Source organism: Schaalia radingae, from assembly GCF_900106055.1.
In the GTDB taxonomy this organism is placed as follows: domain Bacteria; phylum Actinomycetota; class Actinomycetes; order Actinomycetales; family Actinomycetaceae; genus Pauljensenia; species Pauljensenia radingae_A.
Map to the genome: position 1 here is coordinate 1,038,090 of NZ_LT629792.1, position 57,671 is coordinate 1,095,760.

The following is a 57,671-nucleotide window of genomic DNA, read 5'->3' on the forward strand; positions in this document are numbered from 1 at the left end:
ACTCAGTGATATGACTACCACTACTCATGATGACCTCACGCCCTCAGTCCAGGAGCTGCGTGAACGTGTCGATCAGCATTTCGACGAGCTGCTCGACGAACTCAAGACACTCGTATCCATTCCGTCAGTCTCCTCCCTTCCGGAGCATCAGGACGACGTGCAGAAATCAGCTGAACACGTCAGCAAGCTCTTCAACGATCTTGGCCTGGAGACTGAGATTCTACGTGCCGACTCGCCTTTCGGCGGACAAGGTGAGCCAGCCATTGTTGGACACACCCCCGTCATCGAGGGAGCGCCCACCGTCCTGCTGTATGCACACCACGATGTTCAGCCCACTGGTGAACTCGACCGCTGGGACGGTGACCCGTTCGACGCCACCGTTAAGGGGGACAGGCTCTATGGCCGCGGCGCATCCGATGATGGCGCCGGCGTGATCGTCCACCTGGGCGCCCTGCGCACCCTTGCCGATGATCTGGGCCTGAACGTGCGTGTCTTCATCGAAGGTGAAGAGGAGCTTGGTTCCCCCTCGTTCGAAAACTTTCTGACGACCCACGCTGACAAGCTGGACGCTGACGTCATTGTGGTTGCTGACGGTGACAACTGGAAACCGGGGATTCCCGCGATGACTGCGTCACTGCGTGGCAACGCCGTGGTGACCGTGGACGTGCGCGTACTCGAGCACGCTGTCCACTCCGGCGCATTCGGCGGTCCGATCATGGATGCTGTCACAATTGCTGCGCGCATGATTGCGACCTTGCACGACGAGGACGGCAACGTGATTGTCGAGGGCCTCAAAGCCACCGACACGTCCGATATAGACTGGCCTGAAGACGAGTATCGTGAGGCTGCTGGCGTCCTTGATGGAGTGACGCTTGCCGGATCGGGTGACCTGGCGGCGCGCGTGTGGACAAAGCCATCTATCAACGTTATTGGCATGGACGTTCGCTCTGTTGCGGAATCATCCAATACGATCGCCCCGCACGCACGTTTCCGCCTGTCGATGCGCGTGGCCCCCAACCAGGCCCCGGCCGAGGCTCGAGACAAGCTGATCGAGCATCTCAAGGCACATGTTCCGTTCGGCGCTGCCATCGACATTTCAGTGGAAAAGTGCTCACCGGGATTCCTGGCCGACCTTGATTCCGAACCTGCCCGCGATCTGCACTGGGCGCTGGACACCGCGTGGGACACTGACGCGGTGAATAAGGGTGTGGGCGGATCAATCCCGTTCATCTCCCACTTCAAGAAGCACTTCCCGCAAGCAGAGGTCCTTGTGACGGGCGTGGAAGACCCCTTCACGAATGCGCACTCCGAAAACGAGTCGCAGAGCATCCCGGACCTGAAGGCCGCGATCCTGGCAGAAGCGCTCCTGCTGGCCCGCACTGCCAAGCGCGCACGCAGGTAGTGCGCGTCCTTATCGTCGGACACTGGTTCGCCCCGCGCGCCCTCCCAGCACTGGAAGCGGTCGCGCGGGGTATTCAGCGTGTGCGCGACGCGGCATGTGAGCCGATCGTGTTCGGACCCGGCCCGTTCGTCACATCCGATCGCCTCATCGTTCGTGTCCCCGACTCCGCGACGAGTACACGCGACGCAGGCCGGGAACTTCGCCGCCTCCTCGACCAGGGCGATACTCCCGTGCTCGAAGGTGGTCATACCTCCTGCACAGACGGGGGAAGCGAATTTCTCAGTGCCATCACCTCGCTGCCTGTCGACACGTACGAGCAGATGGAACAGGCACTGCACCGCGCGCAATCGGACCGCAGGCTACGCGAGGTGGTCGCGCTCGCCTCGACCAGGCGCAGCTTGCTCGGCTTTACCTCGGTACTGTCGACACACGCAGACGGGACGGCTCGTCATGACCAGAACCTGGGTTTATCGAGCCGCCTGACGCGCCTGTTTGCCACACATCGGGATACAACGGACGTGTCACGTCTGGAAGGCAGTGGCGCGGCAGGAGGAGCGGCCGGTATGCTCGCCCTGTGCGGTGGGAGCATCGTGCCCACAGGCGAGGCCCTGGCCAGAACCCTCAATCTTGACCAGCGCATGGAGCAGGCGGATCTGGTCGTCATCCTTGAGCCCTGCGCGCACGACCCACTGCTGCATGATACCCTCATCGACACGCTGACCGACCATGCTGGTCGCCATGCGTTGCCAGTCGTCCTCGTGTGCGAATCGACGACACTGTCGGCACTAGAAAAAGCGCAGTGGGGGATCCACGGGATAATTGACACGCATCCTGGAGCACTCATGCCGACCTGTATCGCTGAGAACGAACAGGATGACTACGAGGTGCTTGAAGCTGCTGGAATGCGCCTGGCTCGCACGTGGATACCCGGCGTGGAAAACGCCACGATATGAACACGGTCGTGGCGCGTTGCTTATGAGCGTCGTAGGCTGGATCTACGAGTACTGAAATGATGAGGAGCAACATGTCTGACGTTGAGACACAAACCCCGGCCCACGAAGTGACCTTGACTGACGCGGCTGCCGCGAAAGTTAAGAGCCTGCTGGACCAGGAAGGCCGCGACGACCTGCGTCTGCGCATCGCCGTTCAGCCAGGGGGCTGCTCGGGTCTGATCTACCAGCTTTACTTTGACGATCGCCTGCTTGACGGCGATGCCATCCGTGACTTCGAAGGAGTCGAAGTTGTCGTCGATCGTATGAGCGTTCCCTACCTTGCCGGAGCCTCCATCGACTTTTCAGACACGATCGAACGCCAGGGATTCACGATCGACAACCCCAATGCGCGTAACACCTGCGCATGCGGAGAATCCTTCCACTAAACCATTTTCCCCCCCTCAAACAAAGGTCCTGTACGTGAAATTTCAGCGAATCACGGCGGTTGTCGCTGCCCTCTTTCTGGCCGCAACGATGAGCGCATGCTCGTCCGGCGACTCCTCACAGTCCGGTCAATCAGGTCAGGCAGCAAGCCAATCTGGTGATGAGAACCGTCCTGCTCCCTCCGATGAGCCAAAAGTTGACCGCTCAGGCACGCAGACGATTCCCGAGGTGAAAGGTGATTTTGGGGAAGAACCTGTTATTACCCCGAGCACCGGATCCGAACCCGTCGACACCATCATTGCGACAACACTTGTGCAAGGTGACGGCCGCGAAGTTCAACCCACCGATGCCGTGCAGGTGGCATACAAGGGTGTTCTGTGGGACGGAACGGAATTTGACTCCACCTTCAAAGAAGGCGGGAAGCCCATTGCGTTCTCACTGGATCGCGTGATTGTCGGATGGAAAGCCGGACTGACAGGTCAACACGTGGGGGACCGGGTCGAATTGGTCATCCCATGGCAGTGGGCATACGGGGAGCAAGGACAGGCTTCGATTCCACCCAAGTCAACTCTGACCTTTGTTGTTGATATTCACAAGGCGGTCGATACCGCTGATGTGGATCAGCTCAAGAGCGCCACGCTTACAGATGCAGCGTTGCCCGACGGTGTCACCGTGGAAGGTGACTTGGGAACTGCTCCGAAACTGACGCTGGCCGAAGGCGCGAACCCCGAACCAGGAACGTACCTCATTTCCGAGGGAACAGGTCCTGAACTGACCAAGGACAATTACGCTGTCCTGCGTGCCGTTGAAGCAGTGGTGGGCGTGCAGAATGAAGGACAGACACAGATGTGGGACGTCCCGAACCTTGCACCAGTCGCCAACCTGGCGCAGCTGGAAGGTCACAAAGTCGGATCACGACTCATGGTCGTCATCGATATGGCCGATCCGCGTCCAACCTCGGATCAATCACAGTCAGGCGAGGTTCAGATGCTGCGCGACGTGGCCATTTTTGATCTGGCTGGATCGCTCTGACCTGTAAACAGATAGAATGACTCGAAGTCGACTTTCGTGACTAAGGAGCTATCGTGACCGAACAGAATGTGAACGTCCTTGTCTTCAGTGATGATGTGGATACCCGAAAAGCAGTCATAACGGGGGCGGGCGTGCGTCCCGGTCGAGACACTCCCACCGTCACATACGTTGAAGCTGCCACCGCTTTCGGAGCCGTTGAAGCAGTCAAAGATTCTGAGTTTGCGGCGTTGATCCTTGACGGTGAGACCGAAAAAGAAGGCGGTATGGCTGTCGCCAAACGCCTGCTGACCACCATGGATAATGTTCCACCCATCATTATGATCACGGCACGCCAGCAAGATGACTGGCTGGCGCAATGGTCCGGTGCAGCGGCCACCGTACCTGAGCCAATTGATCCCATCGTGCTGCAGGAAACTCTGGCACGCCTCCTTCAGGAGTGATTTGCATGGAGTGGACTGACATTATTGAACGCCTCCTTGCCGGTGAGGACCTGAGCTACGAACAGACATATGCGGTCATGGACCGTGTGATGACGGGCGAACTGGGCGACGTGAAACTCGCTGCTTTCCTGACGGCACTATCGGCTAAAGGCCCCTACGTCAGTGAGATCCGCGGTCTGGCTGACGGCATGCAGGATCACGCCGAACCTGTCGATGTTCCCACCGATGTGCTCGACATTGTCGGCACGGGCGGTGATGGGGCACATACGGTCAACATCTCCACCATGTCAGCGATTGTCCTCGCCGCTGCTGGAGTGCCCCTGGTCAAACACGGTAACCGCGCGTCAACCTCGTCGTGCGGATCAGCTGACGTGATCGAAGAACTGGGAATCAAGATCGACCTGTCGCCCAGCGGTGTGGCTCAGGTGTTCGACGAACTGGGAATTACCTTCCTGTTCGCCAACAAGTTCCACCCGTCAATGCGTTTTGCCGCAACTGTGCGCCGCGCTCTCGGCTTCCCAACAGCGTTCAATATCCTCGGTCCGCTGACCAACCCTGCCAAGCCTGAAACATCTGCGATTGGTGTTGCCAACGAAAGTCACGCACCGCTCATGGCAGGAGTGTTCGCTCAGCGCGGCCAGTCGGCTCTTGTGTTCCGCGGAAAGAATCATGGCCTGGATGAGCTCAGTTCAATTGAGCCTGCTCAGATCTGGGCAGTGCACGACGGCGAAATCACCTTCAGCGAAATCGATCCCGTCGCAGAGTTCGGCATGAAGCGTGGAACGCTTGAAGACCTGCGCGGTGGCAAAGCCCATGAGAACGCGAAAGTGGTCTACCGCATCATGGACGGAGAAGAAAGCCCGATCCGTGACGCCGTGCTGCTCAACGTCGCAGCCGGACTGGCAGCATTCGGACGTCACGATGGCGTCGGCCCGACCCACGGCTCACTGACCGACCGTATGCGCATCGGCATCGACATGGCGCGCGAGACGATCGACAGTGGCAAGGCAGCTGATCTGCTCAAGCGGTGGATTGAGGTCTCCAAGACGGCCTCACTCAAGGCCTAGGTGGAACGCCTCTTCAAGGTCCTGGGATGCGAATGAGCGGAACGCGATATGCGTACGCATCTGAGTGACACCCGGGACCTTTCCCAGCTGATCTGACACGACCTCGGCAAGGTCTTCGTACTCGCGGACCTTGACGAGGGCGACCAAGTCGATATCACCGGTCACTGAATACACATCACTGACGCCATCCAGGTCAGCAAGCGCCTGTGCAACCTCGGGAATTTTGTCGATCTCAGCGTTGACAAGAACAATTGCGGTCAGCATGGTCATCCTCTCCTGTAGGTTCCTAGTTCATTGTGGTCTCTGGACGTCTGGCCTGTCCAACGGCGCGGATGAGCGTGTCGCGTCGAAGCGGTGACGTCCACGTTGAACCGAGCGGCACGACCCCATCCCATTCAATCAGGCGTGCTCCCGGCCTAGTCAGATCGCGGTACAGCACTCGCGTCTCCTCCCACGTCGTTCCCGCAAGAAACACGTCTGGGCGAGCGGGGACATCCTCGTCATGGAGCATCTCCACCCACGGCAACGGTGACGTACCCGGCGGCGAGACCGCGACGCGTACCAGGCGCCCGAACGAAGTCAGCGCGATCTCCCACCCGCCTTCACTGCGATGGTGCGCCCATACGGCCCGCCGAGCCAGCCCGAGCGCCCGGACAATTCTCTGCTGCTCAATGCCGCGAATATACGTTCCGAGCAGGGTGCGCAGACGTGCAGCACGCTCAAAATGCTCATCGCCTGCAGCCTGATTCATCTGCTCATTCAACGCATCGATGACGCTGCACTCGTCACAATCCATCGTGTCGGCACCTGCCTGTTGGAGTGCGTCGATCGCCTCACGTGCAGATGCGTGCGTCGAATACGGTCCGAGGGCGTCGAGGGCTTCGTGCGATTCAATCACCGGCACGCATTCAAAACGATCGTGGCGCCGTACCACCCAGTGCGTGGCTTTTTGACGGCGCGAAGCGGAGTTGAACAGGGGAGACAGGGTGCGGATCAGACGCAGTTCCTCCACGCGTGCCTCAAGTTCAGTAGACGTGGACTGAGCCTCCACGCCGGTGGCGACCGCCAGCATTCGTCGGACCTTCCGGCGCGTCTCAGTTGCCGTGAAGTAGGTGCGTACGCGTGAGCGGATATTGCGGGCAGAGCCGACGTACAGCGTTCCGCCGGCATCATCGACGAAACGGTAGGTGCCCGGTGTTTGCGGCAGAGAATCAGCGAGTGTGGATTTTTGACGTGTGCGTGGGGGAACGGGGCGCCCGAGTGTGACCAGATCCTCCACTGTTGATGCGCCGGACTTGCTGACCAGGTCGCACAAACCGTGGAATACCTGCACGGTCGCCAGTACGTCGCCGAGTGCGCGATGCGCGTCGTAGTCGCTGACACCAAAATGCGCAGCAAGGGTTCCCAGCTTGTGGTTGCTGATCATGGGGCGGGGGAGTGCGAGGCGTGCCAGAGCCAGGGTGTCAACGATGCGGATGCGCGGCCACGTCATGTCACACGCATTGGCGGCGCGGCGCAGGAAGCCGACGTCGAAACGTGCGTTGTGGGCGACAATGATGGGCTGCTCGTCAAAATCTGCCCACTGGTGAAACTGTGGATAGACGTCTGTTATCAGTGGGCACTGCGCCACCGACTCATCGCTGATGCCGGTCAGAGCAGTGATGGATGCTGGGATGGGCTGGTCTGGATTGACCAGGGTGTGAAACTGGTCGGTGATGCGCCGACCGTGCACTTTGACAGCGCCGATTTCTGTGATGGCGCTGCGCGTCCCGATGCCGGTAGTCTCTAAGTCAACGACGATCCACGTTGCCTCATCCAGCGGCGTGCCCAGCTGGTCGAGGCCAACCTGGACTCCAACGGGAACAGCTTCAGCCAAACGGCGTGCAACCGGGGAGTGAGGATGAAGGTCGACCTCGCCATGGCCATCTTGAGCCGGATGAGTCGAAATCGTCATACAGTGGATCCTAGTCGGTTGATTGCCCATCGCAGATGCCAGGAGGATTCGTGGCTTTCTATCAGACATTGAAATTTGCCGGTGGTCCGATTCTTCGCACCGCATACAAACCGTGGATTCGCGGAGAGGAGAATATCCCCAGCGAGGGGCCCGCGATTTTGGCGTCTAACCACAACGCTGTGTGGGATTCAGTGTTTCTGCCGCTCATGATTGACCGCGAAGTGGTGTTCATGGGGAAGGCTGACTACTTTACCGGCACCGGTTTCAAAGGATGGGCTACCAAGGAGTTCATGCGCGCAGTCGGCACGATCCCAGTTGACCGCTCTGGTGGGCGAGCGTCGGAAGCCGCGCTGCAGGCCGGTGTGGACCGCCTGAAGGAAGGGGAACTGTTCGGTATATATCCCGAGGGGACCCGCAGCCCTGACGGGCGTCTTTACCGCGGTAAGACAGGTGTGGCCCGTTTAACACTGATTTCCGGGGCGCCGGTCATCCCAGTGGCCATGATCGGCACGCACGATGCGCAACCCATTGGGCAGCGGATCCCCTCGCGTGAAGACATCGGAATGGTCATTGGTGAGCCGCTCGACTTTTCGCGTTACCGCGGACTTGACCGAGACCGCTACGTTCTGCGCGCTATCACCGATGAAATCATGTACAACATCATGCTGCTGTCGGGCCAGGAATACGTCGACATGTACGCAGCCGACCGGAAAGCGCAGCTCGCGCAGGAGGGGAATTCTAATGGGCCTGTGCCCTCGAACGGTCGGACAGGTCCGGGCGGGCGCAAGGCTCCCGACGTGTCTGTGCCGAAACGCCCAGAGGATTCATCTGACGATCCCGTAGACTAGAGACGTTCAGTTTTCATCGTCTGAAAGGTGTTTGTGCCATGTCGGTTCGTCGAGTAGCTTTGCTCACTGCTGGTGGTTTTGCCCCGTGCCTGTCGTCGGCTGTTGGTGGGCTCATCCAGCGTTATACCGATATTGATCCGTCCATTGAAATCATCGCGTACCAGCACGGCTACCACGGGCTGCTGACTGGCAACTACGTTGTCGTCGACGAGGAGGCCCGCAGGAAGGCCGGCATCCTTCACCGTTTCGGCGGTTCACCGATCGGCAACTCGCGCGTCAAGTTGACCAATGCGAAGAACCTGGTCGAGCGTGGCCTGGTCAAGGAAGGCGACGACCCGCTTCAGGTTGCGGCCGAGCAGCTGCGCAAGGACCATGTTGACGTTCTGCACACCATTGGCGGTGACGACACGAACACGACCGCCGCCGATCTGGCACAGTATCTGCACGATCACGACTACGACTTGACGGTTGTCGGCCTGCCGAAGACCATCGACAACGACGTGGTTCCGATCCGTCAGTCACTGGGCGCCTGGACCGCCGCTGAGCAGGCCTCGGTCTTCGCACAGAACATCATCGGTGAGAACCGAGTGGGACCACGCATGCTGATCATCCACGAGGTCATGGGCCGTAACTGCGGATGGCTGACAGCAGCCGCTTCACGCAAGTACACCGAGTGGCTCGACCAGCAGGAATGGGTGCCGTCGCTGGGACTGAGCAAGGAACACTGGTCAATCCACGCGATCTTCGTTCCTGAAATGGCAATCGACCTTGACGAGGAGGCCGACCGCCTGCGCGCCATCATGGACAAGCAGGGCAATGTCAATATCTTCCTGTCTGAAGGTGCCGGCGTGCGTGAAATCGTCGCTGAAATGGAAGAACGTGGCGAAGAAGTGGCGCGCGACCCGTTCGGTCATGTGCGCCTTGACGAAATCAACCCCGGACAGTGGTTCGCCAAGCAGTTTGCTGACCGACTGGGAGCTGAGAAGGTCATGGTACAAAAGTCCGGATACTTCTCACGTTCAGCTCGCGCAAACCAGGACGACCTGCGTCTGATCCAGTCGATGACAGACCTTGCCGTCGAGTGCGCACTGCGCGGCGAATCCGGCGTGATCGGTCACGATGAGGAAAACGACGATCGTCTGTGCGCCATCGCCTTCCCGCGCATCAAGGGTGGCAAGCCCTTCGATATCTCCCAGCAGTGGTTCGTTGATCTGATGGATCGTATCGGACAGCCACTGGCGCCGACGCAGAAGTAAGTATGCGACAGCCTGAAGAGCTCGAACCGGTTGCTGGAGGGTGGAATACGTGGAGACAGTATCCCTCCCTCCAGCAACCGCACTATCCAGATGAACACGCGCTGCGCGCGGTGACCGCTGAACTGCGCAGTCGCCCGCCCCTCGTCTTTGCTGGCGAGGTGGATGACCTGCGTGACGAACTGGCCGCTGCCGGACGCGGCGAAGCTTTTGTGCTCACTGGTGGTGACTGCGCGGAAACCTTCGCAGAATCCACTGCTGATCACCTTCGCCTCAAGATCCAGACGATCCTGCAGATGGCCGTTGTCCTGACGTATGGAGCCTCGCTGCCGGTCATTAAAATTGGCCGTATCGCAGGGCAGTACGCCAAGCCTCGTTCATCGGATATCGAAAAACGCGGTGACGTGACCCTGCCGTCGTATCGCGGCGATGCGGTGAACTCGTTTGAATTCACCGAGGAGGCGCGCACACCCGACCCCGGTCGACTGCTGGGCACCTACCAGCATGCTGCCGCCACGTTCAACCTGATTCGCGCCTTCACGAAAGGTGGCTACGCTGATCTGCGCTTGGTCCACCACTGGAACCGCGGCTTCACGTCCAACCCGGCGTATGCGCGCTACGAATCTCTGGCCTCGGAGATCCATCGCGCCGTGAAGTTCATGGAGGCAGCCGGAGCTGACTTCGAGTCGCTGCGACAGGTCGACCTGTTCTCCTCCCACGAAGCGTTGCTGCTCGAATATGAAGCAGCGATGACGCGCGTAGATTCACGAACCGGCGACCTGTACGACACGTCCGGCCACTTCCTGTGGGTGGGGGAGCGCACGCGAGACCCGCAAGGCGCGCACGTGGAGCTGCTCTCACATGTGCGCAATCCTCTGGGGGTGAAGCTGGGGCCGACTACAACCCCTGAAGAGGCCATTGCACTGATCGACCGCCTCAATCCTGACGGCGAACCTGGACGATTGACGTTCATCGCCCGCATGGGGTCGAAACATATTCGCGATGCGCTTCCACCTCTTGTGGAAGCGGTGAAAGCTGATGGCCGTCCGGTGATCTGGACAACCGACCCGATGCACGGTAACACGATCACGTCCTCAACAGGCCTGAAGACCCGCCAGTTCGAAACGATCATGGACGAGGTACGCGGGTTCTTCGAGGTTCACGACGCCGCCGGAACAGTTCCCGGCGGCATCCATGTGGAGCTCACCGGTGATGACGTCACTGAAATTATCGGCGGCTCCGAGCATCTGGATGAACAGTCCCTCAAGGACCGCTACGAAACCCTGGTTGATCCGCGCCTCAACCACCAGCAATCGCTGGAAATGGCGTTCCAGGTGGCTGAACTGCTGCGCTAGACAACGGTGATCGTGACAGTCGATCCCTTCGGGATCATCTGTCCGCTCCCGGGGTCGGTGGAGCGCACGGTGCCGAAAATGCCGCCGAGGATCTTGTTGACCTCCACTTTGAACCCGGCATCGCGCAGCGTCTTTTCAGCCTGATCGAGCTGCTTGCCCACCAGGTCGGGAACCTCGACCAGTTCGGGACCTTCCGAGACAACAAATGACAGCGTGTCACCGCGCAGCAATGTCGATCCGGCCTCAGCTGACTGAGAAATGATCTGGCCTTCGGGCACGGCGTCCGAATGTTGCGATGTGGATTCAGCAGCCAGGCCCGCTTCTTCAACGGCAGCGCGCGCCTCCTCGCCAGTCATTCCCGCTAGGTCTGGAACCGTGATCGGCTCACGACCTTTCGACACGACGAAATCAACCGCCGTGTCGTGGCGCACCTGTGCGGCAGCCTCCTCTGATTGTGAGATCACCTGTCCCTTGGCAACGGAATCTGAGTATTCCTCGCTCACTGTCCCTGCGGCCAATCCGGCGTTGGTCAGTGCCCCACGAGCCTGGTCCGCACTCAGGCCTACCAGTTGCGGCACAGCGCGTATATCCACACCTTTGGAAACGACGAGGGAGACCTCGCCGTCCTTATGGATCTGCGACCCGCTGGCCGGATCGGATCGAATGATCAACCCGTTCTTGACGTCATCTGAAAATTCTTCATTGAGCGTGGACGATAATCCCAGAGCTTCGAGTTCTGACTGAACGGCTTTGACGGCGCGGCCGTCAGTTTGCGGCATCGTCAGATAGGATCCTGGCCCGTACTGGCTCCACCACCACCAGCCGCCGCCCGATCCGACGATCAGCAGCACGGCCAGCAGAGCGATGACGGTTTTCAAACGCGAACGCGACTTCTTGTGTGGCCGGTCGGTACGCGGCAGCGATCCCGATGCTTTGACGACGGTTTGTGACGAGGGCGTGAGGACGCCGCCAGGTAGCGCTGTCGTGACCGCGTGGAACTCGATGGGTGCCGTGGGCTGGCCGGACTGCACCGGCTGGACATCGGCGCGACGCTCGGCAAGATCGGACGGCAGGGAGGCGCGCACCCGTGCCACCAGTTCCAGTGCGTCGCGCGCATCCCGGGGACGTTCTGCCGGGTCGCGGGCAGCGAGCGTGGCGACCAGTTCATCGATCTCGGTAGGAAGCCACGAACACTCTTCAGATGGGGAGGGAACATCCTCGTTGACATGGGAGTACGCCATTTTCATGGCGGGCGCGCCATCCCAGGGCACGTGGCCCACGACCATCTCGTAGAGCATCATGCCAACGGAGTAGATGTCGGTGCGCGCATCGGTGTGACCGGTGGTTGCAATTTCAGGAGCCATGTAGGCGACGGTGCCGAGCATGGAACCAGTGGTGGACATCGATACTTCGGATGCCGCACGTGCCAGGCCGAAGTCTGTGACGCGCACGTGCGAGTCCTCAGAGATGAGGACGTTTTCCGGTTTCATGTCGCGGTGGACAACGCCGACACGATGCGCGGCGTGCAGAGCATCAAGGATTTCCTGCGTGTAGCGCAGTGCCTGCGAGAGAGTGAAGGCGCCCTGCGAGTTGAGCAGCGTGCGTAGATTCGGACCGCTCACGAGTTCCATGACGAGGAATCCCTGCCCGTGCACGATGCCCTGGTCAAAAACGGAGACAACGCCGGGATGAATGATGCGTGCAGCGGCGCGGGCTTCGCGTCTGAAGCGGGCGACGAAGTCGGCGGACTCTGCCAGGTGCGGATGCATGACTTTCAGGGCGATGGGCCGGTCCAGTCGCTCATCGTGCGCGATGTAAACAGTTGCCATCCCGCCGCGCGCAAGTTTGCGGTCGATGCGGTAGCGCTGGTCGACGAGCATCCCGATGAGCGGGTCAGTCACTGTTTCGTGGGTATCAGAAGATGGCGCGTCAGGTTCTGACGACGCTTTCTCATCTGTGTTTCTGGTACTCACGTCTTGGATTGTACGGGATGCCGGCTACATACGACTGCGGCGCGCCCGATGAGACGCCGCCCAAAGGCCGCACGATCATCTAGGCTAGCGACCATGAACGAGCCTACTGACCTCATCAGCGTGGACGATGCTGCACAACTGCTGGGTATTGAACCGCGCCGAATCAAGCAACTGGTGCGTGACCGCATCCTGTTCACGGTGCCCGGAGAAGACGGCAAACCTGCCATTCCGCGCGAGATCATCGTCAAGTCCGAAGGCAAGTGGGAGCCGCTGGACACGCTGCCCGGTACGCTGACCGTGCTGGCTGATGGCGGCTTCAGCCCCCGGGAAGCTGTGGCCTGGCTGTATACGCCCGAAGCTGAGCTGGGTCAGACCCCGATGCAGGCCCTCCTCGAGGGGCGTCAGCACAGGGTGAACGCCATCGCCTCTATGCTCGCCTGGTAGTCAGCATCGGCTCCATTTCGCTCAGCAGCGTGCGTGAATGCTCGTCAAGTGTGGCCAGTGCATCGCGCCCCTGCTGCGTCACTGTGCCAATGAGCTGTTCGTGGGGATGACGCCCGACCTGCTCGATAATGCCTTGCAGCTCGACTACGCCGTCGGGGCTGCCAATCAGTGTGGCGATCGCATGGCGCTGCTCGGCTGATGCGTGCTCCCATGTCAAAGCCAGCAGTGCCGTTCGTTTACCTTCGATCAGGTCTCCGCCTGCCGGTTTTCCGGTGGTCTGGGGGTCACCGAACACTCCGAGCTCATCGTCGCGCAGTTGGAACGCAATGCCCCACGGTTCGATGACGCGCTGCACTGTCTCGACCATGTCTGCCCGGCCGCCGACAAGCAATCCGAGGACCGTGGGGTGCACAACCGAGTAGCGCGCTGACTTGCGGCGGATAACTTCCATGATGACGTCCAGGTCGAAATGGTCCAGTGCCGGCTGCTCGTTGACAATATCGAGGTACTGGCCGAGGGCGACTTCAGCATGCATGAGAGTGAGCTGGCGTAACACGGCTGGATTCGCAACTCGTGTCGCCGTAAAGTCAGCGGCCGAGAGCAGGAAATCGCCCACCAGAAGTGCGCCGGCTGTTCCAAATTCGCCGGCATCCCCGGTCCACCCCTGGTCTCGATGCATCTGCGCGAAAACAACGTGAGCGGTGGGGCGCCCTCGTCGAGTCTGCGCATGGTCGATCAGATCGTCGTGAGCCAGTGCGGACGCTTGGTAGAGCTCGGCGGCACCTGCCAGGCGCGCAATCGAATCATCACAGTCACCCCACGCGCGACCAGTGGCGAGCGCATACCCCAACATGACCCACAGGCCACGCAAACGCTTCCCACCTGCGATGGCGTCACGTGCGGCAGTAACGAGGGCGTCAGCCGGCTCCTGGGTGGGGCCGAGGGTGTTGATCAGGTCGGTGAGCGCGGCTTGGGTGTGGTCTCCAATGCGCTCCACCATGTCGCCTACTGTGAGATTCTCCATGCGCCAAGCGTATCGAATGAAGTGCTTCTAAGATACAAACATCCGCTGGAACAAAGGATTGACCGATATGGCAATTGTGTTGAGCTATCACGGTAACCGTGAATCGGAAGCAGCTTTGCAGGAAGCGTTGAGGCTCGCTGATGTCAGGCGTACATCTGTGGTCGTGGTGTTGGCACGTCGAGAAAGTGAAGATGACGCCCGCACCGCTGAAGATGCCGAGGAGCTGTTGTGGTCGCATCTGCGCCATGCCGACATTCCCTTTGAAATCCGCCACACGCAGCATGAGCAGGAAGTAGCCGACGCGGTCTTGGATGCGGCAGAGGAAATTTCGGCCGACTTGATTGTGCTGGGGCTTCGGCCGGGCGGGTCCGGGCGCACCACGGTCGGCCCGAATGCCTCGCGCATCTTGCTGGATGCCCCGTGCCCAGTGGTAACGACCACTACACACCGGTGATTATTGTTTCCAACGGGCGTTTTGTCGGGGACGGATTATAATGGTTCAGGTTCTTTCACACCAGTGTATGAAGCAGATCTGAGGAAGGGAATCAGCGTGAGCGCAACCCGCCCCAAGAAGGTAACGGCCGAAACGGCCGCGTCAAGCGACTCGAAGAAGGCCGCGCCTCAGTCGAAGTCGACCGCAAAGAAAAAAAAGAGCACAACTGCCAAAAAGACGACAACTGCTAAGAAGTCAGCGACCGCTAAAAAGCCCGCGACTGCGAAGAAGACGACTAAGAAGCCCGCGACTGCGAAGAAGACGACGACCCGTAAGAGTGTTGCCAGGAAGTCCACAACGTCGAAGCGCACCGCCATTAAGAAGACCAATGAGAAGCCCAGGAAATCGGTTCAGGCGCACGACGAAGAAGAAGAGATGCCTGAAGATGACGACATTGATGACTCGAACATTGATCTGAGCAACGAGGAAGAAATCGACGTCGATGAGGCGGATGATGATTCGGACGATTCATCCGAATCGGACAATGAGCCTGAAGACGAGGACGAGGACGACGCGAAAGGGGCTGCCGCGGATCTGCGGGAGCGCACCTCTCAGGGCATCCATACGCGCGGCGGGTTTGTCGTATCCGACTCTGATGAGACCGATGAGCCTGTCCAGAAAGTTACCGTGGCAGGCGCTACTGCCGATCCGGTCAAGGACTACCTCAAGCAGATCGGTAAAGTCTCCCTGCTGAACGCGGAGCAGGAGGTGGACCTGGCACGGCGCATTGAAGCCGGCCTGTACGCCGAATACAAGCTCAAGAACGAGTCGGACACGATGACGTCGAAGGCGCGTCGTGAGCTCCACTTCATTGCACAGGACGGCCAGAACGCCAAGAACCACCTGCTGGAAGCTAATTTGCGTCTGGTGGTCTCACTGGCCAAACGATACACGGGCCGTGGGATGCAGTTCCTAGATCTGATCCAGGAAGGAAACCTCGGTCTGATCCGTGCGGTCGAGAAGTTCGATTACACGAAGGGCTATAAGTTCTCCACGTATGCCACGTGGTGGATCCGTCAGGCTATCACCCGAGCGATGGCTGACCAGGCGCGCACGATCCGCATCCCGGTTCACATGGTGGAAGTCATCAACAAGCTGGCCCGCGTCCAGCGTCAGATGCTGCAGGATCTGGGCCGCGAACCTACCCCGGAAGAATTGGCCAAAGAGCTGGATATGACGCCGGAGAAGGTTGTCGAGGTTCAGAAGTACGGTCGTGAGCCGATTTCACTGCACACACCTCTGGGTGAAGATGGCGACTCAGAATTCGGAGACCTCATTGAAGACTCCGAAGCGGTCGTTCCAGCCGATGCCGTTTCCTTCACGCTGCTGCAGGAACAGCTCCACCGCGTCCTCGATACGTTGTCGGAGCGTGAAGCTGGCGTCGTGTCGATGCGCTTCGGACTGGGTGACGGCCAGCCGAAGACTCTGGACGAAATCGGTAAGGTGTACGGCGTGACGCGTGAACGTATCCGTCAGATCGAATCCAAGACGATGTCCAAGCTGCGTCACCCGTCACGGTCGCAGGTTCTGCGCGATTATTTGGACTGATCCATCAGGTGGCGCTCGTCGTCGATGCGCAGTGCGGAATCCCGCAGGGCGTCCATGTGAAGGCGAGCGTGGTGTGCGCAGAACAGGAGTGGCCCTGAGGCCATAGTGACGCGCACCCATGCACGGGCGCCGCATGCGTCGCATCGGTCTACTGCGCGCAATGTCGGTTCCGTCGTGTCTGGTCGTGTCAGTGTCGCTGCGTTCATGGTTCCATCACAGCACACCGGTCGCTCGCCGTGCATCTTCTTTCGCCAGTGGCACAATCTCGGCGGTGCAATCCAGGAGCTTGCGGTGCTGCACCCTAAAATAGGGTGGTGAGTTCAGACGCTTCAACCTATTCCGCACGGCACCTGTCAGTCCTGGAGGGACTGGAAGCTGTGCGCAAACGCCCCGGCATGTATATCGGATCCACCGATCACAGGGGGTTGATGCACTGTCTGTGGGAAATCATCGATAACGCAGTCGATGAAGCGCTTGAAGGGTACTGTGACCGCATCGAAGTGCGCTTGCACCCGGATCATTCCGCATCCGTCCACGACAATGGTCGAGGCGTCCCTGTCGACACGGTTCCGTCAGTTGGCTTGTCCGGCGTGGAAGTGGTGTACACGAAGCTGCACGCAGGCGGTAAGTTCGGCGGCGGCTCCTACGCCTCGTCCGGCGGTTTGCACGGCGTGGGCGCATCTGTCGTCAACGCCTTATCCGCACGTATGGATGTGCAGGTCGACCGCTCCTCGAAGACCTATCAGATGTGCTTCAGACGCGGCGAGCCAGGGGAGTTTGATGATTCGCGCCAGCGCACCCCGAACTCACCGTTCAGCCCCTATACGCAATCCTCGCGCCTGCAAACTGTCGGTAAAGTCAAGCGCGGTGTGACAGGCACGCGCGTGCGTTTCTGGGCAGATTTTCAGATCTTTCCTTCCTCTGAAGGCTTTTCGTGGGACAACCTGATTGCCCGCGCACGCCAGACCGCGTTCCTCGTTCCCGGCCTGACGATCGCCTGCTGGGATGAGCGCACCACTAACGAGGACGGCGAACCGCTGCACGAAGAATTCCGTTTTGACGGCGGCGTCGTTGACTTCGTTGACTGGCTTTCCACCGATGGGCCTGTCACTGCAACGTGGCATGTCACCGGCGAGGGAACCTATAACGAAACCGTCCAGCAACTCGATCCTGACACCGGACACCTCGCACCTGTCGAAGTGGAGCGCACCTGCCAGGTGGATTGCGCATTGAGGTGGGGAATTGGCTACGACACTCAGGTGCAGTCTTTCGTCAACATTATTGCCACACCGAAAGGCGGCACTCATCTGGCCGGTTTCGACCAGGCACTGTTGAAAGTGATGCGCGCCCACGTTGAGAAGAACGCGCGCCGCCTGAAAGTGACGGCCAAGGACGGTCGCCTGGAGAAGGACGATGTCATGGCGGGGCTGTCCGCTGTGGTGACTGTGCGATTCCCCGAGCCGCAATTTGAAGGCCAGACCAAGGAAGTTTTGGGTACTCCGCAGATCCGCACCGTCGTCAACCGCGTGGTGACCGACGCTCTGGAATCCACGTTGAAATCCAGTAAGCGCGACGTGAAGCAACAGGTGCAGGCTCTGGCTGAGAAAGTCGTGGGTGAGATGAAGGCGCGCGTGTCGGCGCGTGTTCACAAGGAAATTTCGCGGCGCAAGAACGCTCTTGAAACATCGTCCCTGCCTGCCAAGCTGGCAGACTGCCGCTCCGAAGATGTCGAGCACTGCGAACTGTTCATCGTCGAGGGCGACTCGGCACTGGGCACCGCGAAAGCGGCGCGAGATTCACGCTTCCAGGCACTGTTCCCCATTCGTGGCAAGATCCTCAACACGCAGAAAGCATCGACTGCTGAGATGCTCTCCAATGCTGAATGCGCGAACATTATCCAGGTCATCGGTGCTGGCTCCGGCCGCACATTCGACATTGACCAGGCACGGTACGGCAAAGTCATCCTCATGACGGATGCGGACGTCGATGGCGCGCACATCCGCACGCTGCTCCTGACGCTCTTTTTCCGCTACATGCGTCCGATGGTGGAAAGCGGGCGAGTGTACGCGGCCGTGCCGCCGCTGCATCGCATCGAGCTGCCCGCACACGGCAAGAAGCCACGAGATTACGTGTACACCTATTCCGAAGAGGAACTGCACAGCACACTGCGTGAGCTCAGGAAAGTACGGCGCACATGGAAGGAACCTATTCAGCGTTACAAGGGCCTGGGCGAGATGGATGCTGACCAGTTGGCTGAAACCACGATGGATCCGCGTCACCGTTCCCTTCGACGTGTCACGCTGGCCGACGAAGAGGCATTGCGTGAAGCTGAGGACGTGTTCGAATTGCTCATGGGGTCGGTGGTTGCCCCGCGGCGTGACTTCATCGTCGAGGGTGCACATCAGGTTGATCGTGAGCGAATTGACGCGTGAGCCAGCTCATCCGATTCTGAATAGGACTGAAGTCTCGGTAAAGTAGAGATATGACTGGTTTGGCTGATCGAGTCTGTCCACCTGCACAGGCTTCTTACCCGGGTCCTCACTTGGGACTTCGATGGCGTTCGATTCTTCCTCAGGACGGTCCCGCCGTGTACCGACTGATCCTCGAAATCGAAGACCATGACCATGCCATCCACCGCACGTCGCTTCGCGACGTTGCGGATATGATCGCCGGCTGCACGGAAACCGACTGGCTGGACGTCATCGTCGGATTGGATGCGCAGCGCACGATTGTTGCCATTGCATCTGTTCGCGTCATGGGTAACCTCGACGGCGTGGCCACAGCCATCGTCAACGCGTTCGTTCATCCGCATTGGCGAGGGCGAGGCATCGGCCGCTCACTGTTGTACTGGCAGGACGCACGTGCCCGCCAGATGCTGGTCGAACACTTCGGGGCCGATTCGGATGCGCCCGCCTACATCGCCAACGGTGTCGATTCGCATATGACGGATCGCCGTAGGCTCTACATCGCCGCAGGCTATTACGCCTGCCGCACATTCCAGCTTATGTACCGCGAGCTTGAAGGCTCCGAGCAGCTGCCCAGCCCGCGCGACGGCTACACGATTGTTCCGTGGGGCTCGGTGCCGACCGAACAGGTCAAGGCGCTCCACATGGATGTCTTTACCGCTCACTTCTGGCCGCATTTTCGCGAGCAGTGGTGGAACGAGGCAATGGATGAACTGGTTCCGTCATGGTCATGCCTGGCGCTTTCCCCTTCCGGTGAACTTGCAGGCTATCTGACTGTTGGCAGGCCTGATCTGAGATGGGTCCTGGAGGGACGCAAGGAAGCGTATGCGACACTGTTAGGGGTCAACCCGGACCACCGCGGGCACGGTTTGGCGGGCTTGCTGCTGCGCACCGCGATCGTGGCGGCGTCCCGCGCGGGGATGACGCGTTTCGGTCTGGATGTGGACACACACAACGCGTCACATGCTCACGAGATCTACGAGCATTACGGGTTCGTGGACGAGCGAGCGGAAGTTGTGTATGCGATTGAGCACTAGATCAGAAGGAGGCAGCAGTGGTTGAGCGCGACTCGGACATCGTGACATGGAGAGCTCTCACGCCTGATCATGCTGTCGCACTGGCCGATCTGATTGCATGCATTGAGCGTGTGGACGATCCTCCATACCGCACAAGCCTCGACGAAATTGTCGAGTTGCTGTCCAACATGTCCAAGTGGCGTGGCGTCATTGGCGAGCTTAATGAGACAGGCACGTATGTCGCATTCTCGATTATCACCACGCGTTTCGTGGGTGTGCCTGAGTGCGTGTGCCAGGGCGGCGTTCACCCGGATTTTCGCCGCCGAGGCATTGGCCGCTCGCTCATCGAATGGCAAACCCGCACCTCGACCGAGATACTCCGTGTCCTCGCGGAGCGCAAGGAATTACCGGACGATGAGCCCGTGGGAGTTCGTGCTCCGCACATCGAAACCGGCATGGTCACGCCTGACAGTGATGCCATCGGCCGTATCGTGACGCACGTGGATATGGGGCACGAGGAACTCGAGGAACACCTGCGTGAACTCGACTACCACTGGTCGAACACGTATTTTGAACTGCGCGCAGATTTGGAATCAGTGCCGCAGATGCCGGAGTTGAACGCCTACCTGCAGGTCGCCCCGTGGGATGACATGTGGGAGGACCCGGTTCGCCGTGCCGCTAACCGTCTGGCTGACCAGGAATGGGGGAGGCCCCCTCAGTCAATGGAGCAGTGGCTGATGGGGCGCACCGCGTTCGCGCCGCAGTGGTCGTTTGTTGCCCTTGACCGTTCAGGTGACCGCCCGCAGGTGGCGGGTTTCCTGTTGGCCTCGCGCTACGAACAGGACTGGGCGGCACTGGGATGGTCAGAAGGGTACATCGACCAGATGGGCGTGCTCGAAAAGTGGCGTAATGCCGGCGTTGTCGAGGCGTTGATCATTGCCTCCATGCGTGCGCAAAAAGACGACGACATGGATAAGACGGGAGCCGGACTGGGATCGGCTAATCACTCAGGAGCACTGGCCGTCTACGACGGGCTTGGTTTTCACGTGGTGGGCGAATCTCGGCTGTACGCCCTGGACGTCTAACCGATTGTTGCGATCGCGTGCTTGATGGGCTGGCCGGAGCCGTCGCGACGCTCATCAAGTTCGGGCAGGTCCGTGGGCTGACCGTTCGCTGAAGCTGCCCGAGGTGGGCGAGGCCCGACCCATGCAGTGTCCAGGCGTGCTTCTCCACGTAGGAAACGGTGCGCGCGAACGCCTTGCGTGCCGCGGCCCTTCATCGGGAAGACCTCAAAGGGGCTGACCTTGACGGTTGTCTGACCGGTGCCGGGCAGTGCGCCTTCAGCTCCCGCAACCGTGACCACGCACGCTTCGCTCGGATCAGCAACGACCCATAAGCCGATCACCTCGGCATCTGCTGCCAGCTTGATGCCAGCAACACCACCGCCGGTTCGTCCCTGCGGACGTACCTTCGACGCATCGATGCGCAGCAAGTGAGCATCTGAGGTGACGAATGCGATTTCGTCTGAGTCGTCGCACATATCGAAGCCCACCAGGTGGTCGCCCTCGTCCAGCGAAATAACCTCCCACGAATCGCGTTGCAGCACGTCAGGGCGCAGACGCTTGACCACGCCGTGCGCCGTGCCCATCGCCATGATTGTGTCACCGTTAGGATCGATCAACCCAACGGGCGTTTCCTCAGAGTGCACAAGCAGTCCGGCAGGTGTTGCCGCAGCGAAGGACAAGCCGGTGTCAAAGCGCGGCAGTCCGGGCAAGTCCACGACATCGATGCGGTGCGCAACACCATCGCTCATCACCACGGCCACCTGTGAGCGGGTGGTCGTCGGGATCTGCATTTTCCAGCCATCGAAACTGGCACGTGCCCCACGTTCGAGCACGTCACCGCCCTCCACGCGGGCCAGTCCGCCAGTTGCCGTCAGAACCACCACGCACGGCTCGTCCGGTATCTCAAGAGCAGGGGCAGATGATGATCCACTCTGCGGAGCAGATGCGGCCAAAACGGTGTCGCCCTCGCCGGCCGATGCGAGCAGTAATGTGCGCCGAGGAGTGCTCAGGCGTGCGGATACTTCCTGCAGATCTGATTTGACCATGTCGCGCAGCAGCTCATCGGAGCCGAGGACTTCTTCGAGTTCAGCGATTTTCGCGCGCAAGTCATCCCGCTCAGCTTCCAGTTCGATGCGCGAGAATTTCGTCAGGCGTCGCAGGCGCAATTCCAGAATGTAATTGGCCTGCGCTTCACTCAGATCAAAGGCCATCATGAGGCGCTGGCGCGCTGAGTCGACGTCGTCGGATGAACGGATAATGGCGATAACGTCATCAATATCGGCGATCGCGATCAGCAGGCCTTCAACTAGGTGCAGGCGCTCTTGCCATTTGCCCACGCGGAAGCGGCTGCGACGCGTGGTGACCTCGATGCGATGGTCGATAAAGACCTGCAGCATTGCCTTGAGCGACATTGTCTGCGGCTGCCCGTGAACCAGTGCGACGGCGTTGACAGCGAACGATTCTTCCAGGGGCGTGCGCTTGTACAGTTGCATGAGGACGGCCTCGGGGTTGAAACCATTTTTGATTTCAACGACCAGACGCAAGCCGTGGTGACGATCCGTGAGGTTTTGAACTGCGGAAATTCCCTTGAGTTTGCCAGAGGAAACGCTGTCCTTGATTTTCTCCATGACGCGTTCAGGGCCGACCATGTAGGGCAGCTCCGTGATCACCAGTCCGCGCTTGCGGGCAGTGACACGTTCAATCGACACTTTCGCGCGGGTCTTAAAAGATCCGCGACCGGTCTCGTAGGCTTCGCGGATTCCGTCCAACCCTACGATGACGCCGCCTTCAGGCAAGTCCGGTCCGGGCACGTAGCGCATCAGGTCATCGACGGTGGCATCCGGATTGTCGAGCAGGTAGATGCACGCGGCAATAGCTTCACCCAGATTGTGCGGTGCAATGTTGGTCGCCATGCCGACGGCAATGCCGGATGAGCCGTTGACAAGCAGCTGTGGGAAACCGGCGGGCAATACGTCCGGCTGCATGAACTGGTTGTCATAGTTGGGAACGAAGTCAACGGTGTCCTCGTCCAGGCCTGCCGTCAGATCCAGCGCGGCGGGAGCCAGGCGTGCTTCGGTGTATCGAGGGGCTGCCGGCCCGTCATCGAGTGAACCGAAGTTACCGTGACCATCGACGAGGGGAACCCGCAGGTTGAACGACTGCGCCAGACGCACCAGCGCGTCGTAGATAGCGGAATCTCCGTGCGGGTGGAGCTTACCCATCACTTCACCCACGACGCGCTGAGACTTGACATGGCCCTTGTCGGGCCGCAGTCCCATCTGTTCCATCTGGTACAGAATGCGTCGCTGGACGGGCTTGAGTCCGTCACGGGCATCAGGCAGTGCGCGCGCATAGATCACCGAGTACGCGTATTCGAGGAACGACCCCCGCATTTCTTCGGAGACATCAATCTCAGAGATGGATTCTTCAAAGTCCTCCAAACGAGGCGTGGTCGTGCGTCGCATGTTCGCATTGTGCCGCGAACCACCTGTGGAAAGACGCTTCCCACGCCGCAACAAGGCACAATTGGAGAATGGACACACACGCTTCAATCCGGCAGCACGGCTTCTATCCGTCCCTCGTGATACGCGCCTTGGATCGCGTTCTCGGCGACGAAAAACCGCTGGCTATGGTGTCTCAGCTGGAGGCGGCGTTTGACCGTTCCAGCATGTTCCGCCACCTCACGGTTGCCGTTCTGACACCGACCACGTTGATCCAGATCCACGTTGACGAACTGGACCGGGGTGGCGCCATGACGAACACGATCATCACCCCGACCACTCGCATCCACGGAGCTTCACTCACTGAGGTTGTAACCGACGCGATCCATGATGGCGGCAGTCAGCTGAGCGAGCTGACCATGGCGATCAACTGCGGCAGCCAGCGTCGCGGTGAAGTGGAGCTCAACCAGTGCGATGACCCGCAGTGCACCGCTGACCACGGCTTCACCGTCCACACCTTCCCGGAGGATTTCTCGATGCGTTTTTCGGCCGCCGCTGATGGCGAGGCCGCCCTCGCCAATGCTGAACGATTCGTCGACGCGACACTCCAGGTCATCAAGGGGAATCATGCGCATTAACGAGGGCGACCCGCACCTGCCTGGTCCGAGCGATCTGCGCATCACTGACGTCTTGGGCCGGTGGATCGACGGTGTGGGACGGTCGTATGAGCAGATGGTGGTGATCCTGGCTGATGGTCTGGGGGCGGTGCCGCTGGCGGATCACTTCGGCCATGCGAGCGTGCTGCGCGGATACCGCGATGAGATCGAGCAGGCTTTCACCACTGTTCCCTCGACAACAGCCGCAGCGATCACCTCATTCGCGACGGGAGCGCTCCCTGGCGCCACGCGTATGGTGGGATACTCGGTGGCGTATCGGGGCAGGGCAATGAATCTGCTGGCCTTCGAGAACGGACCGGATCCGACAGTCTGGCAGGAAGTACCCACCCATTTCGAGCGCCTGGCAGATCGCTCAGTGTCCTCAGCTGTGATTTCACCTCCGAGCTTTGCCGGCTCAGGTTTGACTCTGGCCGCGTTGCGCGGGGCGCGTCATGTGGGCGCGGTATCGATGCAGGAGCGCATTGACGCTGCAATGTGCGAACTGCAGGCAGGCACCCACATCGTCTATTTCTACTGGTCAGATATCGACCACGAGGGCCACAGGCATGGCGTCAATTCCGAGCAGTGGCGCCGCGCGCTTGAAGAGTTCGATGCGGGTATCGGGCATCTGCTGACGCGCATTTCTCATATGCGTTCGGCCGATCGAATCGCCGTGATGCTCACCGCTGATCACGGAATGGTGGATGTGCACCCCGATGATCTGATCGACGTGGCGCACACGCCTGAATTGCGCGAGGGGGTCGAGCTGATCGCGGGTGAAACACGCTCGGTTCACCTGCACGCGCAGCCGGGTCGAGCCGCGGAAGTCCTCGCCCGGTGGGAGGAGTATCTGGGTGAGCGTGCCTGGATCGTGCCGGCGGACGCGTTACCAGGCGTGATAGGTGAGGGGCCAGGCGTGCAGGTTGTCGGTGATGCGATGGTGATGTCGCGCGGCGGGTACGGCATCGTGGATTCTCGTGTGCAAAGTGAGGGCGCAATGGCGCTGATCGGGGTGCATGGGTCAATGACCGAGGCTGAAATGATGGTGCCGGTCGTGCGGCTCGCTTAGGATTTCGAGCCGAAAACGATCTCATCCCAACTGGGTACCGAGCGGCGACGCGTGTTTTTCTTTGGTGCTTCAGCCTTTGGCTCAAGGTCTTCCATGCCGGGAAGCGCCGAGGTTTCCGGCTCGTCGGGCTGTTCGGCGGTGGGCGTTGCCATCACGGAACTCCACAGATCCCGGGAGGTCCCCGGCGCCGTCGAGGGTGCCTCTTCTTCGGGTGTTTCGGTCACGATGTCATCATCGTGGGGGTCGATCACTCCGGTCTCCATCGGTTCGGGTTCTGTCGTGTGCGTGCGTGAGTGAGCCAGGGAGTAAATGCGCGCTGACAGTGAATCGCGCTGGACGCGCTCATCTGGATCCTCAGTGTCGTCACCTTCACCGTCGATCACAATTTCCTGACGCTTGCCGCGCTGAGCGTTGAGCTGGTCGAGCAGCTCGTCATTGACCGGCGTGGGAGCCGGCTCGCTGTCATCTTCGGGATGCAGGGGAGTGAAGACAGCAGAGACAGGGGAAGATGGAGTGGCGTTCTCGGTGAGCCACCGGGCTTCCTGATCGATTGCTTCCGCGCTGGATTCGGAATGATCCATGCGCCAATGTGCGGCGTGTTCGGCTGCGCCCTGAATGAACGTCACGAAGACTTCCCACGGGCCGTCCTGCTCACGCCTGGCTGACCAGATGATTGATTCGGGATCCACTCCGCGAGCCGCCAAGCGGTCGACAACGAGGTCACCCATCAGAGGTGAATCCTTTTCGCCACCCACATGCGATTCGCGTGCACGCTGAATGGCCCACGCTTTTTCTGCGTCGATCGGTGCTTCGAAACGCTCAATCAGCGCGATATCCGTATCGTATTCAGTGGCGATTTCTGATGCTGACATGCCTGAGCGCAGGAGTGCCTGAATGTCACGCGGACGCAGAGCCCTGGATTGGATGGGTTCAACTCGGGGACGTCCACGGCGAACTGACGCGCGCAATTCGTCAGTGACTGCCACGCGGTAACGTTCACCGTCTGCGTCGGTGAAAATCAGCGATTCATTGTCACTGCCGACACCGAGCAGCTCAAGATCGATCATGAAAACCTCCCGAATACATCTGATTGAAATCGTCTCAAAGAAGAGTGAAGATCGGTGGCGCTTGGCGCGCGTGTCTAGTAAACGATCGGAATAAAACAGTGTCAGTATGGACGCCATAATGCGCAGAAGCGCAATGAGTGTTACTATCCCTGCGCTGAGCAAGATTTGACCCGCAGGCTGTGCGAGGAGGAGGAACCGTGGCAACTGACTACGATGCCCCACGTAAAAACGACGACGATGTGGCGGAAGATTCCATCGAAGAATTGAAGGCTCGCCGCAAGGACGCCGGTTCGAATGAGGTAGACGAGGACGAAAACGAGGCGGCGGAGAATTTTGAGCTGCCGGGCGCCGACCTGTCGAAAGAAGAACTGACTGTGCATGTGGTTCCTCGCCAGGATGATGAGTTCACGTGTACGAGCTGCTTCCTGGTCCATCACGCATCGCAGCTGGCTTATGTTGATGACAACGGTCAGCCTGTGTGCACGGAGTGTGCTGGGTAGCTATGGGCTGGTTGAAACGTCGACGTCGCGATGATGAAGAGCAGGTCGAACAGCACGCACACGACGAGTCACAGGACAAGCGGCAGGCCGGTGATGACGCGGAGATCTGGGATGAGCCAGGTCCGCGCACTGCCGAGGACGTGGACGTCTCCCAAGGGTATGTCGACCTGGGTGCGCTGAAGATTCCGGCGATCAAGGGCATGCAGCTGCGCACGCAGCTGGCTGACGACAAGCGCACCGTGTTGCGCGTGTTGATCGTGCTGGGCAATTCGGGCCTGCAGATTTCAATCGCCGCCGCTCCGCGTTCCGGTGGAGTGTGGGACGAGGTGCGCGAAGAGATTCGTGAATCGCTGACATCCAACGGCGCCAGCGTGGAGGACGCTGAGACGCGCTATGGCGCCGAGCTGCTGGCTGACATGCCGGTGACCTTGCCGGATGGTTCAAAAGCGACGTCACGGATGCGCATCATTGGCCGTGAGGGTCCGCGCTGGTTTGCGCGCATTGATGTGTTGGGGCCTGCAGCTCAGTCAAGCGAAGCGGGCGAAGGAATTGAGAAGGTGATTGATCGCCTCGTGGTTGAGCGTGATGACCGTCCCCGCGCGCGCCTTGACCTGCTGCCGATGCATGTTCCTGACAATGCCGTTCAAGCGCCGATTGTGCCGCAATGAGTGACCCGAGCGAGGTTTTCCCGAAGCGCTCGTGGTGGCATAGATTGAGCGACGCGTGGCATTTTTCGACCCCTGAAGCGACTGAGGCCGATGATGAGCAGCGCTCTCAGCGTTCGCGAGGCACTGTGCCGATCAAGGACGTGCGTCCGCGTGAAAAGGTGGTTATTTCGGGTGTTCTGAGATCGGTGACGCTGTATCCGCAGGAGGGTCCTGATCAGCTCGATGCGACGTTGTTCGACGGGACCGGTTCAATCGTGATCAGGTGGCTGGGTCGGTGTGAGATCCCTGGCCTGCGCGTGGGGCACCACGTGGAAATCGAAGGAACTGTAGGTGTTGATCACGGAATCTACGTGATTTCTGACCCGCTGTACCGCCTGCTGGCTGGAGAACATTCGTGAGAGTTGTTGATTCGCTTCAGGACGAGGAATTCTCTGTCTGGTCGGCGTTGGGCGGCTGGCGGGGTATCGTTGAATCGGTCGCTCCGATCATCGTTTTTGTCACGACGTATATTGCGACCCACGAACTGACGTGGCCGCTGATCGCCTCCGGTATTCTCGCGGGCCTCTTCGTCGTTGCACGCCTGGTGTCCGGCCAGCAGATCACCCAGGCACTGTCGGGTGCCATCGGCGTTGCACTGTCGTGCGTGTGGGTGGTGTTCTCCGGTCGAGGGCAGGATTTCTTCATCGTGGGTATCGTCACGGCAGCGGTTCTGAGTGTGGCGTTGCTCGTGTCGATCGTGCTCCGGCTTCCTGCGGTCGAACTTGTGTTGAACATGTTCTGGGAAAAAGGCGCAGTGCCGCGCCGTGTATGCACCACGCTCACGTGGGTGTGGTTCGCACTGTTCTTCATTCGTTTCGCAGTGCAGGTGCCACTGTGGTGGGTAGGCCAGATTGCTGCACTGGGGGTCGCGAAACTCGTACTTGGATTGCCGCTGTTCGCCGTGGCATGTTGGATTACGTGGATGACGCTGAGGCCCTTCGTCTCACTCGCGTCGGTGGAAGAACGTTCGACCGTTGACAACGGTGTAGATGAACCCCAGAGGTGAGTGCCACTTATAAACCCCCGTAGCGACCTGCTCAAGCCTCCAGTGGGCGTGTGTTTTTGCGCGGTGAACGCTTCGCGAGAGTGGACCGAGGTTGTCAAGGCGCGTCTGCCCGGATAGCCCATCTGGATCGAACGCCTGGGTATGGTCGATATCGCAGCTTCGCGAGCGAACATTCGAATACGGGAAGACTTCATAGGGTTCGCGCGTCTGGAGCGCCAGTCGCATATCGCCAGACGGATCATGGCGATCAATCGGCGTGAGAGCCCGCGGATCAAGAACGGGCCGGATCGTGACGCGAGTGTGAGCAAACATCTGCCGCAGCTGTTTCAGCCCGCCACTGCCGTGCCCGTCAATCTGCGCGACGGGGGAGTCATCAACGTGGACGATCACAGTGGCAGCAGGCTGGAGTGAGCGCGAAGCGGATCCTTCGTCCAGAAGCCTGGCCGCGTAGTGCGGCGTTGCGAGGATACCCAACGCCTGTGAGCGTCGTTCATCGATGCTGAGTTCGTCAGCATCTGCGAGCAATCCAGCTAAACGCGTGATCGTATTGTCCAGTGCAATCGCGTCAGTCGCACTGAGTGTGGCATCGACAGAGGCGATGGAACTGGATTCTTCATGCGTGATCTGAACGCGGCGCGTGGACTGCGCTCGCGCGCATTGCGTGTCGAATTCATCGGGATTAATACGGGCGATGAGGTTGTCAACATGTCGACAGATGCGCGCCTGAGACCAGGCAGCAATAGCCCCGAGGAAGCAGTCAATCTGACGGCAGACAGCCTGACTGAGCAGCGTCGTGCGTTCAGCGACCGTCATCGCTTTCCACACGGGAACTTCTGCAGCGACAACTTGCTGCCACAGGCACGGCAGTCTAAAACTCAGGTCAAGTAAGGCTCCCATTTCATCGAGCATTTTGGCAGGGGACAGCCCTAACGCAGCAGATAGCTCAAGGTGTGCGAATTCGGCAATTCGAGGCACGCCCTCATCGGCTCGCTGCACCAGGTCCTGTTCGCCTTCAACAGCTTCACTCACGGCAAGAACAGCGCGGACAACCATCTGGGCACGCCGAGCCTGCGCCACACGCACCGCACGATCCGCGTCGCGGCAGCGTTGACCAGCTCACGAGCCGTGGCCTCAGGAGTGTCACAATCTCCTGCACTTACCGCAATGTCGAACATGTGTTCTATTGTGGCAGTGGGCACGGGCATCTGCGTTCCATCCACAGGCTCACAAGCAGCCCATGAAAGTGATGTACCTCACATTAAGCTGTGGTGTTTGGAGCATCAGCCTGTCCGGTCTCCGGCACAACGCCATTGACCAGCGTCCCCAAATGCTCCAAGTGTTTCCCGCGCTTTTCGGGCACCAGCATCAACAGTTCATCGCCTGATTCGAACACGTCGTCAGGTTGTGGATTCACAGGAATCTGGTCGCGCAGTAACGCCGCCAGGACCGTTCCTGCAGGGAAGTCAACCTGACCGATTCGCTCGCCCACCAGGGGCGAATCCTCCGGAAGGACAATCGCATACATTGCAACATTGGCCTTGTTGAACGTAAACAGCGGGATGGGAGCGCCCTCGGAAACAGCTTCCTCAACCAGGGCGGTCATGATGCGCGGCGTGGACACCGGCACGTCAACACCCCACGCCTCGTTGAAGAGCCATTCATTGCGCGGGTGATTAATACGGGCCACCACGCGCGGCACGCCGAACTCGGTCTTCGCGAGCAGGGAGATCACCAGGTTCGCCTTGTCGTCGCCCGTTGCGGCAACCAGGACATCGGTTTCTCGCACTCCCGCGTCGGCGAGGACGTCCGGTGAGCACGCATCGGCCAGCACCCAGTCCGCATCAGCCACAGTTGCCACACGCATCTGGTCAGGATTGTTGTCGATCAGGGTGACCTCGTGGCCATGATCCAGAAGTTCGAGGGCGACGAAGCGTCCCACTGAGCCAGCACCGGCAATCACGATTTTCATCTAGTTCTCCAATCTCGGTGCAGAGGTGAGCACATTGCGCAGCGCAAGCGAATCTGTGCCTGACACGGCGAAAATCAGCTCATCATGTTCCTGAACGACGAGGTCGTTGCGCGCAGGCTGGATCACGCCCAACCGAGACACAAAGGCGAGTCGCTCGCCGGTCAGTTCCTCAACGACTGGCAGCGGAACGGAGGTCCACGACGGGTCTGGGATAACGTTCACGAGCGACACCAAGCCGGTCGAGTGCGTCCAGGTCACGTGCGCATTTGGCGGCATCATCCAGCGCAGAACAGCCTCGGACGTGCGGCGAACCGCTGCTACCGTGGGGATGCCTAAGCGCTCATACACCGCGGCTCGCGAGGGGTCGTAGATGCGTGCGACCACGCGCTCAACATGGAAAGTCGTGCGAGCTACTCGGGCCGCAATGATGTTTGAATTGTCGCCATTGGAGACCGCGGCGAAAGCGTACGCATCCTTGATGCCCGCCTGACGCAGAGCATCGCGATCCATGCCGACGCCTGTCACACGCCGACCGGAAAAGTCGGATGACAGGCGTCTGAAAGCCTGAGCGTTCATATCAATGACGGCAACTGAATGGCCCTGTTCATCAAGTGTCGAGGCGATCGACGCGCCGACCCGGCCACATCCCATAATTACGAAATGCACAGGTTCAAAGGTACTCGGTTTTCCTGTCGAAAGGGTAGTAGGCTAGACCATCGTGTTGGAGGCTTTTTCTCGCGCCAAGCGCGTACTGATTGGGCGACCCATGCGTTCAGACGCCATGGGGCACCAGTTATTGCCCAAACGGATCGCATTGCCGATCTTCGCATCTGATGCGCTTTCATCCGTCGCTTACGCGCCAGATGAAGTTCTGCTTACCCTGGCAATCGCCGGAGGAGTTGCAGTAACCCAATCCGTGTGGGTGGGGCTGGCAGTGGCGGTAGTGCTGCTGGTCGTCGTGCTGTCCTACCGCCAGACCGTACACGCCTACCCGTCAGGCGGCGGAGACTATGAAGTCGTGACCAAGAACCTCGGACCGTCGTGGGGACTGGTCGTCGCATCTGCGTTGCTGGTGGACTACGTGCTGACGGTGGCGGTGTCGATCTCCTCAGGGGCGCGCTACGTGACCGCCGCAATCCCACAGCTGGCAGGCCAGGAAGTGCCGATCGCAGTGGCCGTTGTCATCGTGCTGTGCCTGTTGAATCTGCGCGGTATGCGCGAGGCAGGTTCAGCTTTCGCTATTCCGACATACATTTACATGGCTTCAATTGGTATTCTCATCGCGGTCGGCATGGTCAAACTGGTCACAGGCCACCTCGGTCAGGCACCCTCGGCAATGTATGACCTTGTCCCGCAGGCCTCTCACGTATCGGGCCTGGTCGGACTGGGCGGAGCGCTGCTGGTGATGCGCGCATTTTCCTCGGGCTGCGCAGCGCTGACCGGAGTCGAAGCGATCTCCAACGGCGTGCCCTCATTCCAGCGCCCCAAGTCCCGTAACGCGGCGACAACTCTCGCGATGCTCGGCGGGATCGCTGCCACCATGCTGATTTCAATTCTCGTATTGGCGAGGGCGACCGGCGTGAGAATCGTGGAGGATCCGGCCACACAACTGAGTCTGAACGGGGCGCCAGCAGGCGATGTCAGGCTCGACCCGGTGATCGGCCAGTTGTCTTCAGCAGTATTCGGACACGGATCGATCCTGTTTTACCTGATCACGATTGTGACCGGATTGATTTTGGTGCTGGCAGCCAACACGGCGTTTAACGGTTTTCCAACCTTGGCCTCGGTACTGTCACGCGACTCGTTCCTGCCGCGTCAGCTGTACCGCCGTGGAGACCGGCTGACATTCTCAAACGGCATCGTTGCCTTGTCGGCCGCAGCAATCGTCCTGATCATCGCGTTTGATGCGCAGGTTACCCACCTGATCCAGCTCTACATCGTCGGCGTGTTCATCTCTTTCACGCTCAGCCAGGTGGGCATGATCCGCCACTGGAATGCGAAACTGCGCAATCCTCAGCGCGCCGACTCGCGGGCCTCCCTGCTGCGCTCGCGGCTAGTCAACATGATCGGATTCGTGCTGACGGGAACGGTGCTGATCGTCGTACTCGTGACGAAATTTACCCGCGGTGCGTGGATCACATTGCTGCTAATGGGGCTGGTGTTCCTGACTCAACGTGCCATTCGCCATCACTACGACACCGTTGCGACGCAGCTGCGCGTGGAGGACTACTCGACTCGGCGCGCACTTCCGTCGCGCGTGCACGCATTAGTGCTGGTCTCGTCAATGAGCAGAGTGACGATGCGGGCAATTGCCACTGCCCGCGCGACGGCGCCCTCGTCACTGCAACTGGTGAGTGTGGTTGCCGACCAAGCTGAAGAAGAACGGATCATCCGGCAGTGGCGGGCCTCCGGCCTGCCGATCCCGCTGACGATTCTGTCAGCACCTTACCGGGATATCACGCAGGTCATCGTCCAGCACGTGCGTTCCCAGCGACGCCGGTCACCTCGCGAAATGGTGGTTGTGTACGTGCCGCAGTTCCTCGTGTCGCACTGGTGGGAAAATGTGCTGCACAATCAGACGGCACTGAGGTTGCGTCAGGCACTGCTGCGGATTCCGGGCGTAGTCCTCACTCTTGTACCATGGAAACTTGGGGAAGACAGCCAGGTGGAGGGTGAGCAGCCCATCAAACGCCAGCTGATTAACGACCCGTTCCGTTCACGTCAGAAAGGTCCTCATGACTCCGCCTCGTAATCGCGAAGAATTGACGCTCACGCTGGGAGAACCTGCACACGGTGGAGCATGCGTCGCCCGAGACGACGACGGTCGCGTCGTTTTCGTGCGACATGGGCTGCCCGGTGAGAAAGTCGTGGCACGTGTGAGTGCCACCCGCAAGCGCCTTGCATGGGCCAATGTAATCGAGGTGCTCGAGGCAAGCCCTGACCGTGTCGAGCCGGCATGGCCGCAGGCTGCTCGCGAAAAGATCGGTGGAGCCGAACTGTGCCATGTGCGTCCCGCAGCCCAGCGCACCTGGAAGGAAGACGTGCTGCGTGGACAGATCCGGCGCGTCGGGGGAGAGGGCCTGGCACAAGCCGTCGACTCGATCGGAGGCGTCCACGTGCAGGCGTGCCCGGGCGATGAGGATCCGGACGACTTACTGCTGCACAGGCGAACACGCATCGAGCTGGTGGCTGACAAGGACGGTAGGCTGGGCATGTCGCGCTACCGGTCGAACCAGGTCGTTGCATTAGAGTCAATGCCGCTGGCCGTAGACGCACTATGCGAGATCGGCCTGTTTGACGGGAACGATTCACGGTGGCTGACCGCGTGGGGGCCGCGTGATCGTGTGCGAGCGGTCGCCTCAACGGGCGGTGACATCGCCGTGGTGACGCCGTCGGGAACGTACGACGGGCAGGGCAAGCCACTGGACCGCGAAAAGTTGCGGTGGGTCGTGGAGCCCGATCCCGAACCGTTCAACGTCCGTCCCTCGGGCTTCTGGCAGACGCATGTACGCGGTGCGCAGGTCCTGTCCGATGCTGTACGCCGTCTGGCTGGCCAGGGCAGTGCGGCAATGGAACTGTATTCGGGGGCCGGATTATTCACACGCTCGCTTGCGGGCGCGTTCGGACGCGTCGTGTCGCTCGAGGGTGACGACGGTGCCGTGGAAGATGCCGCGCTGAACCTCGGGGGAGCGGCACATGTTGAAACGTTCATCGGGGATGTTGATCATCAGGGGATCCTCGATCTGTCCAACGAGCTGCAGTCACATGCCGATGTCGTGGTGATGGATCCGCCACGCTCGGGTGCGGGCGACGAGGTATGCCAGACGGTAGCCGCGCTTGGTTCGGAGCGAATTGTGCTCGTTTCATGCGATCCGGCGGCAGGTGCCCGTGACCTGCGGACTTTGACGGAGGGCGGATACCGCCTGACCTCCCTCGAAGCGTGGGACTTATTTCCGCACACTCACCATGTCGAATTTATCGCCGCGCTGGAGAAGGACTGAGTTTCTCGGCCCGGTGGCCGCAGACGGGTTTTTCGCGCGACACTGCGATTTCCTGCGTGCTCTGCGCGTGATTTTCGTGTTCTCCTTGCAGCGTCCCCGCCCTCTGATATCTTGATATCGAGACATTAGGGGGATCACATGGCTTTGCAAGGCAGTTTCGATGCACGCTCCACGCTCACAGTGGATGATTCGACGTACACCATCTACCGCCTCGATGCGGTGGACGGATTTGACCGGCTTCCATACTCACTGAAGATCCTGGCTGAAAACCTTCTGCGCAACGAAGACGGTGTCAACATCACCGCCGACCAGATCAACGCGCTGGCTAGCTGGGACCCGAAAGCACAACCCAGCACCGAAATCCAATTCACCCCTGCGCGCGTTGTCATGCAGGACTTCACCGGCGTTCCCTGCGTCGTCGACCTGGCCACCATGCGTGAAGCAGTGGAGGACCTGGGCGGCGACCCCTCGAAAATCAATCCGCTGGCGCCAGCGGAAATGGTTATTGACCACTCCGTGCAGATCGACGTGTACGGCACGCCGGAGGCGTTCGAAGCCAACCAGGACAAGGAATACGAACGTAACCGTGAGCGCTACCAGTTCCTGCGCTGGGGACAGGGAGCCTTTGAAAACTTCCGCGTCGTCCCACCGGGCACCGGTATCGTCCACCAGGTCAACATCGAATACCTCGCGCGCACCGTGTTCACACGCCAGGACGGCGAAGACACGCTCGCCTACCCGGATACCTGCGTCGGCACCGATTCCCACACCACGATGGTCAACGGTCTGGGCGTGCTCGGCTGGGGTGTCGGTGGTATTGAAGCCGAGGCAGCCATGCTCGGCCAGCCAGTTTCCATGCTGATCCCGCGCGTCGTCGGTTTCAAACTCTCCGGCGAGATCCCCTCCGGCGCGACCGCGACGGACGTCGTCCTCACCATCACGCAGATGCTGCGTGAACACGGCGTGGTCGGCAAGTTCGTTGAATTCTACGGCCAGGGTGTCTCCGCTGTGCCGTTGGCAAACCGAGCCACCATCGGCAACATGTCGCCCGAATTCGGCTCAACCGCCGCGATCTTCCCGATCGATGACGTCACCGTTGACTACTTGCGGCTGACTGGACGCAGCGAAGAAACGCTCAAACTGGTCGAAGCGTACGCCAAGGAACAGGGGCTGTGGCACGATCCCTCGCGCGAGGCAGAATACTCCGAGTATTTGGAACTCGACCTGTCCACAGTGGTGCCTTCCATTGCCGGCCCGAAGCGTCCGCAGGACCGCATCGAACTGAGCGCCGCCAAGGAATCATTCCGCGCCACGCTGCCGAACTATGTCAGCGAACACGAACAGCACTCCGCTTCAGAACTCGATGAGGCACTGGCTTCCACCTTCCCTGCGTCAGATCCGGTCGATCCGAACGCCCTCGACCATGAGGACGATGACGAACCGCGTATCGCTTCGGCAATCGACGACCGACCGCACCACATCGTGGATGTCACGTTGGCGGACGGGACGGAAACGAAACTGGATCACGGTGACGTGGCGATCGCCTCAATCACTTCATGTACCAACACGTCCAACCCGGCGGTCATGATCGCGGCCGGTCTGCTGGCACGCAACGCAGTCAAGCGTGGACTGCAGTCCAAGCCGTGGGTGAAAACCTCACTGGCCCCTGGTTCACAGGTCGTCACAGGGTACTTCGAAAAGGCCGGACTGTGGGAGGACCTCAACGCACTCGGGTTCAACCTGGTGGGCTATGGGTGCACCACGTGTATCGGCAACTCCGGCCCGCTGCCGGACGAAATCAGCAAGGCCGTCAATGACAATGACCTGGCTGTTGTGTCCGTGCTGTCGGGTAACCGCAACTTCGAAGGTCGCATCAATCCCGACGTTAAGATGAACTACCTGGCATCCCCGCCGCTGGTCATCGCCTACGCGCTGGCCGGTACGATGGATTTCGATTTTGAGACTGAAGCGCTGGGGCAGGACCAGGACGGCAAGGACGTGTTCCTGCGTGACATCTGGCCTGATGCGGCAGAGGTGGATGACACAATCAACTCGTGTATCGACCGCTCCCTGTTCGAGCAGGACTATGCGGACGTGTTTGCTGGTGACCACCGCTGGCAGGGTCTCGATACTCCCGAGGGTGACACGTTTGAATGGGACGAAGATTCCACCTACGTGCGCAAACCACCGTACTTTGACGGAATGACTATGGAGACCGCTCCGGTTGAGGATATTCACGGTGCGCGAGTGCTGCTCAAGCTAGGCGATTCGGTGACAACGGATCACATTTCGCCGGCAGGCTCCTTCAAGCCGGATACGCCGGCAGGCAAGTACCTGATTGAGCGAGGAGTGGAACGCTCGCAGTTCAACTCCTACGGGTCGCGTCGCGGTAATCACGAAGTCATGATCCGAGGCACATTCGCAAATATTCGTATCCGAAACGAAATGGTGCCCGGCGTGGAGGGCGGATTCACCCGCGACTTCACGAAGGACGATGCGCCGACCGTGCCGGTATTTGATGCGGCGATGAGCTACAGCGAAGCAGGTGTGCCACTGGTGGTTCTGGGCGGAAAGGAATACGGATCAGGCTCCTCACGTGACTGGGCAGCCAAGGGAACAGTGCTGCTGGGCGTACGCGCGGTGATCACCGAATCATTCGAACGCATCCACCGTTCGAACCTGATCGGCATGGGCGTGCTGCCGTTGCAGTTCCCTGAGGGCGAAGATCGTAATTCCCTGGGTCTGGACGGCACGGAAGTAGTCGATATCACCGGCATTGACGCGCTCAATGATGGGTCGATCCCGAAGACAGTGCATGTCAGTGCCACCCGCGAGGGTGCGGACCCCATCGAGTTCGATGCGGTCGTGCGGATTGACACGCCTGGAGAGGCTGCCTACTACCGTAATGGCGGCATTCTGCAGTATGTGTTGCGTCAGCTTGCCCAGCAGTAGAGGCTTCTACTGTCCGGGCGGATACCGGTGAGACAGTGCGACGATCGTGGCGCCAAGCTCCGAATCGAGCGGCCACGAGCGCGCACACTCACGGGCCGCATCGCGCAGGAGAATATGCGCCTGGTCCGGGTCGGTGCCCACGCACACTGAAGCCTGAGTGAGAAGCTCACGCACCTTCGGGTCGTGAGCGGCTTCACGGGCAACGACTTGCAATGCGTGCGCCGTCAACGGATTGACCGGCCGATGTCGGGTGGGGTGCAGCAGGGGAATGCGGCCATTGCGGATACGGCGCTCCAGTTCGCGCATGTATGCGACGAATGTTTCATCCATCATGCCGGTTGCATGCCACGTGATGCGCCGACCATGCACATCCGTCACAGTGACACAGGTTGAAGTCTGTGCCGGGCGGATTGAAATCGTCACGATGTCAAGCAGCTCAACTGTGCGCGTGCCGCGCACGGATCGCACAGCGAGGTAATCGGGCGTCAGATAGAGCCTGCGCGGAACTTCAACGATGAGCAGAGCCAGCCCCAGCACGCTCAACCCCAGCGCCACAGCGATGATCGCGACGCGTGACTGAGTGGTGAGTTCCCGCCACAGAGCCCACGCACCAATCAGCACCATCGCGCCGTAGCACGCGATCAGTTCCAGCGGCGCGTACAGGGTGAGTGGAAGCGTGGTTGCACGCAGACGTGCCACATGATGACGCCAGAGTGCAGCACAGATACACGCGATGAGGAACGCGATCGGTATCACAATGGCCCACGCTGGCATAGGAGCAGTCTACCCGCTAGCTACGACGACGAGGATGACGCTCACGCCACCGCGAACCGAAAGAGGATTCGATACGTGCGTCGAGCGCTCGCCGTTGATCGCGATACATACGGTCAACCAGGTCGCGCCCGCTGATCCAGCCGACCATGTGGGCGGGCGCACCCTGCCCGTCGTCATGCAAGACGGGAATCCCCTCGACGCCACTGGATGTCAGCACGCGCATGACCGTGGACGGCAGATCCGTGTCAACCACGTGCACATGTCGCAACGGCAGAGCTTCCAACGCGGTGTCATGCTCGACCCCTTCTTCACGCCAGGAGGCAATATCCAGGGCGCTGACAACACCGGACACCACGCCGTCCGCATCGACCACGGGGAGTGCCTGGGCGTGCGCTTCGCGCATTCGGGACACCGCGCGCATGATGGTGTCTGATGGGTTAAGAGTGGCAGGAGCTGGCTGCATGAGCGCCCCGGCCGGGTTGGCACCCAGCAAAGTGTGGGACACGGGATCATCGAGGATATCGCCACGCCTGCGCAGCTTTTCCGTGTAGATCGTGGAGCGTGTCAGGAACCGTGAGCATCCTGTTGCGATCACGACGGCCAGCATCATGGGAAGAATCAGCGAGTACTGGTCCGTCATCTCCACGATGATCAGAACCGCTGTCATGGGTGCACGCGCAGCCCCAGCAAAGGCAGCACCCATGCCGATTACTCCGAACACCGCTATGGACGAATCAGTGAGCGGATCAATCAGATGTCCGATCGCGCTGCCGACCATTGCACCAATGAACAGCGTCGGAGCGAACACGCCGCCCGAACCGCCCATTCCGATCGTGAAGGACGTGAAAATCATGCGACCCACAGCCAGCGCAAGCAGCGTGGCGATGGGCAGTGCGCCATGAAGAGCCTCGAGCTGGATCGGGTAGCCCGAACCGTACATGGCGGGGAAGAAAAACAGGCCAATGCCCAGCACGACTGACATGAGAGCTGCGCGAGACCACTGCGGAAACGCGATAACTGCCGTGAGACGTTCCCACCCCCAGTCGAGCCAGTCTTCCATCGCATACAACAATTTGGAAAAGGCCAGCCCGCACAGGCCGGCAATCAGGCCGACGAGGGCGGCCCACCCTATGTCAGTCAAGGAAGCCAGGTCCACGCTGTAGTTCAGGTCAACCAGGGGCGCTGACCCCTGAAGTGCGCGGGCAACGATCGATGCCATGACAGACGATATGACGACGTAGCCGAATGTCTCTGCGGTAAAGCGCACCAAAATCACTTCGAGCGCAAAGATCGCACCAGCCAGCGGAGCATGGAATGTGGCGGCAATACCGCCGGCAGCACCGCAGGACGCGAGCACCACGACGCGTGTGGTGGGAAGACGCACCCACGATGCGATCGTGGACCCCAGGGACGCACCGACCTGAACGATCGGGCCTTCACGGCCAGCCGACCCGCCGCCACCGATTGTCAGGGCGGAGGAGACCAACTTGACCACCGCGACGCGGCCAGGAATCTTGCCGCCCCTTCGGCGCACCGCCAGCATGACCTCAGGGATGCCGTGTCCTTTGGCCGTGGGGGCCCATCGCCAGATCATCGGCCCATACATGAGTGCTGACACGACGGGGACGGCAATGATCAGGATGTGTGTCCACGCCGGCCACCCGTGGGGTGCTCCGCCTGTTACCGAATAGTCCGCAGCGCCGGTGGTGGCGCGCATCCACACGGCGATCAGCCAGTTGAAGATGACGGCTGCCAGTCCCACCACTGCGCCGACAATGCCGGCTACTACCGCGAACGCTGAACGGTGATCAGTGACGATTGCACTGATCGCTCCACGCACGCGGCTCATAGAGTGGTGACGCTGATCTCAGCCGCACCATCAGCGTGAAAACCCCACACTGTCGCGTAGAAACCCAGCTCACTCGCCCAGGCCTTCGCAATGCTGGCAGCAGTACGCAGCGAGTGCCCTTCGCCATCGAATTCGACGAGGGCGACCGGTCGATCCAGTTCGCGAAGCGCATCGTAAATGCTGCGTGACTGTGAAGGCAGCACGATCGTGTCCTCTGTGCCCTGCAAAAGCAGGAGTGGTGCGTGAATGTCCTGGACGTGGCAAATCGGAGAGCGCTCCGTCCACACGGGATCGTCCAAGTTGTCCGAGCCCAGAAGCGTGTAGAAGTAGTGGGACTCAAATTTGTGGGTTTCCTGCGCCATGCGATGCAGGTCAGACACACCTGAGGAGGATGTCCCAGCCGTAAACACGTCGGTTGTCGCCAGAGCTGACAGGGCGGTGAAACCGCCGGCGGAATGGCCGCGAATCGCGACTCGTGCGGGATCAACGAGGCCCTGATCAATCAGGTAGCGCGCCCCGTCAGCACAGTCCATGACATCGATGATGCCCCACTGGCCGTTGAGCGCCTCACGGTATTCGCGTCCTGATCCGGTGGATCCGCGATAATTCACGTCCAGGAATGCGAAGCCGCGAGTCGTCCAGAACTGTCGGGCAATGGACAGGCCGGGGCGAGCTGACGAGGTCGGCCCGCCATGAGCGGACACGATCAGTGGCGGAAGTTCGCCGTCAGGTGCGGTGAAGTCGGGATTGACCGGCGCGTAGTAGAAGCCGTCTGCCTCATTGCCGTCGCTGGTCGTCCAGCGCACGGTCTGTGCAGTTGAAATCATCTCCTCAGCGATCTCAGCTTCCGAGGACGGGCGCAGCACGTGCGCGTGCGAATCGGTGATCTCGACGATGGCTGGCGCGTGCGTAGGGGAGTCGGCCAGGAAAACGACGCGCCCCTCGTCGGAAGCGACGTTACCGATGGGCCACCATCCGGTTTCCCATTCTTCCAGCAGGCCATTGTCCAGTCGCACGCTGCCGACGTGCCACGTGTGATCCTGCGACCAGGAGCAGATCAGGTGCTCATGATCCAGGTTGTCGTACGAGTGCAGGCCCAGTTCCCAGTGGGGGTGTGAGAACGCGCGCTGACCGGGATGCAGGACGCGTGTACGCAGGCGATCCGTCCACGCGTGGGCATCCTCGTCCTCGTGCCATTCGAAGCCTTCAGTGCGGTACAGGTTTGCCCATCCTGAGGAATCATCCACGTGGATCAGGTCGCCGCGCAGAGTCCAGCGAGGCTCATAGACGCAGACACCTTCTCGGTCCACCAGCGTGACGTGGGTATCGATGTCACCCTCGAACGTGAGGGCGCCAACGTGCAGGACGGACTGAGTCCACGGCATGTGCGGGTGGTTCCATGACAGCCACGCCAGCTTCGACCCATCCGGGGAGAGCGTGGGTGCCGAGCAGAAGTCGGTGCCGGAAAAGACGGTGCGAATAGGCTTCGGATCGCGCGCCGCGGAGCCGTCCAGAGGGATCGCCACCATCGTGTTGACCGGTTCACCCTGTCCCGTGTGGTCCTCACATACGGCGTAGACCAGGGAGCGAACCTCGTCAATCTCAAAGTCGCCGTAGCGCTTCTTTTCCATCGGGGTCAGTGCCGTCAGGCCGACGGTGGGTGCGGACATGTCGAACAGGTAGACACGGTCATCAAAGCCGTCGGAGAAAACGAGGATGTTCTCGTGGACGGCGTAGGCGCGGCCACCGTAGCCGTGGACACGGGTGCGCACATCGGGTAGGCGCACACCGTCAATCATGGGCAGGAGCTCCATCGTCTGACCCATGCCGTTACGTCGTAATAGAACGTTGCGCCCATTATCTGTAGGATGGCCTTCTACCCAATACGTGTCGGCGCCATCGATGCGTACTTGAGAAAGCGTCACGAATCGAGCCGTGAATGACTCGCCCGTGATCGGGGATTCCCACTGGCCGTACGACTTCACTGAGGGGGACATGTGCAACCTCTGTCAACTCGGATATGCGCGTCTGTCGCGTATATCAATCCTAGCTGGAACCAACGGACTTTGAGAGGACCATTAGACTCGTAACTATGGTTCTTCCAGACAGTGCCGACGAGTTGCCGATTTTGTCGCATATCGACGGGCCTGACGACGTCCAGCATCTGACCACGTCGCAGGCCGTTGACTTGGCTGACGAAATCAGGCGTTACCTCATTGCGTCCGTGTCACGTACGGGCGGGCATATGGGACCCAACCTGGGTGTGGTGGAGCTGACGATTGCGCTGCACCGCATCTTCAACTCACCTACCGACTCGATGATCTTCGACACAGGTCACCAGGCCTACGTCCATAAGCTCCTGACAGGGCGCAAAGACTTTTCACATCTGCGCGAGGCGGGGGGACTGTCCGGATACCCCTCGCGCGCCGAATCAGAGCACGACATCGTGGAAAATTCCCACGCCTCGACAGCGCTGTCGTGGGCTGACGGCATTTCGCGCGAAAAGACACGCACCGGGAATACATCCTGGACAGTGGCAGTCATCGGAGACGGGGCGCTCACCGGCGGTATGGCATGGGAAGCACTGAACAACATCGCTGAGCAACCTCACCGCAACATCGTCATCGTGGTGAACGACAATGGCCGCTCCTATGCTCCTACCATTGGCGGTATGGCGCACCATCTGGATGCGCTGCGCACCTCGGAGCAATATGAGCGCGCCTTGTCATGGACGAAGAAAACACTGCTGGGAATGGGGGAGCCTGGGCGTGCTGCCTTCGAAGCGCTGCACGGACTGAAAGTGGGAATCAAGGACGTGTTGGCGCCACAGGTCATGTTCGAGGATCTGGGGCTGAAGTATCTGGGACCGATTGACGGGCATGACATCGTTGCGATGGAAACCGCGTTGACGCGGGCGCGCAGCCTGCACCAGGCCGTCATTGTCCACGCCATCACGCAGAAGGGGCGCGGATACCGACCGGCGGAAAAAGACATCGCAGACCGCTTCCATGCGGTCGGCAAAATCCACCCGGAAACGGGCCTGCCGATCAAACCCGCGCGCTTTGGGTGGACCAGCGTCTTTGCCGACGAAATCGTGAAGATCGCCCGCGAACGTGAAGATGTTGTCGGCATTACTGCAGCGATGAAACTGCCGGTGGGACTGGGCCCGCTGTCAGATGAATTCCCCGACCGCGTCATCGACGTCGGCATTTCTGAACAGCATGCCGTCACCAGCGCAGCCGGGATGGCCTTCATGGGTGCACACCCCGTTGTCGCGTTGTACGCCACGTTCCTGAACCGCGCGTTCGACCAGGTCCTCATGGACGTGGCGCTGCACCATGCGGGCGTGACCTTCATCCTTGACCGTGCCGGCATCACCGGAGCGGATGGGCCCTCGCACAACGGCATGTGGGATATCGCATTGTTGTCGATCGTGCCGGGACTGCAGATAGCGACCCCTCGTGACGAGGAAACTCTGCGGGCAGCGCTGCGTCGCGCCAATGACATTGCTGATGCTCCCACCGTAGTGCGTTACCCGAAAGGCCCGCTGCCGCAGCCGATCCCTGCGCTGCGCAGCGTCGGCCCGGTCGACATTGTGCACGAGGGAGGCGACGGGGAAACGAAAATCCTGATCGTCGCCCTGGGCGCCATGGTCGCCCAGGCGATTGACGCCTCGAAGCAATTGGCCTCAGATGCGACGGTATGCGTTGCTGCCCCGACGTGGATTCAGCCCGTACCCGATGAACTGGTGGCGATGAGCCGCGACTATGACCTGGTTGTCACCGTGGAAGACGGCGTCGTGCGAGGAGGCTTCGGATGGGCACTGTCGCAGGACACAGATGTGCCGGTGATTCCGATGGGGATTCCCGATGAGTTCCTCGCGCACGACTCGCGCGCTCACATTCAGCACGAGATCGGCCTGGACGCTGCCGGCATCGTGCGTAGCGTGCGCGACTACCTCAAAGCGTCGAACAGACACTGAGATACCAGCTCACGCTGCCAGGCGCGTGCGCCGCCCTCGTCCAATCGCTGATCGAGCGCCTCGGGGGTGAGCGGCTTGAGGGGAGCCCAGCACACGAAACGCTGCACGCGCGGCTCCAGGACAACTTCGGGTGCCAGCCCGAGCTGTTCGGCAACACCGGCGACCGCTTCACGAACCGCGAGCAGACGCTCATGTGCGTGTTCGTCGAGACGCTGCCACAGGCGCGCTTCCGGAATCGTGCCGGCAGGATGTGTAACGCGTTTGGGTGGCAGCTGGTCTTCTGGCATGCGCCTGGCGCGTTCAATCGCATCGAGGAAGTCCGTCGTATATGGACGGGTGATGGGAGAGCGGAAGGAATCCAGTGAGCGCAGCTGGCGACGATTGGTCGGTGGGCGCTGAGCGGCTTTCAGCAGGTCAGAATTGCGGACGACGCGCGTGCGTTCCAGGTCTTTGTCGCGGGCGATCTCTTCACGCGTGAGCCACAGTTCGCGGGCAACGGCCAGCGCTCGGCGGGAGCGCAGTTTGCCCAGGCCTTTGATACCGCGCCAGTGATGCGTCTTCGGAGTCGGAGCAGGGGCGTGCAGCACGTGGGCGAATTCCTCCTGTGCCCACTCCCAGCGATCCATGTCGTGCAGCGTGATCGAGAGCCGCCGGTACAGTTCTGTCAGAAATTCCACGTCCAGTGCGGCATAGCGCAGCCAGTCGGTGGGCAGCGGTCGCACCGACCAGTCGGATGCCTGATGGTCCTTGGCTAATGAAAATCCCAGTACCTGTTCGCACACGGCTGCCAGACCGAAACGTTGCAATCCGATGAGGCGTGCCGCAACTTCGGTGTCAAACAGGTCAGTGGTGTGCAGGTTCAGGTCACGCAGATTGGTCAGATCCTGGCTGGCGTCGTGCAGGATCCACGTGGCATCCAGTGCCGGTGCCAGGGCTGACAGGTCAGGCAGCGCATGCGTATCAATCAGGTACGTTCCGACATCTTCGCGCCGGATCTGCACTAGGTAGGCGTTCGTCGTATAGCGGAAGCCATGGGCACGTTCCACATCGAGGGCGACCGGCTGGGTGGAGGCTCCCAACTCAGCGGCAACCCCCTCAAGGGCGTCTGTAGCGTCAATGACTGAGGGAACGCCGTCGCGCAAACGGCTGACAGTGGGGGGATCGTCCGTGTTCCCGCGCGGCAGACCGCCGGGATTATCAACGAGCATCCGTATTCAAAACCTCATGTAGAAACTGATCTGACTCAACGCCGGCAACGTGGCACAACAGGGAATTCCAGGCTACAAGGTGTTCGCCCAGATATGGAGTCGACGGAGTCCACGAGGCCCGCAGTTCGACGTACAAGGTGGATCCGCGCAACGTGAGACCCCCGAAAGATTCGGAAACTTCCCGCGTCACGGTGCCGGTCATGTCATGATACCCAGCGCCCGCATCTTCGAGGCAGTCGTGCGCCCAGTTCCACAGGCCTTCACCGATCATAGGGTCGTTGCCCATTTCGGGGTCGATCTGGGCGCGAAGCTGAGCGACAAGGCGGAACTGTCCGTTCCAGCCTGCTTGCGTGTCCGGGTCGAACAGGATGACGAATCGGCCTGATCCCAAGGATTGATCGTGCGCGCGGTGCACGGTTCGCATGGCAAGCGCAGCGGTCCACGGAGCCAGCTTGCTTGGACCGGGCACCTCTTCAATCTCCACATGAGGATTGATCGGTGCGTCACGAAGCGACAATAAAGCTGTGACAAACGCCTCAGGAAGTTGTTCCTCACCCACCCCTTCACACTAAGAGGGCGCAGCGGTGGATTCAGTCAGGCACGCCGACCCATTGCCAGACCCGCACGGCGGCGCCCTTCTGATCAGGGAAGGATGCCAGCAGGGAACCAATATGCCCACCGTTTTCACGCGGCCAATCGTGACTGTCTGCAGCCGGAAGTGCGTCACCGTTCATATCGGCCTCGACCGCGACAGCACCATTGATCATGCGCACAATGTCACCCTCGTGAGTGACGCGTTGACAGACACCGTCACGCACGCCGGGCGCCGTGGCGCGCACATGAATCATCGAACGTGCCCACTCGAGCATGCGTCGGCATCTGCCGTCGCGCGGCTCACTCCAGTCCAGCACGCAATGGTCGACAGTCGTGCGCGAGGTTGGGTCGGGAACGTCTCCGCTCCAACCGTGCTCACTGAATTCTTTTTGACGGCCCTCGCGCACGAGTTGGGCGCGCTCGTCGTCTTCCTGGTCGGCAAAGAATCGGAACGGTGTGCGCGTGCCCCATTCCTCACCCATGAACAGCATGGGGGTAAAGGGGCTGAGCAGGATGATTGCTTCAGAGGCGGCCAGTTGTGCGTCGGAGAGCACCTGGCTGGGGCGGTCGCCTTGAGCGCGGTTGCCAACCTGGTCGTGATCTTGGGAAAAGACGACGAATTTGCGCCGATCCAGAGTGGCAGGAACGGGTGCACCCCAGTTTTGGTGGCGGAACGTCGAGTAGCGACCATCATGGTAGAAGACATTTTCCAGCACGGTTGCCAACGCGTGCGTATCGGCAAAATCACCGTAGTACCCGTCAATTTCGCCCGTGAGCGCCACGTGCAGGGCGTGGTGGATGTCATCAGCCCACTGAGCGTCCATCCCCATACCGCCCTCACTGGTGGGCATCACCATCGAAGGCTGGTTGAGGTCAGATTCGGCAATGAGCGTCATCGGGCGCCCCTCGTCGTGCGACCACTGGGCCACGCACTGTGATAGTTCTGCCAGCAGGTGTCGATCCGTCTCGTCGTGAATGGCGTGAACCGCATCCAGACGCAGCGCATCGGCATGCATGGTGATCAGCCAATGGCGACACACGTCAATAAGGTAGGCGCGCTGTTCGGGACCGTTCAAGTCCAGCACAGGCCCCCACGGTCCGGTCGCAGTGGGGTGGAAGTACGGTGCGAACATCGACAGGTAGTTGCCCCACACACCGAGGTGGTTGAGGACGACGTCGATGCACACATTCAGGCCGCGTTCATGGGCAGCGTTGACAAATTCGACGAGGGCATCCGGACCGCCGTAGGCTCGGTGAACGGCGAAAAGATCCACGCCGTCATACCCCCATCCGAACTCTCCGCTGAATTGTGCCAGCGGCATGAGCTCAACTGTGGTCACCCCCAGGTCACGCAGGTGGTCGAGGCGTTCGATGGCACTGATCAGGGTGCCTTCAGCAGTGAACGTACCGACGTGGAGTTCATAGATGACGTTGCCCAGGACGGACGTGCCGGGCGATGCGACCCAGTGATGTCGTGAAGGATCCCAACTGCGTGACAGACCATCAACCCCGTAAGGCTGGTAGAAGGATCGCGGATCAGGCAGCGGGTCAGAGCCATCGAGGCTGAAACCGTAATCTGTCCCATCGGGCAGATCAGGGCCGTCCCACCAGCCGCCAGCGGCGCGGCTCATGGGGCGCTGCGCGTCGGCCAGGACAAGGTCGACGCTCTGAGCATCCGGCGCCCACACCCGCGTCACGAGAGTTTCTCCACAACCACGACGTTGTCGTCACTCATCACATCAGCCAGGCTCAAACCGTTGCCGTCAGTGACGTCGAATCGTCGCCCTGACATGATGTCCTGCCATGAGCCGGCTGGAAGGTAGACACGATGATCCCCCCAGCCGCCGATCTGACGCAGTGCCCTGAGCAGTCGCACAGCGATGACACACACGCGTGGGCCGTCCTGGTCGCCGCGTGCATACGCGATCGCATGTCCGGTGGTTGTTGCCAGTGGTGTATACGTTGCGTGTGCGGATACGAATGCGTCGCGGTGGCGGCTGCGAAGCTTCAGGATGGCGCGGGTCAGGCGCACTTTTCGACCCTCGAGAGTCTGCTCGTCTGAATCCAGCAACCGCCCGAGTCGTTCAAAATCAACCGGACGTCGGTTATCCGGATCAACCAGGGAAGTCGCCAGCCCCTCGGAACCCTGATACACATCAGCCACTCCAGGAACCGTCAATTGCAGGGCTTTCGTCACTTCGATGCAGCAGTTGCGAACCGGCTCCGTCAGCTCATGAAAGCGTGTGAGCAGTTCGGTGATCGAGGAATCAGCGAGTACCTGGCGGGCAAAGTCAAACAGCTCCTCTTCCCGTTCTTCATCAGGATGCGTCCATGTCGTCCACGTTTTCTGTTCCCGCACTGCCTTTTGCAGGTAGTCAGTCAGGCGCTCCTGCGTCATCGGGTCGGACTCACACCACGTGGTCGCGGCAAGTGTCTGCCACAGGAGGTTTTCCGTGCGCCCATCCAGCGTGAGTGGCCGGTATTCGGCGCTGGTCAGACGTAGCTGCTGGACGAGGGAGACCCATTGACTGGGATATGACGTGACGGCGGCCAGTGTGGCTCGCACATCTTCACCACGCTTGGAATCGTGGGTCGTTCCGCATGTCATGGTCGCCGGCCACGACGACTGCAATGCACTTTCGAACGCATGGAACATGTCCAGGTTGATACCGAAATGGGTGGGGTTGCCTCCCACTTCAGTCAGTGCGCACAGGTGGGTCCAACGGTAGAACGCGGTGTCTTCGACACCCTTTGCCATGACCGCACCGCATACCTGCTGGAACCGCACCGGCACTTCGTCGCGGCGCTCATCGGAGGATGCCAGACCTGCCGTGCCGATTTCGTCGCCCAGGATGAGCGCAATGAGCACATCCATCGTGTCCTCAATGCCGTCAAACCCTGAGTCACGCAACTCGCGCAGCGAACGGTCACGCACCTCGGTCATCTCATCGCGCGCCCACTGCGGGGTGGGGGATCCGGGCACCACGTAGATCCGGTAGCGATCCATATTCATCACGAGGGCGCCTAGGCAGCGTTCGAAGGTACGCATCGTATGGTCACGCAGACGCAGGTCCTGTTGGCAAATTTCCCAGATCAACGAGGCCAGGCGGTGCAGCTCAGCTGCCAGCGAGGTGCGAATGATCTGCCGTTTCGATTCGTGTTCGAGCCGCGCAAAGTCCGCCGGTGAATCTTCGGTCAGCTCCTGCATGATGGCACCCATCGGCATGTTCGCTCGCGGATCGACCTGCAGGGAGTTGATGCGCCATGCGGTGTCATAGCCTGTCGTTCCGGCAACATCCCAATCAGAGGGCAAGTGCTCTTCGCCTTCGAGAATCTTTTCAGCAGCAATCCAGGCGCCGCCGGTGCGTTGGCTCAGACGCTGGAAATAGCCGCGCGGATCAGCCAGGCCATCAGGATGATCCACTCTGAACGCGTCAATGAAGCCTTCGTCGAACAGGTCGAACAGCAGGTGATGAGTCGCCTCGAACACGTCTTCACGCTCGACACGTAAACCTGCCAGCGTATCCACGTCAAAGAAACGGCGGTAGTTGAGTTCCTCGTCACCGACCATCCAGTGAGCCAGGCGGTAATGCTGGCGCTCCAGCAGAACTTCCAACGGGAGGAACTCGGTTCCCTCCGCCAGGGGGAACACGTGATCGAAGTAGCGCAGGACAGGTTGCTCACCGTATTCCGGCTCAGTTGGAACCACCATTGATTCCACGTGTAGGTCACCGGCGGAGAGCACCTGGCCGATGCGCGCACCCAAAATCGGCATCAAAATGGGCTGATCTGTCGCCACGTCGAACCAGCGTGCGCGCGGTGACTCGGCGCCCCGTTTCAGCACTGACCACATGGCGCGGTTCTGCCACACCGGAGTGGGCACAGCCATGTGATTCGGCACGATATCGACCACGACGTGCAGGCCGAGGGCGTGCGCGGCGCGCGCAAAATCTTCAAACCCTTCACGCCCACCCAGCTCCGCGTTGACATGGGAGTGGTCCACCACGTCGTACCCATGCCGGGAACGCTTGACAGGCTGCAGGATAGGGGAGAGGTAAACATCCGTGGCTCCCAGACGGCGAATATGCTCGAGGACACCACGGGCGTGTTCAAATGTGAAATCCGGAGTGAGCTGGAGTCGATACGTCGACAGTGGAGTGTATCGAGATGACGGGGGAACGTGGGGATGAAGATCAGACATGTCACTGTCCCAACGGATTCAGCAGAATCATCGTGGTGCGGCCGGGCAGCGTGATTGAGTCACCGGACTGGTACTTACTGTGATCATCATCGTCACCCGTGTTGATCACCGTTGTCCAGGTCTTGCCATACGTCTGGTTCGGAATGGTGAATTCAACGGAGTCAGGAGACGCGTTGATCATCAGCAGGAAATCATCATCGGTGATCGTGTTGCCCTCAGGGTCGGGTTCCTGAATGGCGTTACCGTTGTAGAAGACCATCGTGGAGCGAGCCCATGCCTGGTTCCACTCGTCTTCCGTCATGTGAGTGCCGGCAGGGGTGAACCATTCGATCTCGCCCAGCTCCGATTCACCGCCGCGCGTTGCCGGCCCTTTCAGGAAGCGTCGGCGGCGCAGAACGGGGTGATCACGTCGCAGGTGGACGAGGCGCTGAGAGAAAGCGAGCAGTTTGCGCTGCCAGTCCTCCAGATCCCAGTGCATCCATGACAGCTCATTGTCCTGGCAGTACACGTTGTTATTGCCCATCTGCGTGCGTCCGATTTCGTCACCGTGAGCCAGCATGGGCAGACCCTGCGAGCAGAAAAGAGTGGTGAGTAAATTGCGAATCTGGCGCTGGCGGAGCTCCTGAATGCCCGGATCATCCGTCGGACCTTCCGTTCCGCAGTTCCAGGAGCGGTTATTGGACGAGCCGTCATTGTTGTCCTCACCGTTTGCCTCGTTATGTTTGCCGTTATAGGACACGAGGTCACGCATGGTGAAGCCGTCATGAGCGGTGATGAAGTTGACCGAGGCGACAGGGCGCCGTCCTGAATGCTCATAGAGGTCAGCACTGCCAGCCAGACGGGAGGCAAAACTGGACAGGGACGAGAACTCCCCGCGCCAGAAATCGCGCACAGCATCGCGGTATTCACCGTTCCATTCGGACCACAGGGGAGGGAAGCCTCCTACCTGGTAGCCATTGGAGCCGACATCCCACGGCTCAGCGATGAGTTTGACCTGGCTGATCACCGGATCCTGGTGGATCAGGTCAAAGAAAGTCGAGGCGTGGGAGACCTCGTCAAACTGGCGTGCCAGTGTCGTTGCCAGGTCGAAGCGGAAGCCGTCGACATGCATGTCAGTGACCCAGTAACGCAGCGAATCCATGATGAGCATCAGGACCGAGATCGAGGACATGAGCAGGGAATTGCCTGTGCCGGTGGTGTCGAAGTAATGCCTCAGATCATCGGGAACGAGGCGATAGTACTTCGCGTTATCGAGGCCCTTGAGTGACAGCGTCGGCCCCATGTGGTTACCTTCAGCGGTGTGGTTGTACACCACGTCGAGGATGACTTCGATACCGGCCGCGTGGAGCGTCTTCACCATGTTCTTGAACTCGGTGACCTGCCCGCCGAGCTGACCCGACGATGAATAGGCGTTGTGCGGGGCGAAAAATCCGATGGTGTTGTAACCCCAGTAATTCGACAGGTCACGAGCCTGCAGGGATGGGTCATTGACGAACTGGTGGATCGGCATCAGTTCAATGGACGTGATGCCAAGATCCTGCAGGTGTTTGATGATCGCCGGATGAGCGATCCCTGCGTAGGTGCCGCGCAGCTCTTCTGGCACGTCCGGGTGCAGCATGGTCATGCCGCGTACATGTGCCTCGTAAATGATTGTTTGGGAATACCCGTAGTTCGGGCGACGGTCATCGCCCCAGTCGAAGGACTCGTCGACGACGACGGAGAGCATCGTGTCGTGGACAGAGTCGTCGTGATTCGGTTGCGCTGGGTCGTTGAAGTTGTAGGAAAAGACCGAATTGGAATTGTTGATCTGCCCTTCAATTGCTTTCGCATAAGGGTCGAGCAGGAGTTTGGACGGGTCGCATCGATGTCCCTCGTCTGGCGCGTAGGGACCGTGGATGCGGTAGCCATAGCGCTGTCCGGGCCCTATGCCGGGCAGGTAGGCGTGCCACTGGTCATAATCGACCTCAGTGAGTTCAACTGTGGTTTCGTGACGATCCTCGTCAAGGAGACACAATTCAATGCGGTCCGCGATAGATGAATAAACTGCGAAATTTGTTCCATTGCCGTCATACATTGCGCCCAGCGGGTAGGCATGTCCTGGCCAAATATCCATACTCTTAGATTGCCATGAAACCTCGAAAAGAGTGCGCTGAGCGTGGAAAATTGTGAAGCTGGTCGCGAAAATTCCTGCCCGAAGGTGGCGAAAAGTCGCGGAAAATGGCGGAATTTCGACATTTTCCGGTGAGTTTTCGATGCCGGAGCGAGTCGTGCCTAAGTCCTCAGGATTTCCCCAACCGGGCCAGAACCTGTTAAGCTTCCCTGCGTCGCTTGATTGACAAGCGCATCGCGGATGTGGCTCAGTTGGTAGAGCATCACCTTGCCAAGGTGAGGGTCGCGGGTTCGAGTCCCGTCATCCGCTCGGGCGATTGGCGCAGCGGGAGCGCGCTTCCCTGACACGGAAGAGGTCACTGGTTCGATCCCAGTATCGCCCACTGAGTATTCATACGCATGCGGATGTGGCTCAGTTGGTAGAGCATCACCTTGCCAAGGTGAGGGTCGCGGGTTCGAGTCCCGTCATCCGCTCGGTCTGAGATGACTTGGTGGGTTGGCCGAGAGGCGAGGCAGCGGCCTGCAAAGCCGTATACACCGGTTCGAATCCGGTACCCACCTCGGGCGATTGGCGCAGGGGTAGCGCGCTTCCTTCACACGGAAGAGGTCACTGGTTCGATCCCAGTATCGCCCACCATTTGTTTTATGTGCCTTAGACTTCAAGAGACCCTTTAGTCAATAGTTGAAGTCGAAAGGCCATAGGCGATGACGCTAATCGGATTTTTGATTGGCTTGGCTGTCACAGTTGTAGTGGCATGGCTGATCATTAAGAAACACCATCCACAAACAGTATTGATCCTTGCAGGATTGTTGCTTCTTTTCATTTCACTCCCTCTGTCTGAAGAGCCGCTGATGGACAGCGAGAAAACCACGGGGAATATGGTTCTTGACGTCGTGGATTTCTTACGCGACACATTTGCCTCCACATCTGCCAGTCTTGGACTCATCATCATGGCTGTGGGCGGATTCTCTCTGATAATGGAAAAAGTCGGTGCCAGCGCAATGCTGGTGCACCTCGCTATGAAGCCGCTGTCGCGGATCCGTAGGCCATACATTTTCCTTGGAATCGCGTATATTTTCGGACAGTGCCTCGGAATGATCATTCCGTCTGCATCTGGCTTGGCAATGCTGCTTATGGTGACTTTGTATCCCCTTCTGCGTTCCTTGAGGATTTCGCGTCTGAGCGCGGCAGCATTGATTGCGACAACCTCCTGCCTGGATCTCGGGCCAGCGTCGTCGAACTCCAATTTGTCGGCCGAGGTGTCCTCCATGACCGTTCAGAAATACTTCATCGACTATCAGGGGCCTGTGGCAATTGTGACGATGGCAGTGATTGCCATCAGCCACATGCTGATTCAGCGTCATTTCGACAAGAAAGCCGGAACGCTGCCGGAAATGAATCCGCCCTCGAATCTCGAACAGGAAGCATCAGGAGCCTCACCGGATACAGGCAGTGTAAAAACCGAGCTCAAGACCCCCGTCTACTATGCAGTTCTGCCGCTCATACCGCTCGTCTTACTCATTGTTTTTTCGGAATATCTCATCTCCTCCGTCAAGATGAATGTTGCGACGTCAATGCTGACATCAATGTTGGTGGTCCTGATCATCGAAATGATCAGATATCGCTCATTCAGCAGAGCCAGCGAAATCATGAAAGTGTTCTTTCAAGGAATGGGGAAGCAGTTCGTTGCAATTGCCACGCTTATCGTCGCAGGACAGATGTTCGCCGCAGGCCTCACGCAAATCGGATTCATCAAGTTCATTGTCGATGGAGCGTTCAATTTGCACCTGGGCGTTGTCGTCATGACAGTGCTCATGACACTGATAATCCTGTTGACTGCACTCCTTACCGGGTCGGGAAACGCAGCATGGTTCGCTTTTGCACCCCTGGCTCCTCAGGTGGCGCAGCCCCTTGGCCAGCCTGCTGTAGCAATAGCTCTGCCGATGGAGCTGTCGGCGGGCATCGGACGTTCAATGTCGCCGATCTCCGGTGTATTGATCGCGGTGTCGGGTCTGGCGGAAGTCAATCCCGTCGACCTGGCAAAACGCACAATTCCTGTGATGGCGGCGGCGTACATCACGCAGATCACCACATCCTTTATCTGGCTGTATCTGATTCACTGAGAAAGGAGAAGACCATGTTTGACACCATCGTCGCACGCTCCAATGAGATCGCTGACGACCTCATCGCTGTACGTCGTGACCTTCATCAGCATCCGGAACTAGGGTGGGAAGAATTCAGAACCACCAGTATTGTCGTTCAGCGACTTCGCGAGCTGGGTTACATCGTTCGTGTGGGTAAAGAAGTGTGCGAAGAGTCTGCCCGTATGGGAGTGCCTCCCGCAGAGGAACTCGAATCGGCTTACCAGAGAGCGCTGCAGGAAGGTGCACCGGAGGAACTTCTTGAAGCCATGAAAGGCGGTTTTACCGGAGCCGTCGGCATCCTTGAGAACGGTGACGGCCCGGTTGTGGGAATGCGCTTTGACATCGATGCGCTTCCGCTGGCAGAAACGACGGATCCAGAGCATTTCCCGAACAGGGAAGGCTTTCAATCCGTGCATGCCAACACGATGCACGCATGCGGACACGATTGCCACACGAGCATCGGCCTGGGAGTTGCGCAGCTGATGATGGAAATGCGCGATCAATGGTCAGGTACCCTCAAGTTAGTCTTTCAGCCAGCTGAAGAAGGCGTGCGTGGAGCAAAATCCATCGTCGCGCACGGACACCTTGATGATGTAACTGTCATGCTCGGTTCTCATGTGACAGCATCGAACCAATGCAACGAGTTTGATATATACGCGGGCGCAGGCGGATCACTGGCCACAACGAAACTGGACGTGACTTACACCGGTTTGGCGTCTCACGCTGCAGGAGCTCCGGAAAAAGGCAGGAACGTGATGCCTGCTGTTGCTACAGCGATCCTCAACCTGTATGCGCTTCCGCGAAATTCACAGGGAGAAACGCGCGTGAACGTGGGTGTTGTCCACGCTGGATCGGGCCGTAACATCATTGCCAACAATGCCACTATGCTGGTGGAAATTCGTGGCGCCAACACTCAGATCAATGCGTATATGGAGGAATATGCCCGACGGATTCTTGAAGATGCCGGGCACATGCATGGAGTCGAATGCGAGATCACGAAAACAGGAGAAGCAATTTCACTCGAGTCCTCTCCAGAGCTGATGGAGCGCATCGATCGGGTAGCCGAACAAGTTGAGGTGCGCCCCGCTTCGCCCAACCGACTGATTTCACCTGGATCGGAAGACTATTCGTTCATGATGGATCGGGTACAGTCCAATGGGGGCCAGGCTTCATTCATTCGTATCCTTGTTGATTCGCCGACTGCTGGGCATACCGTAACGTTCTCACCAAACGAAGACGCTATGGTGCGTGGCGTACGTATGTTTGTCGGTACAGCGCTTGATGTGATGGCACTACGCTAGACCTTCATGCGACGGTCATCATCGCCAATTGTCCTGCTGGCTCTCCCGGTCTACGTCCCGTCACTGACATGGTCCACCGGTATCGGTGCGCTCAATTCAGTGGTGGTATTGGCCGGGCTGTCCATGCAGATGAGCGAGTCATGGGCATCGGCGATGGTGGGAATCATGGGCGTTGCCGGTGTCATCGCATCTGTACCGATCGGCCGGATGGTCGACCGCATCGGCGACCGCTCATCATTCGTCATCGGCGGGCTGATCGCTGTGCTGGCCGGAACATGCGCCCTGGTATGTCTACGGTTTCCCGGCATTAACCGTGCAGTTGTTGCATTCGTTATCGCGATGGTCGCCATTTCGATCGCCGGAGACATGTGGCAATTGGCGCGGCAGTCCTATGTGGCAGAATCCGTGCCTATGACATGGCGAGCACGATCAATGTCGATGCTCGGAGGAATGTCCAGGCTCGGCCGGTTGATCGGTCCTGCGCTGGCGTCGCTGGCCATTGTGCTGGGAGGTATTCCCGGCACATTCTGGTTCTTCATCGCAGCCACCGTGCTTGCCCTGAGTCTGATCCTGTTGTTCACCGCGCCTACGCCCGAAATTCTGGATGTCAAACCGCCGGCGTCCCAACGATCGTCCAGTGAAACGCCGCCGGCGTCTTTGCAGCGTCGCCCTCGTACCCACGTGGACGTCGTGTCGACCATGCTGCTGTCGGTGGGGACAGTTCTGCTGTCGCTGGTGCGCACCAACCAGATCATTGTGGTGCCTCTGGTGGGCACGAGCCTCGGAATCACAGAGGAACTCATATCAGCGACCTTCGCGATTTCAGCGGGACTGGATGTCGCCGTCTTCTACTTCTCAGGCGCGATCATGGACCGTTTCGGCAGACGAGCATCCGTTCTGCCGTGCCTGTTGATCATGGCGGCAGGGTTCGTGGGATTGGCCCTGAGCGGGGGAGTCGTGAGCTTCATGGTCAGTGCATGTGTCGTGGGGTTCGGCAACGGATTCAGCGCAGGAACCGTTATGACGATGGGAGTCGATCTGTCTCCGGACATCAACCGCTCCCGATTCCTGGGAATCTGGCAGGCCATCTCGCAGGTGGGCCCGACGGTGGGTCCATTCGTGATTTCCGTGCTGGTGGCCGCATGGGGAGCAACGATGAGCGCGTGGGCGACCGCAGTGGCAGCTGCCTGCTGCGCAGTGTGGATGCTCGTGACAGTTCCCACGGCCTACGCTCGCCTCGGTATGGACGAACGAGGCAGGGCGCTGCCCGCTCGAAGCGACGCTCAGTCATAAAACATCCGCAGGACTAATCCAAGCGAAGAGCACACTTTTCTGTTTAAATTGCTCAACGTGAAGGCCGAAACAACCAGCGTGGATGCGATCATGCTCTGCAGCTACGGAGGACCCAGGCAACCCGACGACATTTTGCCGTTTTTGCGCAACGCCACGCGCGGCAAAGGGATCCCTGACGAGCGTCTCATCCAGGTCGGCGGCCATTACAGCCTGTTTGGGGGGAAGAGCCCGATCAATGAATGCAACGACGAATTTTCGCGCGCCCTCGCTGGCGAACTCGAGCAGCGAGGAGTCAAATGCCCAGTCGTTGTCGGAAACCGCAACTGGCACCCCTACTTCACGGAAACACTGACGAGCCTGATCGACCTGGGACACCGCACTGTCCTATGTGTCTTCACCTCAGCGTTCGCTTCTTATTCCGGGTGTCGCCAGTACCGCGAAGATCTGGCTGCGGCGCTCGACGAGCTGGGCGACAAAGCCAGTGAGCTGGTTTTGACGAAAGTGCGTCCCTATTACACGACGCAGGGAATTCTCAGCGCCCACGTCCGTTCCATCACACGCGCAATGCGTGAGCTGGACGACCCGCACCTTGTCCTCGTCACGCACTCCATCCCCGTGTCGATGGAGGCTAACTCCGGTGACCACCACCTGCCCACGTATGTCGGCCAGCACCACCAGCTGGGCGAGGAAATCTGTAGACGCGTTAGTGACGAACTGGGGCGAGAGGTGCCATTCGATTTGGCGTACTGTTCCCGATCGGGTCCGCCACAGTCGCGGTGGCTCGAACCGGATATCAATGACCATCTTGAATTCCTGCATGATGGCGGCACGCGCGCCGTGGTCGTCGCGCCGATTGGCTTTATTTCCGACCACATGGAAGTGGTCTACGACCTCGACACTGAAGCCAAGGCGACTGCAGACAATCTGGGAATGGACTATCGGCGCGCCGCCACTCCAGGCACCGATCCAGCGTTCGTGTCCTCGCTCGCTGACGTGGTCTGCGAACGGATCGGAAGCGGGGCAGCGGGCGACGCGATTGACATCAGGTGGCCCGTGACATGCTCGCAGGAATGCTGCCTGCCGCGTGAGTCCT

Annotated in this window: 48 protein-coding genes and 5 tRNA genes (1 of these 53 only partly in view); 34 read left to right on the forward strand and 19 right to left on the reverse strand. The window is 59.9% G+C overall.

What is annotated here, in order from left to right; all coding sequences use genetic code 11:
• The first annotated feature begins 10 nt into the window (after positions 1-10).
• The 6 genes from BLT69_RS04595 (at position 11) to trpD (ending at position 5,317) form a co-directional block, all read left to right on the forward strand.
• Entirely contained in the window at positions 11-1,402 is a 1,392-nt protein-coding gene (locus BLT69_RS04595) for a M20/M25/M40 family metallo-hydrolase (RefSeq protein ID WP_193600007.1), read from the forward strand.
• A complete protein-coding gene (locus tag BLT69_RS04600) occupies positions 1,402-2,355 on the forward strand; it encodes a glycerate kinase (RefSeq protein ID WP_092648506.1) in 954 nt (317 codons plus the stop codon). Before BLT69_RS04595 ends, BLT69_RS04600 begins: the two co-directional genes overlap by 1 nt.
• 71 nt (positions 2,356-2,426) lie before the next feature.
• Positions 2,427-2,780 (forward strand): iron-sulfur cluster insertion protein ErpA, encoded by a 354-nt coding sequence (erpA, locus tag BLT69_RS04605; protein ID WP_058236551.1) that lies wholly within the window; start codon positions 2,427-2,429, stop codon positions 2,778-2,780.
• 34 nt (positions 2,781-2,814) lie between these two features.
• Positions 2,815-3,810 carry an FKBP-type peptidyl-prolyl cis-trans isomerase gene (locus BLT69_RS04610; protein ID WP_157886348.1) on the forward strand — a complete coding sequence of 332 codons (996 nt, stop codon included), beginning with the start codon at positions 2,815-2,817 and terminating at the stop codon, positions 3,808-3,810.
• Positions 3,811-3,863: 53 nt separating this feature from the next.
• Positions 3,864-4,250 (forward strand): DNA-binding transcriptional response regulator, encoded by a 387-nt coding sequence (locus BLT69_RS04615; RefSeq protein WP_092648508.1) that lies wholly within the window; start codon positions 3,864-3,866, stop codon positions 4,248-4,250.
• Between the two features lie 5 nt (positions 4,251-4,255).
• The gene (trpD, locus tag BLT69_RS04620; protein WP_371935800.1) at positions 4,256-5,317 is read left to right on the forward strand and encodes an anthranilate phosphoribosyltransferase; all 1,062 of its coding nucleotides are present in this window, start codon (positions 4,256-4,258) and stop codon (positions 5,315-5,317) included.
• Here trpD and BLT69_RS04625 read toward each other — a convergent pair.
• Together BLT69_RS04625 and BLT69_RS04630 are read right to left on the reverse strand one after the other, a co-directional pair.
• Positions 5,303-5,581, reverse strand: coding sequence for an Lrp/AsnC family transcriptional regulator (locus BLT69_RS04625; RefSeq protein WP_058236881.1), 279 nt, complete (start codon positions 5,579-5,581; stop codon positions 5,303-5,305). The genes trpD and BLT69_RS04625 overlap by 15 nt on opposite strands.
• A gap of 22 nt (positions 5,582-5,603) precedes the next feature.
• Positions 5,604-7,271, reverse strand: a complete 1,668-nt coding sequence (locus BLT69_RS04630; RefSeq protein WP_058236555.1) for an exonuclease domain-containing protein — start codon at positions 7,269-7,271, stop codon at positions 5,604-5,606.
• 50 nt (positions 7,272-7,321) lie between these two features.
• Between BLT69_RS04630 and BLT69_RS04635 the strand changes: the two genes are divergently transcribed.
• The 3 genes from BLT69_RS04635 to BLT69_RS04645 are packed head-to-tail and all read left to right on the forward strand — an operon-like array spanning position 7,322 to position 10,727.
• The gene (locus BLT69_RS04635) at positions 7,322-8,119 is read left to right on the forward strand and encodes a lysophospholipid acyltransferase family protein (RefSeq protein ID WP_092649092.1); all 798 of its coding nucleotides are present in this window, start codon (positions 7,322-7,324) and stop codon (positions 8,117-8,119) included.
• A gap of 38 nt (positions 8,120-8,157) precedes the next feature.
• Positions 8,158-9,375, forward strand: coding sequence for a pyrophosphate--fructose-6-phosphate 1-phosphotransferase (locus BLT69_RS04640; RefSeq protein WP_058236557.1), 1,218 nt, complete (start codon positions 8,158-8,160; stop codon positions 9,373-9,375).
• Between the two features lie 2 nt (positions 9,376-9,377).
• On the forward strand, positions 9,378-10,727 hold the full coding sequence (locus tag BLT69_RS04645) for a class II 3-deoxy-7-phosphoheptulonate synthase (RefSeq protein WP_074026158.1): 1,350 nt from the start codon (positions 9,378-9,380) through the stop codon (positions 10,725-10,727).
• On the opposite strand, the gene pknB is transcribed toward BLT69_RS04645, so the two are convergent.
• Complete coding sequence (gene pknB / locus BLT69_RS04650) at positions 10,724-12,700, reverse strand: Stk1 family PASTA domain-containing Ser/Thr kinase (protein WP_307876272.1); 1,977 nt, start codon at positions 12,698-12,700, stop codon at positions 10,724-10,726. The genes BLT69_RS04645 and pknB overlap by 4 nt on opposite strands.
• Before the next feature lie 93 nt (positions 12,701-12,793).
• On the opposite strand from pknB, the gene BLT69_RS04655 reads away from it, so the two are divergent.
• Positions 12,794-13,144: an Rv2175c family DNA-binding protein gene (locus BLT69_RS04655; protein ID WP_092648510.1), complete on the forward strand. Its 351-nt coding sequence runs from the start codon at positions 12,794-12,796 to the stop codon at positions 13,142-13,144.
• On the opposite strand, the gene BLT69_RS04660 is transcribed toward BLT69_RS04655, so the two are convergent.
• Positions 13,128-14,168, reverse strand: coding sequence for a polyprenyl synthetase family protein (locus BLT69_RS04660; RefSeq protein ID WP_092648511.1), 1,041 nt, complete (start codon positions 14,166-14,168; stop codon positions 13,128-13,130). The two genes, BLT69_RS04655 and BLT69_RS04660, sit on opposite strands and share 17 nt — an antisense overlap.
• A gap of 67 nt (positions 14,169-14,235) precedes the next feature.
• Here BLT69_RS04660 and BLT69_RS04665 point away from each other — a divergent pair, with 67 nt between their 5' ends.
• Positions 14,236-14,622 (forward strand): universal stress protein, encoded by a 387-nt coding sequence (locus tag BLT69_RS04665; RefSeq protein ID WP_058236560.1) that lies wholly within the window; start codon positions 14,236-14,238, stop codon positions 14,620-14,622.
• Positions 14,623-14,685: 63 nt separating this feature from the next.
• Entirely contained in the window at positions 14,686-16,209 is a 1,524-nt protein-coding gene (locus BLT69_RS04670) for an RNA polymerase sigma factor (protein ID WP_371935801.1), read from the forward strand.
• Here BLT69_RS04670 and BLT69_RS04675 read toward each other — a convergent pair.
• A complete protein-coding gene (locus tag BLT69_RS04675) occupies positions 16,197-16,415 on the reverse strand; it encodes a DUF7455 domain-containing protein (protein ID WP_058236562.1) in 219 nt (72 codons plus the stop codon). The genes BLT69_RS04670 and BLT69_RS04675 overlap by 13 nt on opposite strands.
• A gap of 105 nt (positions 16,416-16,520) precedes the next feature.
• Between BLT69_RS04675 and BLT69_RS04680 the strand changes: the two genes are divergently transcribed.
• From BLT69_RS04680 to BLT69_RS04690, 3 genes are read left to right on the forward strand one after another with little or no spacing between them, the layout of a single operon-like run.
• A complete protein-coding gene (locus tag BLT69_RS04680) occupies positions 16,521-18,641 on the forward strand; it encodes a DNA gyrase/topoisomerase IV subunit B (protein ID WP_092648512.1) in 2,121 nt (706 codons plus the stop codon).
• A 50-nt stretch (positions 18,642-18,691) separates the two neighbouring features.
• Complete coding sequence (locus BLT69_RS04685) at positions 18,692-19,711, forward strand: GNAT family N-acetyltransferase (protein WP_058236564.1); 1,020 nt, start codon at positions 18,692-18,694, stop codon at positions 19,709-19,711.
• A 17-nt stretch (positions 19,712-19,728) separates the two neighbouring features.
• On the forward strand, positions 19,729-20,775 hold the full coding sequence (locus tag BLT69_RS04690) for a GNAT family N-acetyltransferase (protein ID WP_058236565.1): 1,047 nt from the start codon (positions 19,729-19,731) through the stop codon (positions 20,773-20,775).
• Here BLT69_RS04690 and BLT69_RS04695 read toward each other — a convergent pair.
• Positions 20,772-23,219, reverse strand: coding sequence for a DNA gyrase/topoisomerase IV subunit A (locus tag BLT69_RS04695; RefSeq protein WP_092648513.1), 2,448 nt, complete (start codon positions 23,217-23,219; stop codon positions 20,772-20,774). The two genes, BLT69_RS04690 and BLT69_RS04695, sit on opposite strands and share 4 nt — an antisense overlap.
• A gap of 68 nt (positions 23,220-23,287) precedes the next feature.
• Between BLT69_RS04695 and BLT69_RS04700 the strand changes: the two genes are divergently transcribed.
• Both BLT69_RS04700 and BLT69_RS04705 read left to right on the forward strand, forming a co-directional pair.
• On the forward strand, positions 23,288-23,833 hold the full coding sequence (locus tag BLT69_RS04700; RefSeq protein ID WP_092648514.1) for a DUF5998 family protein: 546 nt from the start codon (positions 23,288-23,290) through the stop codon (positions 23,831-23,833).
• Complete coding sequence (locus BLT69_RS04705; RefSeq protein WP_070726569.1) at positions 23,823-24,920, forward strand: alkaline phosphatase family protein; 1,098 nt, start codon at positions 23,823-23,825, stop codon at positions 24,918-24,920. Before BLT69_RS04700 ends, BLT69_RS04705 begins: the two co-directional genes overlap by 11 nt.
• On the opposite strand, the gene sepH is transcribed toward BLT69_RS04705, so the two are convergent.
• On the reverse strand, positions 24,917-25,987 hold the full coding sequence (gene sepH / locus BLT69_RS04710; protein ID WP_092648515.1) for a septation protein SepH: 1,071 nt from the start codon (positions 25,985-25,987) through the stop codon (positions 24,917-24,919). The genes BLT69_RS04705 and sepH overlap by 4 nt on opposite strands.
• 197 nt (positions 25,988-26,184) lie before the next feature.
• Between sepH and BLT69_RS04715 the strand changes: the two genes are divergently transcribed.
• From BLT69_RS04715 to BLT69_RS04730, 4 genes are read left to right on the forward strand one after another with little or no spacing between them, the layout of a single operon-like run.
• Complete coding sequence (locus BLT69_RS04715; protein ID WP_070726767.1) at positions 26,185-26,487, forward strand: DUF4193 domain-containing protein; 303 nt, start codon at positions 26,185-26,187, stop codon at positions 26,485-26,487.
• Positions 26,488-26,489: 2 nt separating this feature from the next.
• On the forward strand, positions 26,490-27,155 hold the full coding sequence (locus tag BLT69_RS04720; RefSeq protein WP_058236571.1) for a DUF3710 domain-containing protein: 666 nt from the start codon (positions 26,490-26,492) through the stop codon (positions 27,153-27,155).
• On the forward strand, positions 27,152-27,553 hold the full coding sequence (locus tag BLT69_RS04725) for a DNA-binding protein (protein ID WP_227469303.1): 402 nt from the start codon (positions 27,152-27,154) through the stop codon (positions 27,551-27,553). The genes BLT69_RS04720 and BLT69_RS04725 overlap by 4 nt, the downstream gene beginning before the upstream one ends.
• On the forward strand, positions 27,550-28,200 hold the full coding sequence (locus BLT69_RS04730) for a DUF3159 domain-containing protein (RefSeq protein ID WP_058236572.1): 651 nt from the start codon (positions 27,550-27,552) through the stop codon (positions 28,198-28,200). Before BLT69_RS04725 ends, BLT69_RS04730 begins: the two co-directional genes overlap by 4 nt.
• Here BLT69_RS04730 and BLT69_RS04735 read toward each other — a convergent pair.
• The 4 genes from BLT69_RS04735 to BLT69_RS04745 all read right to left on the reverse strand — a co-directional run bounded on the left by BLT69_RS04735 (position 28,138) and on the right by BLT69_RS04745 (position 30,820).
• The gene (locus tag BLT69_RS04735) at positions 28,138-29,229 is read right to left on the reverse strand and encodes a DUF222 domain-containing protein (protein WP_157886349.1); all 1,092 of its coding nucleotides are present in this window, start codon (positions 29,227-29,229) and stop codon (positions 28,138-28,140) included. The genes BLT69_RS04730 and BLT69_RS04735 overlap by 63 nt on opposite strands.
• Positions 29,226-29,375, reverse strand: a complete 150-nt coding sequence (locus tag BLT69_RS10795; RefSeq protein WP_157886350.1) for a hypothetical protein — start codon at positions 29,373-29,375, stop codon at positions 29,226-29,228. The genes BLT69_RS04735 and BLT69_RS10795 overlap by 4 nt, the downstream gene beginning before the upstream one ends.
• 83 nt (positions 29,376-29,458) lie before the next feature.
• Positions 29,459-30,169, reverse strand: a complete 711-nt coding sequence (locus BLT69_RS04740; RefSeq protein ID WP_058236574.1) for a potassium channel family protein — start codon at positions 30,167-30,169, stop codon at positions 29,459-29,461.
• Positions 30,170-30,820, reverse strand: a complete 651-nt coding sequence (locus BLT69_RS04745; RefSeq protein ID WP_058236575.1) for a potassium channel family protein — start codon at positions 30,818-30,820, stop codon at positions 30,170-30,172.
• A gap of 115 nt (positions 30,821-30,935) precedes the next feature.
• Between BLT69_RS04745 and BLT69_RS04750 the strand changes: the two genes are divergently transcribed.
• From BLT69_RS04750 to BLT69_RS04760, 3 genes are all read left to right on the forward strand, one after another.
• Positions 30,936-32,921, forward strand: coding sequence for an APC family permease (locus BLT69_RS04750; protein WP_074026181.1), 1,986 nt, complete (start codon positions 30,936-30,938; stop codon positions 32,919-32,921).
• Entirely contained in the window at positions 32,905-34,170 is a 1,266-nt protein-coding gene (locus BLT69_RS04755) for a class I SAM-dependent RNA methyltransferase (RefSeq protein WP_058236576.1), read from the forward strand. The genes BLT69_RS04750 and BLT69_RS04755 overlap by 17 nt, the downstream gene beginning before the upstream one ends.
• A 138-nt stretch (positions 34,171-34,308) precedes the next feature.
• The gene (locus BLT69_RS04760) at positions 34,309-37,122 is read left to right on the forward strand and encodes an aconitate hydratase (protein WP_092648517.1); all 2,814 of its coding nucleotides are present in this window, start codon (positions 34,309-34,311) and stop codon (positions 37,120-37,122) included.
• Positions 37,123-37,128: 6 nt separating this feature from the next.
• Here the strand turns inward: BLT69_RS04760 and BLT69_RS04765 are convergent, their stop codons facing one another.
• From BLT69_RS04765 to BLT69_RS04775, 3 genes are read right to left on the reverse strand one after another with little or no spacing between them, the layout of a single operon-like run.
• A complete protein-coding gene (locus BLT69_RS04765) occupies positions 37,129-37,896 on the reverse strand; it encodes a hypothetical protein (protein WP_058236578.1) in 768 nt (255 codons plus the stop codon).
• A 16-nt stretch (positions 37,897-37,912) separates the two neighbouring features.
• Positions 37,913-39,745: a chloride channel protein gene (locus BLT69_RS04770; protein ID WP_070726579.1), complete on the reverse strand. Its 1,833-nt coding sequence runs from the start codon at positions 39,743-39,745 to the stop codon at positions 37,913-37,915.
• Positions 39,742-41,742, reverse strand: coding sequence for an alpha/beta hydrolase family protein (locus BLT69_RS04775; protein WP_092648518.1), 2,001 nt, complete (start codon positions 41,740-41,742; stop codon positions 39,742-39,744). Before BLT69_RS04775 ends, BLT69_RS04770 begins: the two co-directional genes overlap by 4 nt.
• Positions 41,743-41,837: 95 nt before the next feature.
• On the opposite strand from BLT69_RS04775, the gene dxs reads away from it, so the two are divergent.
• Positions 41,838-43,727 (forward strand): 1-deoxy-D-xylulose-5-phosphate synthase, encoded by a 1,890-nt coding sequence (gene dxs, locus BLT69_RS04780; RefSeq protein ID WP_092648519.1) that lies wholly within the window; start codon positions 41,838-41,840, stop codon positions 43,725-43,727.
• On the opposite strand, the gene BLT69_RS04785 is transcribed toward dxs, so the two are convergent.
• Genes BLT69_RS04785 through glgX form a run of 5 tightly spaced genes read right to left on the reverse strand, consistent with a single transcriptional unit; the run spans position 43,700 to position 51,843 of the window.
• A complete protein-coding gene (locus BLT69_RS04785) occupies positions 43,700-44,935 on the reverse strand; it encodes an HRDC domain-containing protein (RefSeq protein ID WP_092648520.1) in 1,236 nt (411 codons plus the stop codon). The two genes, dxs and BLT69_RS04785, sit on opposite strands and share 28 nt — an antisense overlap.
• Positions 44,925-45,494, reverse strand: coding sequence for a DUF3000 domain-containing protein (locus tag BLT69_RS04790; RefSeq protein ID WP_058236583.1), 570 nt, complete (start codon positions 45,492-45,494; stop codon positions 44,925-44,927). The genes BLT69_RS04785 and BLT69_RS04790 overlap by 11 nt, the downstream gene beginning before the upstream one ends.
• Before the next feature lie 31 nt (positions 45,495-45,525).
• A complete protein-coding gene (gene treZ, locus BLT69_RS04795) occupies positions 45,526-47,226 on the reverse strand; it encodes a malto-oligosyltrehalose trehalohydrolase (protein ID WP_092648521.1) in 1,701 nt (566 codons plus the stop codon).
• Positions 47,223-49,730, reverse strand: coding sequence for a malto-oligosyltrehalose synthase (gene treY, locus BLT69_RS04800; protein ID WP_092648522.1), 2,508 nt, complete (start codon positions 49,728-49,730; stop codon positions 47,223-47,225). The genes treZ and treY overlap by 4 nt, the downstream gene beginning before the upstream one ends.
• A 1-nt stretch (position 49,731) precedes the next feature.
• Positions 49,732-51,843 carry a glycogen debranching protein GlgX gene (glgX, locus tag BLT69_RS04805; RefSeq protein WP_092648523.1) on the reverse strand — a complete coding sequence of 704 codons (2,112 nt, stop codon included), beginning with the start codon at positions 51,841-51,843 and terminating at the stop codon, positions 49,732-49,734.
• Between the two features lie 233 nt (positions 51,844-52,076).
• On the opposite strand from glgX, the gene BLT69_RS04810 reads away from it, so the two are divergent.
• The 9 genes from BLT69_RS04810 to BLT69_RS04850 form a co-directional block, all read left to right on the forward strand.
• Positions 52,077-52,149: transfer RNA gene (locus BLT69_RS04810), tRNA-Gly, on the forward strand.
• 1 nt (position 52,150) lies between these two features.
• Positions 52,151-52,222: transfer RNA gene (locus BLT69_RS04815), tRNA-Val, on the forward strand.
• A gap of 18 nt (positions 52,223-52,240) precedes the next feature.
• Positions 52,241-52,313, forward strand: a tRNA-Gly gene (locus BLT69_RS04820).
• Positions 52,314-52,329: 16 nt separating this feature from the next.
• A tRNA-Cys gene (locus BLT69_RS04825) sits at positions 52,330-52,400 on the forward strand.
• Position 52,401: 1 nt separating this feature from the next.
• Positions 52,402-52,476: transfer RNA gene (locus tag BLT69_RS04830), tRNA-Val, on the forward strand.
• A gap of 68 nt (positions 52,477-52,544) precedes the next feature.
• A complete protein-coding gene (dcuC, locus tag BLT69_RS04835; RefSeq protein WP_058236587.1) occupies positions 52,545-53,963 on the forward strand; it encodes a C4-dicarboxylate transporter DcuC in 1,419 nt (472 codons plus the stop codon).
• A 14-nt stretch (positions 53,964-53,977) separates the two neighbouring features.
• On the forward strand, positions 53,978-55,285 hold the full coding sequence (locus tag BLT69_RS04840) for an amidohydrolase (RefSeq protein WP_058236588.1): 1,308 nt from the start codon (positions 53,978-53,980) through the stop codon (positions 55,283-55,285).
• Positions 55,286-55,291: 6 nt separating this feature from the next.
• Positions 55,292-56,578 (forward strand): MFS transporter, encoded by a 1,287-nt coding sequence (locus BLT69_RS04845; RefSeq protein WP_058236589.1) that lies wholly within the window; start codon positions 55,292-55,294, stop codon positions 56,576-56,578.
• Between the two features lie 57 nt (positions 56,579-56,635).
• On the forward strand, positions 56,636-57,671 hold the 5' portion of the coding sequence (locus BLT69_RS04850; protein ID WP_070726594.1) for a ferrochelatase. It continues 56 nt past the right edge of the window; 1,036 of the gene's 1,092 nt are visible here — the first part of the coding sequence; its start codon is at positions 56,636-56,638; its stop codon lies beyond the right edge, outside the window.

Bases quoted from the DNA above. Each gene is read 5' to 3' on its own strand.
- BLT69_RS04595 (WP_193600007.1), top strand. From the start codon at position 11: ATGACTACCACTACTCATGATGACCTCACGCCCTCAGTCCAGGAGCTG.
- erpA (WP_058236551.1), top strand. From the start codon at position 2,427: ATGTCTGACGTTGAGACACAAACCCCGGCCCACGAAGTGACCTTGACT.
- trpD (WP_371935800.1), top strand. From the start codon at position 4,256: ATGGAGTGGACTGACATTATTGAACGCCTCCTTGCCGGTGAGGACCTG.
- BLT69_RS04625 (WP_058236881.1), bottom strand. From the start codon at position 5,581: ATGCTGACCGCAATTGTTCTTGTCAACGCTGAGATCGACAAAATTCCC.
- BLT69_RS04630 (WP_058236555.1), bottom strand. From the start codon at position 7,271: ATGACGATTTCGACTCATCCGGCTCAAGATGGCCATGGCGAGGTCGAC.
- BLT69_RS04640 (WP_058236557.1), top strand. From the start codon at position 8,158: ATGTCGGTTCGTCGAGTAGCTTTGCTCACTGCTGGTGGTTTTGCCCCG.
- BLT69_RS04645 (WP_074026158.1), top strand. From the start codon at position 9,378: ATGCGACAGCCTGAAGAGCTCGAACCGGTTGCTGGAGGGTGGAATACG.
- BLT69_RS04655 (WP_092648510.1), top strand. From the start codon at position 12,794: ATGAACGAGCCTACTGACCTCATCAGCGTGGACGATGCTGCACAACTG.
- BLT69_RS04660 (WP_092648511.1), bottom strand. From the start codon at position 14,168: ATGGAGAATCTCACAGTAGGCGACATGGTGGAGCGCATTGGAGACCAC.
- BLT69_RS04665 (WP_058236560.1), top strand. From the start codon at position 14,236: ATGGCAATTGTGTTGAGCTATCACGGTAACCGTGAATCGGAAGCAGCT.
- BLT69_RS04675 (WP_058236562.1), bottom strand. From the start codon at position 16,415: ATGAACGCAGCGACACTGACACGACCAGACACGACGGAACCGACATTG.
- BLT69_RS04685 (WP_058236564.1), top strand. From the start codon at position 18,692: ATGACTGGTTTGGCTGATCGAGTCTGTCCACCTGCACAGGCTTCTTAC.
- BLT69_RS04695 (WP_092648513.1), bottom strand. From the start codon at position 23,219: ATGCGACGCACGACCACGCCTCGTTTGGAGGACTTTGAAGAATCCATC.
- BLT69_RS04700 (WP_092648514.1), top strand. From the start codon at position 23,288: ATGGACACACACGCTTCAATCCGGCAGCACGGCTTCTATCCGTCCCTC.
- BLT69_RS04705 (WP_070726569.1), top strand. From the start codon at position 23,823: ATGCGCATTAACGAGGGCGACCCGCACCTGCCTGGTCCGAGCGATCTG.
- sepH (WP_092648515.1), bottom strand. From the start codon at position 25,987: ATGATCGATCTTGAGCTGCTCGGTGTCGGCAGTGACAATGAATCGCTG.
- BLT69_RS04720 (WP_058236571.1), top strand. From the start codon at position 26,490: ATGGGCTGGTTGAAACGTCGACGTCGCGATGATGAAGAGCAGGTCGAA.
- BLT69_RS04725 (WP_227469303.1), top strand. From the start codon at position 27,152: ATGAGTGACCCGAGCGAGGTTTTCCCGAAGCGCTCGTGGTGGCATAGA.
- BLT69_RS10795 (WP_157886350.1), bottom strand. From the start codon at position 29,375: ATGTTCGACATTGCGGTAAGTGCAGGAGATTGTGACACTCCTGAGGCC.
- BLT69_RS04740 (WP_058236574.1), bottom strand. From the start codon at position 30,169: ATGAAAATCGTGATTGCCGGTGCTGGCTCAGTGGGACGCTTCGTCGCC.
- BLT69_RS04745 (WP_058236575.1), bottom strand. From the start codon at position 30,820: ATGGGATGTGGCCGGGTCGGCGCGTCGATCGCCTCGACACTTGATGAA.
- BLT69_RS04750 (WP_074026181.1), top strand. From the start codon at position 30,936: ATGCGTTCAGACGCCATGGGGCACCAGTTATTGCCCAAACGGATCGCA.
- BLT69_RS04755 (WP_058236576.1), top strand. From the start codon at position 32,905: ATGACTCCGCCTCGTAATCGCGAAGAATTGACGCTCACGCTGGGAGAA.
- BLT69_RS04760 (WP_092648517.1), top strand. From the start codon at position 34,309: ATGGCTTTGCAAGGCAGTTTCGATGCACGCTCCACGCTCACAGTGGAT.
- BLT69_RS04765 (WP_058236578.1), bottom strand. From the start codon at position 37,896: ATGCCAGCGTGGGCCATTGTGATACCGATCGCGTTCCTCATCGCGTGT.
- BLT69_RS04770 (WP_070726579.1), bottom strand. From the start codon at position 39,745: ATGAGCCGCGTGCGTGGAGCGATCAGTGCAATCGTCACTGATCACCGT.
- BLT69_RS04775 (WP_092648518.1), bottom strand. From the start codon at position 41,742: ATGTCCCCCTCAGTGAAGTCGTACGGCCAGTGGGAATCCCCGATCACG.
- dxs (WP_092648519.1), top strand. From the start codon at position 41,838: ATGGTTCTTCCAGACAGTGCCGACGAGTTGCCGATTTTGTCGCATATC.
- BLT69_RS04785 (WP_092648520.1), bottom strand. From the start codon at position 44,935: ATGCTCGTTGATAATCCCGGCGGTCTGCCGCGCGGGAACACGGACGAT.
- treY (WP_092648522.1), bottom strand. From the start codon at position 49,730: ATGTCTGATCTTCATCCCCACGTTCCCCCGTCATCTCGATACACTCCA.
- glgX (WP_092648523.1), bottom strand. From the start codon at position 51,843: ATGGATATTTGGCCAGGACATGCCTACCCGCTGGGCGCAATGTATGAC.
- dcuC (WP_058236587.1), top strand. From the start codon at position 52,545: ATGACGCTAATCGGATTTTTGATTGGCTTGGCTGTCACAGTTGTAGTG.
- BLT69_RS04840 (WP_058236588.1), top strand. From the start codon at position 53,978: ATGTTTGACACCATCGTCGCACGCTCCAATGAGATCGCTGACGACCTC.
- BLT69_RS04845 (WP_058236589.1), top strand. From the start codon at position 55,292: ATGCGACGGTCATCATCGCCAATTGTCCTGCTGGCTCTCCCGGTCTAC.